Raw genomic sequence first — 53,544 nt, 5'->3', positions numbered from 1 at the left:
GATCAAGCCGAGACGTCAATACGGCCGCTCCTGTCGGAGCGCCTTTTCGGAACTGTTCTGTTCCGCACCGTCATCGGATCGATTCAGCGTCACCGTGCAGCGGATCAGGAAATTCCAGTCCGGCCCATGCTCAACGATGAGATGAAGGTCCGAAATCTCTTCGAAGTAGTGCTCGACGCTCTTCGGCCCATCATCGCAGCAGTACTCGATAACGGCCTTCCAGCGCTTTTCGCCATGAAGATTGATCACGTTGTTCATCTTCGCTCCGTAGCGGCCGCGATTTTCGATCAAGGCGAGAAGCCGGTTGCCGAAATCAATACAGTCGAACCGTGGGATCAATCCTGATCCCGGCGCCGGTCACGGCGGCGATAAAGGCTGTACTGACCTTTTCGGGAGTGGAGGCGCCCGCCTTGACGCGTGAGCAGCAATCAATCGCATCCAACCACGCCGCGCTGCCATATTCTTTGTGATTGGCAAACAGGAAGTCGGCCGCCTGCGACACCGAGGAGATCAGACTGAAGCCCGTCCGATCATCGTAGATCACCAAAGGCATCCTGAAGTTCTGGTTGTTCATCGCGGGCCCGTAGAAATTTCCGACATGCCTACTCTGCAGTTGCAGGACTACCAGCGGACGGCTCAGTGCATTTGGTGCCTGAGCTTCGTTTCAGCCGCCCTGCGACGCGAACCGTCGGTATAGCCCTGCCTTCGGCGTCGCGCCTCGTCGGGTCGCGCATCCAATTTTGCGGATCTGAAACGTGTCGCCACAACGGGCGATCTTCCCAGCAGCATGTCGTAGAATTTCGTTACGGCGAGCCGACAATCGAGATAGGTGGAGGGCATTTCAATATCCTTCTCTGTTGGAATTCGGCATCTGTCCTGCCCCGTTTTCGCGTTTGCGCCCGGTCGATCCGGCTAGGCGCGCCTGCGCCTGACCGGCCGCTTCAGGGCGGGCGGCGTGTTCGTGTTTGTTGCCTCGCTGGCAAGCCGTGCCAGCCTCAGCCGCTCGGTCTTCTGTTCCCGTACGGCCGCCTCGCCGTCGGTGATTTGCCGGGCTGCCCTGGTGGTGGCATCCTGCTTTGTTTCGATGGCGGTCGGCTTGGGCTTGAATATCCCTTGCGGCATTTCAGGGTGTCGCATGTGCGGATCTCCACTCATGAAAAGAAAAAAGGCCGGGACTTGCCCGACCTCTCTCATCTGCGCTCTGCGGCCAGTGCCAGTACATCCGTGGTCAAAGGCCGGCGCAATAGCTTATGCAGCCTGCAGGTTCTCGGCCGCGCTCTTGCCGTTGCGGTTGTCCTTCACGAGGTCGAAGCTGAGCTTCTGGCCCTCGACGAGCGAGCGCATGCCGGCCCGTTCTACCGCCGAAATGTGGACGAACACGTCCGGTTGGCCGTTGCCGAGCTCGATGAAGCCGAAGCCTTTGGTCGCATTGAAGAACTTCACGGTTCCAGTATTCATGACGATTTCCTTTCAATCATCCATGGAAAATTGCTTGCCGCGCAGGATGCACGACAAACGATTCAGATCGATTTTGAGAGGAGAAGATCGCCGAAAACGCGGTTCGCGTCAGAAACAAAGTTCGACAGCCAAGATCGATACCCAGAACATAGACCGATACAGTGTTCGAAACAAGGCATGGCCCGGATTATTCCTGGAGGGCCAGGACGGGTAATCTTGCGGAGACGCTGCCGGCACCGCCGATCACGGGAGTTTTACAGCCGACGGCGACCGGGGCGGCGCCAGCTTGGAGCACCCGCGCGGAACCAATTGTCATGCCCGCTCTTTCTGTGCTGCCAATTCCGGCGCGGAGGATCACCATGAAAACGCTCGCCGACATCTTCGAGCACACGCTTCAGGACGTCTATTACGCCGAAAACGCGATCACCAAGGCATTGCCAAAGTGGCCAAGGCCGCGAAGGATGCCAAATTGAAGAAGGCGGCGGAGGATCACCTCGAGGAAACGAAAGGGCAGATCAAGAAACTCGATCAGGTGTTCAAGTCGATCGGCAAGAAGGCTTCCGGCGAGAAGTGCGACGCCATCGAGGGCCTCATCAAGGAGGCCGACGGCTTGATGGAGGAAGCATCCGGCACTGCTCTCGACGCCGGCCTGCTGGCCGCCTGCCAGGCTGTCGAGCACTACGAGATTTCCCGATACGGTTCCCTGCGGGAATGGGCCAAGGACCTTGGACACGATGAGGCGCACAAGCTGCTCAGCGAGATTCTCGACCAGGAGAAGGCCACCAACAACAAACTCACCAACCTCGCGGTGACGTCGGTCAACAAGGCGGCTTGACCGCGGACGGGCGCCGGCTGCGAGTTCCGGGCGAATCGTCGAATTGCCTCGCTATCCCCGCGGCAATGCCCTATGGACGGCAATGCAAAATCCCAAATTCGCTCAGCCGGTCACCGTTCGGGCCGACGCGCAGGGCGCCGAGACGATCATTTCCGACGTATACGAATGTTCGTCGTTCCTGCTCCGGGGCTGGTCGGGCAAGCGGGGACCGGCACATCGCGCGGCCCTCCAGGCCTGCCACGACGCCAGTGCGGACAAGAAGCCTATATCAACCGTTCGGCGGGCGTTTGCCTTGGCTGCACGCGAAGCAGGTATTCTCGTCGGCCAGTGAAGGGTTCGCTCCCGAGGACGATCACCTCCTCCGCCGCGCCTTTGCTGCGGCTTCCGGTTTGATCCTGATGCGTAGCATTCCGCCTTCGGGATGGTCGATCTCGAAGGCGTTGGTCTTGCGCACCAGGTCGCTCAGCTTGCGGAAACCAAAGGTACGGGGATCGAAGTCGGAAGCCAAATTGGCAAGCTGGGTACCGACCGCCCCGAGCGGCACCCACCCGTCCTCACTCTCCATTTGCGCGATGATCTTGCGGATGATCGGCACGGCCGCAGTGGGCGGCTGCAACGGCTTCCAGGCCGGCGCAGCTTCCGGTTCGTTCGCGGCAGCGGACGGCAACAGGTTCTCGGTATAGACGAACCGGCGGCAAGCCTGGCGAAAGCTTTCGGGCGTCTTCTGCTCGCCGAACCCGAACACGTCGGTGCCCTGCTCACGGATTCGGGCGGCCAGTCGGGTGAAATCGCTGTCGGAGGAAACCAGGCAGAAGCCGTCGAACCGGCCGCTGTGGAGAAGATCCATTGCGTCAATGACAAGGGTGATATCCGAGGCGTTCTTGCCTGTAGTGTAGGCGAACTGCTGCTGGGGAATGATCGCGTGCCTCGACAGGACGTCGGCCCAGGCCTTCGAACGGGCGCTGGAAAAGTCGCCATAAATCCGGCGGACGCTGGCCTCGCCGATCTTGGCGATCTCCTCGAACAGGCCATCGGCGATCTTGGCCGAGGCGTTGTCGGCGTCGATCAGAACCGCGAGACGCGGTGAGCGGGATTCGGACGGCATCGCGTTTTCCTTCAAACTGTTTTCTGCTCGAAACCGACCATCTTTTGTCATCGGTGCCGCTTCGGTTCCGGCTACGCATACTCGACACCCCCCGATAGCAGCATTGAACATGGCAATGACAATGATGTGCGCGTCGGCCTCGATATCCTCGCGGGCCTCTGCAATGCCAAAATATGTCGTGGACGGTTTCGACGAAATAGTCAGCGCCGTGCTTTACGACCTGAAATTCCTGCTCTCGATGTCGATGATCTCGCCGCAGTTCTGGCATTCCATCTGGGTGTGGACACGAATCCAACCGACGCGTGTTCTGGCCTTGTGGTGGCACCGCGGACATTCCACGTCGATCTCGAAATCATCCGTCTCGCGCTTTGTCATCGCAGCCCAAGTCCATTCTGCACCGGGTCAGCTTTCGTCGACAGCCGCCTTTTGCGCCTCGTCCTGATCCGTGAGGGAGGGTTTTTCTTTTACTGCCTTCGCGGCCAGCTTCGCTTCTTTCCTGGCCGCCTTTGCTTTGTCTCGTTGACTGCGTTCGTATCGATAATTCGGCTTCATCGCCATTCGAGCGCTCCGTCTGGGTGAATGGTATACTTCAATAGGGAGATGCCCGAGACGGTGGATTTCATTGCCGCCAGCGCTGGCTCATGCCGTCAGACATCAGTGCTGGTGTCAGTAGATCTCAACCGTGCGATCGTAACTGATACCCGCATCCGTTAGCGCCGCAAGGAATGCGGTACTCGTATCATCGACGCCACAGTCTTCAGCGCAGCACTCCATCGCGTCGGTCCAAGCCAGGCTGTCGTTTCCGGGCCAATGGTCAAACAGGAAATCCGAAGCCTGCTGGACGGACTCGATGAGCGTGAAACCTACCGGGCCGGCTATATAGACAACGACCGGGGATCGAAATTTTCTTGTAGCCATCGCGCACACTACGCCCCATCGCGCGCAAAGGCGAGAGCGGTGATGGAAACCTGTCCGTCAGGACTTCGTTCGACGTCGGCTCACTTCGGACCCCGACAGCGCTGCCGTGTTGTCAATGCGCGTGACCCGGCATCGGCCCCGAGGTCGGCATAACGAACCGGAACATGGTTTTGGAAATATCCGAAATTGCCTCGATGGTGCCTCCATGCGCTTTAGCGATTTGGGACGCAATATAGAGGCCCAAGCCCAATCCCACCCTGCTCGCCCCGGCCTCTCCGCGGTAGAATGGCTGGAACAGCCTTTCCATCGTGGCGGGCGGGATCGGATCGCCTTCGTTCGCAACCGACAGCCTGAACTTTCCGTCTTCTATGTCGCCTTGGATCCTGACTGCGGCATCGGCCGAGCCATGTGTCAAGGCATTTCCCAGAAGGTTGGAAAGCAATTGCCCCAAGCGGCCAGGATCGCAGTCCAGCATAATCCCAGTTTCGATCGAAGTAACGATTTCCCGATCCGGATGCGCCATCCTTAGCTCGTCGACGACTTGAGCAAACACTGGACCGAGCGCCACAGATCGCTCGATCTGGAGCATGAGGCCGCCACCGAGCCGTGTGCGGGTGAGGTCGAGCACATTGTCGATGAGCACCTGCATGCGCCTGATGCTGCGCTGCATCAAATCGAGCAACTCCGGCGTAGCCGCCTCCTGGCCCTTGCGAAGCATGATACTTACGCCGGCGTTTATGCTGGCGAGCGGGTTGCGCAGATCATGGCCGAGCACTGCAATGAACTGTTCTCTCAATTCCGAAGCTTCGCGCTCGGCAAGTAGACCCTCTTCGGCCACTGTTCGAGCCTGGACCAGGTCTCGCTCGTAGCGCCGCCGCTGCGTTGCCTGGAAGATGGTGAGCCGCGTGAAGAGCAAATCACCTTTAGCGTCGTGGCGCTGGATCGCATTGGCCAGCACGGCGAGCTTCGCGCCATCCTTCCTGACCAGATCGAGGGCGACCTCGTTGAAGAATCCCTGCATGCGGATCAGCGGCGCGAAGTGCGTCTCATAGAAGATCGATCCGGCTACGTCCAACAGGTCACGCAGCCGCTTTCCGAGGAGCTCTTCCCGAGTGAAGCCTGTCCAGTCCGAAAACGTCAGGTTCGACCTGACGATACGGCCGTCGACCCCGAGCGAAATGTACCCGCAGGGCGCGTTTTCGTAGAGGTCTTCGAGATCCTCCGCCACGCCGCTTCCGGCCATCAGACGAACGCTCGGATGGCTGCGATCACCTCACGGGGAGCGCTGAGATTGGGACAATGCCCGGTAGCGTTCAGGATCACCAGTTCGCTGTCGGGTATGTGGCGATGGACATATTCGCCGACTTCTTCGGACGCGATGATGTCCTCCTTGCTTTGCAGGATTAAGGTGCGCGCCGGCACCTTCGCCAGATCATTGCGGTTGTCGGAGGTGAACGTCACACGAGCGAACTGCTTTGCAATTGCGGGATCCGTTCGACAAAAGCTGTTGGTCAACTCCTCCCCAAGCTCGGGCCGGTCAGGATTGCCTATGATCGCAGGCGCCATGGACGCAGACCATCCCATGTGGTTGTCGTCGAGTGAGTCAAGAAGTTCGTCGATCTGCGGTGCGGTGAAGCCGCCCTTATAGTCACCGTCGTCGATGTAGCGAGGCGACGGTCCGATCATGACGAGGCTGTCGAACAGGCCGGGCGCCTTGATCGAGGCGAGTGCACCGATCATGCCGCTAACGGAATGGCCGACGAAAACGGCGTTCTTCAAATCCAACGTCCTGCCGATCTCCACGACGTCATCGGCATAGCCTTGAAGAGACGCATACTTCGCCGGGTCGTAAGCGCTGAGGTCGGAACACCCGGCTCCGACATGATCGAAAAGGACCGTACGAAAATCCGGCTGGAAGGCAGGCGCCACGAAGCGCCACATGTTCTGATCGCAACCGAAACCATGAGCGAAGATCATGATGCGGGAGCCGTCACCCGCTTCACGAACATTGTTTCGTTCAAGGACCGACATGCGACTTTGTCTCCGGCCGATCGCGCATTCGCCAGCAAGGCAACGTCGGTCTTCGCGTGAATATTCAACTCATAACGGAACCCAAGACGGCTGTCATGGCTTGTTGTGTTGCCGAACTTCTTTCGGCGGCTTCTCCTTGCCAGCGTCGCAGCGGCCTTGGTCTGAGATTGGTCAGACACCCAGGCAGGAAAGGTCAGATGTCCGCCCAAATCGCAGTGCTGGTCGTGGAGGATGAAACGCTCATCCGAATGACATTGTCGACCAACTGGCAGACGAGGGCTATGAGGTCTTCGAGGCGGGTACCGCAGACGATGCGATCGCCATCCTTGAAACAGAGCCTTCCATCCGGCTACTCTTCACCGATATCGATATGCCCGGCACCATGGACGGATTGAAGCTCGCCGCAGCAGTGCGCGACCGCTGGCCGCCGATAAAGATTGTCGTCACCTCCGGTCATCGCAGGATCGAGATTGCCGATATTCCCGACGGCGGCATCTTCCTCTCCAAGCCATATCGGCACGAAGCCGTCAGTGCTTCATTCCGCGAACTGCTGGCAACGAGGTAATCTCTCGGCTCAAGCGAATTTAGATTATAAAAAGGTCGACGCGCGCCACCCCGCGTGCCCTTCGCGCCGACCTCCGCACTACCGATTTCGCGGCGCGCATAACACTAGGCGCGCCATGTTTCGGAATAGCAAGCGTGTTTGTTGACGCGTCTGTTAATGCCTCGGAATGTAGCCGGCGCGTTACGTTGCCTGACCTCGCGCCGGCCGTGCGGTTGCACCGGTGACGGACCGCCGAAAGATGGATTCTTTCGCGAGCCTTGAATTGATGTCAATCAATGTTTTCGGGCGCAAGCGTCCGGACGGCTCCTTGAATGTCCGATACCTAAGCGGCTTTGCGCGTGCCTCACGAAACGAGATGAGACGCTGGCGTTTTTCATCCCAAAGGACGAGCTTCACGCAGCTGAGGCTTTCCAAGATGGTGATATGGCCGATGCTGCGCAGTTCCGGGTAGTCCCTCAGCACCTCCGGAAGCCGGTAATACGGCACCCGGCTCGAAAGATGGTGGACGTGATGGATGCCGATGTTGGCTGTCAACCACCGCAGGACTAACGGCAATTCATAGTATGAGGAACCGTGCAGGGCGGCGTCCTGGAACTGCCATTGCGGCTTTTGCGACCAGTGCGTTTCCTCGAACTGGTGCTGGACATAGAACAGCCAGATACCCGCCGATCCTGCCAGCACCACGACCGATAGCTGCACAAGCATGAACGTCTCGAAGCCGACCAACCAGACGAGGCCAAGGGCCAGAACCAGGATCGCCAGATTGGTGGCCATGGTCGAGATCCACGGCTCCATGCCCGAGCGCATCATGCCGAAGGGCAGCCTTTGCTTGAACAGGAAAAGCCAGATCGGGCCGATGCCGAACATCACGAACGGGTTGCGGTAGAGCCTGTAAGCGAGGCGGTGCGATCGCGAGAGGGATCGGTATTCAGCCACGGTCAGGGTCGTGATGTCGCCGACGCCGCGCTCGTCGAGATTGCCGGCAGAGGCGTGATGCGCCGCATGCGCGCGGCGCCAGTAATCATATGGCGTGAACGTAAGGACGCCGATCAGGCGACCGGTCCAGTCATCCGCCTTGCGGTGGGCGAAGAAGGAGCCGTGGCCGCAATCGTGTTGGATCATGAACAGGCGGAGCAGGAATCCCGCCGCTGGAATTGTCAGCGCCATCCCCCACCAGAAGCCATGATGCACCGCCAAGGCGGCAAGCGTCCAAAGGGCGACGAACGGGATGAGCGTGACCATCAGTTCGAGCAGACTGCGTCCCCTGCGCGGCTTCCGGTAGGCGGCGAGAATTTTGGGCCAGGCCCGTTCGCTGCCCCGGAGCGGGGAGATGGGTGCGTCGGTCAACGACAATGGGCGGGCCTCCATAGGTTTGGAGATTGCCGAACGGCACGATGCTGCAAGCGGAACTCGTGGCGTAGAGAAGTCATCACGCTTGGGGTTTCATATGAGACGGTTGTCCTCAACCGTTTGGCGGGCACGCCGGCGTGTGCCGTCGGTGTCGGCTTTCCGGCGCCGTTCGGCAGCCGCCTTGCGGATGCTTTCGAAGCGGTTTTGTTCGTTGTCTTCAGTTGCGGGCTTCGGATCGATTTTCTTCATGTAGACGATCATCGAATGGACTCCTTGGTGCGGATGGTCAAGCAGATCGCCGGAGATCCATCCGGCGATCGGGGGGCTCGCCTCAAAGACTATGCGGCGAGAGCCGTGGCGCAGCCCTGGACGCCCAGCCTGTCGGGGCTGGTCTGCCCGGGCATGGTCGCCCAGCCGCCGGCCTCGATGAACTGTCGTTTCGTGTAGCTGTCGCTCAGGGCCTTCAACTCGGCGAGTTTCGCCGCCTTGTCCGGTGCCGCGTTGAATCGTTCGACGCATATGGCGGACGCCAGTTCTCCGCGCGCGTTGTCACCTGCTGTCGCGGCCATCGCCTGCGAGGTGCCGCCGGTCACCCAGCCACCCCAGCTGAAGCCGACGGCTATCGTGGCGACGATTGCCGCGATGCACGCCCAGGCCAGCATGGTCTTCGAAGGCTGATAGTCTTCCCAACGCCGCGAGAGGGATCGTTTCGTCGTGCTTTGCATGGCCATGGTATCAATCCTTTCCGATTGAAGTTCCGATTGTCCCCGCCGGCGGCGGAGGGGTGGGCACTGCCTTCGTATGTTGGCTCGGGCGCGACGGCCTGAAACGAAATACGAAATCGGGAGATGCCATCCCTGGCATCCGCGACCGTCGATGCGCCTAGTCGCCCATCCCGCCCATGCCGCCGTTTCCGGCTGCAGAGGCGGCGGAATCCTTCGCCGGGATATCGGCAATCATCGCCTCCGCGGTTATCAGCAAGGCGGCGATCGAGCCGGCGTCCTGCAAGGCGGTGCGCACCACTTTGGCGGGATCGAGGATGCCGGCCTTGATCATGTCGACATAGGTCTCGGTCTGTGCGTCGAAGCCCTGGTTGTGATCCTTGCTGTCCGCGAGCTTGCCGATGACGATGGAGCCCTCGACGCCGGCGTTTTCGGCGATCTGCCGGACCGGCGCTTCCAGCGCCCTGAACACGATCGAAATGCCGGCGGTGATATCCGCATTGGCGCTTGTCAACGAGGCCAGTGCGGTCCTGGCGCGCAACAGTGCGACGCCGCCGCCCGGCACGATGCCTTCCTCGACGGCGGCGCGCGTGGCGTTCAGCGCGTCGTCGATGCGGTCCTTCTTTTCCTTGACCTCGGTCTCGGTCGCTCCGCCGACGCGGATCACTGCGACGCCGCCGGCGAGCTTGGCCAGCCGCTCCTGCAGCTTTTCCTTGTCGTAATCCGAGGTCGTTTCCTCGATCTGCGCCTTGATCTGGGCGATACGCGCAGCAATGCCTGCCTTGTCGCCGGCGCCGTCGACGATCGTGGTGGTGTCCTTCTCGATCAGCACGCGCTTGGCGCGGCCGAGCATGTCGAGCGTGACGTTTTCGAGCTTGATGCCGAGATCCTCGGAGATCATCTGGCCGGCGCTCAGCACGGCGATGTCTTCGAGCATCGCCTTGCGGCGGTCGCCGAAGCCCGGCGCCTTGACCGCCGCGACCTTGAGGCCGCCGCGCAGCTTGTTGACGACCAATGTCGCGAGCGCCTCGCCTTCGACGTCTTCCGAGATGATCAGCAGCGGCTTGCCGCTCTGCACGATCGCCTCGAGGATCGGCAGCACGGCCAGCAGGTTGCCGAGCTTCTTTTCATGGATGAGGATGTAAGGATCCTCCAGCTCCACGCGCATTTTCTCGGCGTTGGTGATGAAGTAGGGCGAAAGATAGCCGCGGTCGAACTGCATGCCCTCGACTACGTCGAGCTCGGTCTCTGCCGTCCTGGCTTCCTCCACGGTGATGACGCCTTCGTTACCGACCTTGTCCATCGCCTTGGCGATCATGGCGCCGACGCCGGCGTCGCCATTGGCCGCGATGGTTCCGACCTGGGCGATCTCGCCGGACGATTTGACCTTCTTCGACCAGGCCTGGATTTCTTCCACGACCGCGGCGACGCCGAGATCGATGCCGCGTTTCAAATCCATCGGATTCATGCCGGCCGCAACCAGCCTGACGCCTTCGCGCAGGATCGAGGCGGCAAGTACGGTGGCGGTAGTGGTGCCGTCGCCCGCAAGGTCGTTGGTTTTCGAAGCCACCTCGCGCACCATCTGGGCGCCCATGTTCTCGAATTTGTCGGCGAGTTCGATCTCCTTGGCGACCGTTACGCCGTCCTTGGTAATGCGCGGCGCGCCATAAGCTTTGTCGATGACGACGTTGCGGCCCTTCGGCCCCAACGTCACCTTGACGGCATTGTTGAGCAGCTCGACGCCGCGCAGCATCCTGTCGCGGGCATCGGTGGAGAATTTGATTTCCTTGGCAGCCATGGTGTTCGTCCAGTTCGATATTGAGATGCGGGATCGAAGATCAGGCGGCCTTCTTGGCCGCAGTACCAGTCTTCTCGACAATGCCCAGGATGTCGCTCTCCTTCATGATAAGGAGATCCTCACCGTCGATCCTGACCTCGGTGCCGGACCATTTGCCGAACAGGATGTGATCGCCCGCCTTGACGTCGAGCGGGGTCAGTGTGCCGCTTTCATCACGCGAACCAGGGCCGACGGCGATCACCTCGCCTTCCTGCGGCCTTTCCTTTGCCGTGTCGGGAATGATGATCCCGCCTTTGGATTTCAAATCGCCTTCAGCGCGTCGAATGACGACGCGGTCGTGAAGTGGCCGGAATTTCATTGGAATCTTTCTGCGGCAGGCGCGTAGGGCTGCCACGACACCAACATAGGGCGTTTGGCACTCGATTGATAGGAGTGCCAAAATTAATTCTTGCATATTTCAAAATATCTCTTTGATTATCTCATGTAATTTACAGAATTCCCCCTTTTTGAAGCTCCTATTGTTGGCTTCAAGCGGTTGTTTATTTTACGTAAATTGAATTTTTTAATTTGTGATCGGAAATAAAAATCTGTCCGCGCCTTGTTCGCAACTCAATTGAAGTGCATATAAGAGGCTCGTTGATTTGGCCGATTTGGCTTTTGCGGTGTCAGAGACCCGCCATTCACCACCGAATTCTCGATAGCGGCTCCATCGCGCCAATCCGGCGCGGATACCGCTCCGTTCGAACCCTGGAATGAACGCCGGCGCTGACCACGGATGTACTGGCAGCATCGGCATCGTTCCGGTTCGGATGGGAACAATGTGGAAGGCGCCTGTGCGTGCTCCTGCGGAAATCGTGACCATGGCCAGCCGTACCACACAGACCGTCGTTCGCTTCTCCGCACCATTCAGGCTGCCTGACATCGATACGGTGCAACCGGCTGGCGACTATCGCGTCGATCATGATGAGGAAACGATCGAGGGCGCCTCCTGGCTTGCGTGGCGACGTGTCGGCGCTTTCATCCACTTGCCGGCCATCGGTATGCGGGGACCTACACAGCAGATGGTACCGATCAATCCAGCGGACCTCGACGCCGCACTCGAAAGGGATAAACAACCATGACTTATATAAGCGGCCGGCAACCCGGCGTACGCTTTGTCCGGCCCGCCCCCGCAACCCATCTTTTTGCGGTGGGCCAAGCCGTCCGCCTGCGTAGCAGCTTTGGCACATTCCCTAAGACTGCGGAAATCTACCACATCACGGGCACGCTCCCGCCAAGGGGAAATTCGCTTCAGTACCGCATCCGCAACGATGACGAGCGCCATGAGCGGGTGGCGACACAAGACAGCCTGGAACCGATCCGTCCTCCGCAATCCAACGAGGGTGCAACTCTCATCATAAGGACGTTTGGCCATGGCTAAGGGACAGAAACGCAGCAATCGCGAGATGAGGAAGCCGAAGCAGGACAAGGCGCCGCCCAAGCCTGAAAGCGGGTTCAGCAACCCGATCAAGCTCGTTACAAACAGCAACGCCCCGCGTGGCAATGGCAAGGGCCGATGACCGTGGTCGGCGAGACCGGTGGCAAGAACGATGAAGATCGTGATCGAATTCTACCGGATCCGCGACGCCGACGATGCCCATGCCGTCATCGGTCGTGAAACCGTGGAGGTCGACGGTCTCGACGGCGCCATCGCAGCCGCACAGCTGTTGGCGCGGACCCTCGACATGCCACAGCGCCCTGACTCGATGATGATCACCGACGCGAACGGCAAGGTGCATTACTGTGGCATTATCGGCTTGGAAGCGGTAAACGAAGAAAGGCAATAAAATGAATACGCACATCAACAGCGGAGTTGAACGGAAGCGAATTGCCGCCGCGATTAGCGTCTGGGAAAATGAGGGCGGTGCGCCCGGACAGGATTCCATGCACCATCAGTATGGCCGCCGGATCGAAGCCGACCGCTCCTGGACGATCTATCATGTCTTTACCGGCATTCCGGCGCGCTTCGGCGACGCCGCCATGACCGGCCTGAGCCGCATGGACGCAACCAGCGGCATGCTGCGTCTCAACCTGCGCAACGCCGAGCGCCAACGTGAACGCCTCGAACTCTCGTCTTTCAAGACAATCCCGAAACCAGCGGAGTTCGGGTTATGACGCTGGCTTTCCCCAACCCAAGCCGCAGCTTCGACGAAGCGCGCAACGCCGTGCGCTTCATGGGCCACGACGGCATGTTCCAAATCCGCTTCTTCATCGAGGCGGGTGCGCTGACGAAATCGGATGCTGCCAGACGCGAAGCGGGGGCGCTGGAAGCCAGGTGCCTGACAGCCTTCGACGCGTTGCGCACATCCATCTACGATGTCGCGCGCGAGGCGTATTCCCACGGCCGCCGCGATTCCTACACGCTGACCGCCGCGGATTTTCGGTAACGCCTTACGATGCTGATCCGTTACGGCTATGAGATCACGCTGACGTGCCAGCAGCCCACCGCGTTGGTTTGCCTGCTCTCGGTCCACGAGGATCGCGCGGCCGAGATCACGGTGCCGGAAACGACCTTCACCAATCCCGACGTACGGGTGTCGACCTATCGCGATCTGTTCGGCAACCGCTGCCGCCGCCTCGTCGCTCCGGCAGGCGACCTGACGATGTGGGGCGACGCCACGATCGAGGACGACGGCAGGCCGGATAGGGTGGCGCTAAATGCCCAAGAAGTGCCCGTGCCGAACCTTCCAGACGACAGCCTCGTCTACCTCATGGGTAGCCGCTACTGCGAGACGGATAAGTTGAGCCAGCTCGCCTGGGATATCTTCGGCGCCGTTGTTCCGGGATGGGGCCGCGTGCAGGCGGTCTGCGACTTCGTCCACAACCACATCCGCTTCGACTACATGCAGGCCCGCTCGACGCGCACGGCCTTCGAGGCCTATCACGAGCGCGTCGGCGTCTGTCGCGACTTCGCGCACCTTGCCGTCGCGTTCTGCCGCTGCCTCAATATTCCCACCCGCTATGTCAACGGCTATCTCGGCGACATTGGCGTTCCGGTCGTCGACCCGATGGATTTCAGTGCCTGGATCGAAGTCTTCTTGGAAGGCGAATGGCACACATTCGATCCGCGCAACAACACGCCACGGATCGGCAGGATCGTCGTTGCACGGGGCCGCGACGCGGCAGACATCCCGTTGATCAATTCGTTCGGCCCGCATGTCCTGAAGGCGTTTAGGGTCTGGACCTATGAGGCGCCGGAACCGATCGGGTGAAAGGTGTTTCCAGTCAGGCCGTTCAGGCCGTCACGCGTTCCACGACAGTGCGGAACCTTTCCTGCCCAGCGGGCTTGTAAAGCATGCGCCTCACGACACTGTGATTAAATCCAACAAGGCGTTCCAAGGAAACTCCCGTGGCAAAAGAAAAAACGCTGGAAGACCTCTTCCACGACACACTCAAGGATATCTACTACGCGGAACGGAAGATCCTGAAGGCTCTTCCCAAGATGGCGCGTGCCGCATCCTCACCCGATCTCAAGGCGGCCTTCGAGAAGCACAAGGATGAAACCGAGGGCCACGTCGAGCGCTTGCAGCAGGTGTTTGAGCTGATGGGCAAGCGCGCCCAGGGCAAGACCTGCGAGGCCATCGAAGGCATCATCGCCGAGGGCGAGGAAATCATCGAGAGCTTCAAGGGAACACCGGCGATCGATGCCGGTCTCATCTCGTCTGCCCAGGCGGTCGAGCACTACGAGATCACACGCTATGGTACGCTGAAGCGGTGGGCCGAGGTGCTCGGCATGAAGGACGCCGCCAAGCTGCTTGACCAGACGCTTGCCGAAGAATCCAAGACCGACAAGGCGCTTACCGGCCTCGCGGACACATCCGCCAACGAAATGGCCAAGGCCGCCTGATTGCATCACAGCCGCCCGGTTCGCCGCGGCGGCTGGTCTTGTTCAACATTCACTCTTTCGACAGGAGACAACCATGGGACGCGGTATTCTGCTCTGGCTACTCGGAATTCCTATTCCGATCATCATCCTTCTCATGCTGTTCATGCGATAGGGAAGATCATGGCATCAACCATCCTGGCGACAGATGTCGCCGCGCCTGTGGAATCGTCTTCCTCTGCGGTCAGCTGGGGGCCGATCATTGCAGGCGCCTTCGCCGCCTCAACGCTCACCTTCATCCTGATGCTTCTCGGCTCCGGCCTTGGGCTCACCATGGTGTCTCCGTGGTCCACCGCGGGCGCAAGCGTCACAACCTTTGCCGTGTCCACGGCGATCTGGCTGGTGATCGTCCAATGGCTATCGTCGGGCGTCGGCGGTTATCTGACAGGGCGTCTTCGCACCAAATGGGTCGGCGTCCATACGGACGAGACCTTCTTTCGCGATACCGCACATGGCTTCATGGCCTGGGCCTTGGCGACGCTGCTCGTCGTCTTCGTGCTGGGTTCGGCTCTGTCCGCCGCGATCGGCACCGGCGTGCAGGCGGCCTCGACGGTTGCGTCGGGCGCCGCGATGGGCGCTTCCGCCGGTGGCGCTGCCAACGCAGCTAACAGCGGATCCGATGCGGGCTCTTACTTCGTCGACTCGCTGTTCCGCCCGTCTGACCCTTCACGGCTGGCGGCGTCTGGCGCCGAAGGCGATGCGGCCGCAGCCGCCCAGGCGTCGCGTATCCTGATCGCGAGCGCGGCATCCGGCGAGGTCTCGGCCGAGGACAAGACATATCTCGGCCAGCTCGTGGCGGCACGCACCGGTCTGTCGCAAGCAGATGCCACCGCCCGGGTCGATGCCGTCCTTGCGCAGGTCGACGCGGCCAAGGTCAAGGCGCAAGAGGCGGCCGATACGGCTCGCAAGGCCGGTGCCACCTTTGCCCTGATCGGGGCGCTGTCCCTGATCATCGGCGCGTTCATCGCCAGCGCCGCGGCCGTCTTGGGCGGCAGGCAGCGTGATGATGATGAGGTCGCCTACCTGACCTCGCGTTAGTTGCGTCGCCCGGAGCCGGCTCCATGATCGGCTCCGGGCTTCGAACATCCATGCACCGACCGGCGAGCGGAACGCTTCCGCCGCCGATGCAGCCTGGTGGTCCCGGGCCGTTCCTCATTTATGCGGCAACCCGACATGCAACGTAAACTGGACCTGCGAACAGGCAGCCCCGTGTGGGAGGCCTATCGCGCTCCTCGGGTACCGACGCAGAAGCTCACGCAGGACGTCCGGTGCGACGTCCTCGTCGTCGGTCTTGGTATCAGCGGTGCGATGCTGGCGGAGGCGCTGACCGCTGAGGGCCTTTCCGTCGTCGGCGTGGATCGACGCGGGGCAATACTGGGCTCGACTGCCGCAACCACCGCCTTGGTGCAGTTCGAGATCGATCAACCGCTTTCCGAACTCGGCCGCAAGATCGGTGTTTCCGATGCCGAACAGGCATGGCGGCGCTCGCGATTGGCCGTGACCAACCTGCGGGGTCGCATCGACGAGCTTGGCATCAGCTGCGATATAGCTGCAAGACAATCCCTCTACCTCGCAGGCAACGCCCTTGATCCGGGTGAGTTGCGCAAGGAGGCCGAGGCCCGGCGTAGCGCGGGCATCCGCGCCGCCTATCTGACGCCTGCGGTCCTGGAGGAGAAATTCGACATAGCCCGCAAGGGCGCGATCCTCAGCCACGACAACATCGCTCTCGACCCGAGAAAGCTGACCGCAGGATTTCTAGGCAGGGCTCTTGAGAGGAAGGCCCGCTTCTATACGCCGGTGGAGGTTACCGCACTTGCTGGCGGAACGAACGGGGTAACGGCCGAAACGAAGGGTGGTCCCACGATCACCGCCAGGCAGGTCGTGCTGGCCACCGGTTATGAATTGCTCGATATCGTTCCCGCCGACACCCATTCCATCATTTCCACCTATGCGATTGCGACGAAGCCGCAAAAGAGCCGGCTATGGCCGGGCCCGGCTTTCATCTGGGAGGCTTCCGACCCCTATCTCTATATGCGCGCAACCGCCGATGGGCGCGTGATCTGCGGCGGGGAGGACGAGGATTTCGCCGACGAGGAGACCCGGGACGAGTTGCTTGCCGCAAAGACTCGAACGATTGCGACCAAGTTGAAGCGCCTGTTTCCCGATCTGGACACGACGGTCGAGTTCGCCTGGACCGGATGCTTCGGAACCACCACCACCGGATTGCCGTATATCGGCGAGTTGCCACGCCATCCCGGGATTTTTGCCGTTCTCGGCTATGGTGGCAACGGCATAACGTTTTCGCAGATCGCATCGGAAATCGTGGCGACGACAATTGCCGGCCGCGAAGATACTGACGCGAAACTCTTCGCTTTTGGCCGGACGAACATGGTGCGAAAGCTGGTGGATCTGACGGGTAAGCTACTCCCCTGAACTCGGTGCAGCCGCGCGTCCTGGACGCACTGCTGAGCGGCTCGCGACCCATATAGCTCAATCCGCGAGGGGCGCATTCCCTCCCCGCCGGCGTCGACTGCGCATCCTGATCTTTCTCCATGGCCTTGTTATTGTGCATTGCAGCAACGATATTGCTGCGAGTGCGTTATGACGGCTGCCGTCCAATTCCGGGCGTCACAACCAGGACGGCCCAATTGCGAAAAATCTCCGATACGATCGCGCGCCTGAGCGCGTTGCGCACGCAACACTCCGCGCATGCCGCGGACCATGGAGGGCGAGACCGTCTCCAGGCTCTGACCGACTTCGGTTCCAATCCGGGGGCGTTGAAAGGCAGAGTCCACCTTCCGCCCGACTTGCCCAAGAATGCGCCCCTCGTCGTCGTCCTCCACGGCTGCACTCAGAATGCCGCCGGATACGCCCATCACTCCGGATGGTCGCAACTTGCCGACGAAGCCGGCTTTGCCCTTCTTTTTCCCGAGCAGCAACGTGCCAACAATCCGAACCTTTGCTTCAACTGGTTTGAGCCTGCCGATACCCGACGCGATATGGGCGAGGCGCTTTCGATACGGCAGATGATCGAGGCGATGGTTCTCACGCACGGCCTCGATCGAAAGCGCATCTTCATCACGGGTCTCTCGGCCGGCGGCGCAAAGGCGGCGGCCATGCTGGCGAGCTATCCTGAGGTCTTTGCGGGCGGCGCCATCATTGCGGGTCTGCCCTACGGCAGCGCAACGACGATTCCGCAGGCGTTCGACCGCATGCGCGGCCACGGCGGCCCGTCGGAGAAGGAACTGCAACGGATCCTTCGCGGCGCCTCGAACCATCCAGGACCATGGCCGCGGATTTCGATCTGGCAGGGCACGGCCGACCAAACGGTCGCGCCGTCCAACGCGGACGCCGTCGCAGCACAGTGGCTGGGCGTTCATGGACTTGACAGGAAGATAGCGACGCGTTCGGAAGCGGACGGCAGACTTGCGAAGCGGGTCTGGCGGAATGTTACGGGCGAGGCGGTGGTCGAAGTCAACATAATAGCCGGGATGGGTCACGGCGCGCCGGTCGGCGACGGCCTCGGCGCTGCCGGCCCTTTCATGCTCGATGCCGGCATCTCGTCCACGCGCGAGATCGCGCGCTTCTGGGGCATCGATACGACGCGGGCAAAGGATGCGGCCAGATCGAAACCCAAGAGGTTGGCCCACGAAGGGACGCCTTCCGGCTCGCCGTCGCCGGCCATGGAAAAGGTGGCGGCGAAGCGCCCGGCCCATCCAGATGACGACCTGTCCAAGCCTCCGCCAGAGTCGGGCGGCATACAGACCGTCATTGAGGATGCCCTCCGAGCGGCGGGCCTGATGCGCTAGATTGGAAGGACGCGGCGACAAAATCTGGCACAGCGGCTGCGGCGGCTTCGATTTCCTGGAGCCGCCCCGCCCTTCACTGGCTTTTCTGCCGGGCCGCCTCGGCTTCATGCACCTCTATGGTGTAGAGTAGTTCGCCATTTTCGCCAAGCACGCGCACCAGCCAGCCGGAGAGATAGTCGTCCGCCCCCGGTTCCAGGTCGGCCAGAAGATCGATCGCGCTCCGGACCGCCTCCTCGCGCGCCGCCTCCAGGCTCGGCATTCGCGCCGGAGGAACCTGCCGGCTTCCCTTGCCGTCGCGGTACTCGAAAATGTAGAGGCCGCCATACTCGTCATTTGCCGCCGTGACGGCGACTTCGTCAAAATTGCCGTTGCTTTCGGCGTCGTAGTCATTGTCCGCCAGACCGAAGTTCGCGGTCTGGACCAGGATCGCTCTGGCCTGGTCGACAGCTGCGTCATCGGTTCCACGCTCGACCTGGGCCATGTCGACGGTGACACAGTCACCGCCTTCGCCACAAAACAGGACCCGCAGGATCGGCTCTCCGGAAAGCGCGGTTGCCTCGGCGACCTCGGTTCGAATGATCTGCATGAGAAACTCCCGTCTTCGCCTGGTTGGATCGGCTACAGTTTGACCGCCGTCTCCCGGCTCCAGAGACGGAGCTTGCGGCAGGATTCGATGAAGTCGGCGATTGCCTTGGGATCGTCCAGACCGATCAGGCCCTCGTCGGCGTCCGGATCGACGCCCGCCTTTTGCAGCAGCGGGACGGCGCCGGAGGTGAAGCCGATGAACTTGCAATGGGCGAATGCGTCGGCAACAAAATCGCGCGCGGCGGCCTCGCCCGTCAGGCGTTCCGCACCCTCCTCGGAAAGGACCAGCGCCACGGCGTCGAACAAAACCGACGGCCCGCCGTCGATCATGTGCCGGCCCTCGATCCAGCTTCCGTCGGCCGCCTCGACGCCGCCGACCTTCGGCGCGACGACCTCCATCACCGCGCCTTCCTTCTCGATCGCGGCTTGAAGCTTTCTGAGCAGCACGGCATCGGCACCCGGACCGACGAGCACGCCGACTTTGCGACCAGCAAAGCTTCCTGGCCCGTTTTCGAGAATGCTGAGTGCGGGTGACGGTTCGAGATCGTCCCTGGGCGCGACGGCGGCGTCGGCCGCCTTTGGGAGTTGCTTGAGGCCAAGCTTGTCGGCAACGGTCTCGGCCAGTCCCTCGTCGATGTTCAGAAGATGCGATACCATGCGCTCGCGGATCACCGGTGTCTCGACCTTGGAAAGCTCGAAGGTCAGCGCCATGGCGATGTGGCGCTGCTCCGGCGGGGTCTGGCTGTTGAAAAACAGGCGTGCCTGGCTGTAGTGGTCGGCGAAACTTTCCGCGCGCAGCCGGACTTTCTGGCCTTCTTCCGCTTCGGCGAAGGAGCGAAAGCCCTGCTGCGGCGATTCCCTTGGGCCGTCGCCGAAGGAATTCGGCTCGTAGTTCACGCGGCCGACCGGGTTGCGCATCGCCATATGGCCGTCCTGCTGGAAATGATGGAACGGGCATTTGGGAGCATTGATCGGGATATGCGTGAAGTTGGGGCCACCAAGCCGTTTCAACTGCGTATCGAGATAGGAGAAGTTGCGGCCCTGTAGCAGCGGATCGTTGGAGAAATCGACGCCGGGCGGGACGTTCTGCGTCATGAACGCGACCTGCTCGGTTTCGGCGAAGAAGTTGTCCGGCATGCGGTCGAGGACCAGGCGTCCGACCGGGACTGGTTCCAAGATTTCTTCAGGGATGATCTTGGTGGCGTCCAGTACGTCAAAATCGAAGCTGTCCGCAAAGTTCTGGTCAAACAGCTGGACCTGCAACTCCCACTCGGGGAAATTGCCCGACTGGATCGCCTGCCAGAGGTCGCGGCGATGAAAGTCGGGATCGGCGCCGTTGATCTTCACCGCCTCGTTCCAGACCACCGACTGAAGTCCGAATTTCGGTTTCCAGTGGAACTTGACGAAGGTCGACTCGTCCTTGGCGTTCACGAAGCGGAAGGTGTGGACACCAAACCCTTCCATGAAGCGAAACGAACGCGGGATCGCCCTGTCGGACATGATCCACATGATCATGTGCATCGACTCGGGTGTCAGCGATATGAAGTCCCAGAAGTTGTCGTGCGCCGACTGGGCCTGCGGAAAGGCCCGATCGGGCTCTTCCTTTACGGCATGAACCAGGTCGGGAAAGCGGATGGCGTCCTGGATGAAGAACACGGGCATGTTGTTGCCGACGATGTCCCAGTTGCCTTCCTTGGTATAGAGCTTGACGGCGAACCCGCGCACGTCGCGCGCCAGATCGAACGAGCCCTTCGATCCGGCGACCGTCGAGAAGCGCACGAAGGCCGGCGTCTTCTCGCCGGCCCGCTGGAAAATGTCCGCGCGGGTGTATTTGGCCAGAGAGTCGTACGTCTCGAAATAACCGTGCGCGCCATAGCCGCGCGCATGCACCACGCGCTCGGGAATGCGCTCGTGGTCGAAATGGAAGATCTTCTCGCGGAAGTGGAAATCTTCGATCAGCGCGGGACCGCGCTCGCCGATCTTCAGCGTGTTGTGATCGTCCGAAACGGGGCCGCCTTGCGCGGTCGTCAGGATCTGGCCGTCGCCCTCGGCGATCTGATGGAGTTCGCCGCCTTCCTCGCGTTCGAGCGTCTGGTCATGGATCGTCGCAGGCTTGCCCTGCGAACGGGTCGAGGTCTTGGCCATAGCGGTTCCTTCAGGAGAGATTTGCGCACATGCATGTGCATATCTTCCACAATGCGACGAAGAGGGTCCGGTTCCGCGAAGGCACATAAATGCAAGACAAGCGGCAAGCCAGCTCATGGGTGGCGTCAATAGGGAGTGGGAGTTGGCTAACGGTGCGAGCCTGTTTGAGCTCCACTGTCCGTGATGAAGCAGCATCCCCCAATTGGTGACAGATGCTCAGATTTCAATTTAACGAGTGCTTCCCGTTGGTATACTCGCTCTGGCGAAGCGGCGAGACGGGCGCATCGGTCGATGGGGTAGCCATGGCGAGTTCCTCTCGTTGAAGGGAACTCCATGGCCAGATCGCTGCCTTCACTCGCTCAAGGCAAATGCCAGTTGCCTAGCCTCAGAATGAGGCACCCCTCCCGCGAAGCGGGTTCGTGCACGGTGGCGCGTAGCGGTCGTTCAAAGCCCCATATCCCAGGTCTGCACAGGGCAAAATCGACCAATCGACCGGAAGCGATTCGAACTTTTTTCACCGCCGAACGCCGCCGTTTCTACGCTTTTTCGTCCGTTGGTTGTTCCCGCTCTTTGTGCAGGCGTAGACTTGGTGGCTATCGGCGGCTTTAGAGGGCAATCGGCGGTTTTGGCGCGCCCGAAGAGATTCGAACTCCTGACCCCCAGATTCGTAGTCTGGTGCTCTATCCAGCTGAGCTACGGGCGCGCAACCGTGCATGGATCACGGCGAATACGGGCCGATCGATGACCGGCCGCGAATTGACGTGCTACCTAGCGACTGGAAACGTGAAAAGCAAGACGATAGCGGCAAAAGATTTTAGGCGTCTTCGGGCGCCGTCTTTCGCACGTCACGGAACAACGCAGTCGGGGCGTGGGGGCGTTGGATCGCGTGCGGGCCGGCCAGTGGTCCCGGCCCGGCACTGGAGGCACCTTGCGACCGGCGATCGCAGGGGCCGGCGGCGGCATCGCCTGTGCCTGGAGTATCTGGTGCCGAGAAAGGCGGCTCGATGCTGCGCCATTCGGAACCGCTTACCGGCAGGTAAGGTGTGCCTAATACCCTGCCTCGCCTGGGTCAAGGCGCCGACAATGGTGGCCGGACATGTGCTTTTGCTCGCTTCACCTGTGCGGCGGATTTCAGCGCCGCACCGCTCAGGCCGGATGGCGCAGCGCGGTGCGTGCACGCGCGAGCCGGATCGGCTGGTCGGGGATTGTCACCGCGAAGACGGTGCTGCCGCCGGCGCTTTCGACCAGTTCCAGCGCGCCGCCATGCGCACGTGCCAGCTCCTGAGCGATGGCGAGGCCCAGCCCCGTGCCGCCGCTGCGCGCCGATCCGCGGAAAGCGGCGAACAGGTTCTCGCGAGCTTTCGGCGGCAGGCCCGGGCCGGTGTCGCTGACCAGGATGCGGCTGACGCTGCCGGTGCGCTCGGCCGAGACGGTGAGGCGGCGCACCAGCGCCTCCTCGCTGTCGCCGGCCATCGCCTGGACGGCGTTGCGGCACAGATTGGTGAGCAGCCGGAACAGCTGGTCGGCGTCGGCGTCTATCTCGAAGTCCGGATCGACCGCATTGACGAATTCGATTCCCTGTCCGACGTCGAGCAGGCCGTGCACCTCCTCGACCAGCAGCCTGAGCCGCAGCCTGCGGCGCGCCGGCGCCGCTTCCTGCGTGCGGCCGTAGGCGAGCACGCCCTCCGAATAGGCGACGGCCCTGTCGAGCGTGCGCAGCAGCTTGGGCGCGAAGGCCTGCACGGTCGGATCCTTCACCTGCCGCAGCCGGTCCGACATCAGTTGCGCCGAGGCTAGGATGTTGCGCATGTCGTGGTTGATCTTGGAGACGGCGAGGCCGAGATCGGCCAGATGCTTCTGCTCCGCGAGCATGCGCTGCAGCCGCTCCTGCATCTGCGACAGCTCTCGCTCGGCGACGCCGATCTCGTCGGCCCGGCTGGTCGCCCGGATGATCCGGCCCGGATCGTCCGGCGCTTCGGAGAAGGTCAGCATCGACCGCGTCATCTTCCGGATCGGCCCGATCATGATGCGGTCGATCGCCGCGTAGACGAGCGCCGCGCTGAAAACCGAGATCAGCAGCGCCACGATGGCGACGGTGCGCGAATAGGTCAGCATGGCGGCGCGAAGCCGCCGGTCCGGCATGATCAGTTCGAATTCCTTGTCGCTGTCCCCCACCGGCCCATAGACGCGAAGGATGCGCTCGCCGCCGAACAGCAGCGTGTCGAGCGCCCCGACCATCTCCTCGCCCAGGCCGATTGTCGCGACGTCGATCTGGTCGTCCACCTTCGGCGGCATGTCGGCGACGACGAGCAGCCGGGAGATGCCGCCGTCGCGCACCGCGATCGCCTTGGCGCCGAGCGCCGCCAGCACGTCGTCCTGCGCCTCCCGCGAAAGGGACTGCGGGTCTCCCTGCACCAGCACGATCGATACGGCGGCGGCGGTGCCCAGCCGTTCCTTCAGCCAGCTCAGCCGATAGCTGGCGATCGAGGGCACGAAGATCAGCACTTCGGCCAGCAGCACGAACACGATGGTGAGCAGGATGAGCTTGGTCGAGAGCCCCCGCGCCAGCGGCACGCCGCGGGCTGCTTTCCGGGGCCGGAAATGCTCGTCCGCTAGAGGGGTCTCGCTCATGCGCCTTCGATACAGGAGAATTCCGTCAAGGCAAGACTATGTGATCCGGCGCGCCTTGCCAATTTTGCAGTGCGGCAGGGTGCTATCCATATGGCGTCGGCCTGATTGACTCGGACAGGCCTTCTCCCTATAAGCGCGCACACGCTCGGGCCGCCCGCTCCGGCGCGATGTCTATTGCGCCAAGCCCGGACCGGCAAAGCTCCTGCCTATGCAGAACGAAGAAGGGCCGCACTCCGCGGTATTCAAATAAATGAAGCGCACCTATCAACCCTCAAAGCTTGTCCGCAAGCGCCGTCATGGTTTCCGTGCCCGCATGGCCACCAAGGGCGGCCGTGGCGTCGTCGCAGCCCGCCGCAATCGCGGCCGCAAGCGGCTCAGCGCCTAGGCGCGCCGGTCCGCCGCGCCTGATCGATGGCACCGGCTCCCGCACGGCTTCTCAAGCGTGCCGAGTTTATGGCCGTCCGGCGCGGTGAAAAGCGCCGCGGGCGGCTTTTCCTCGTGGAAGCGCTCGACCGCGGCGACGGCGGCGGGCCGCGCGTCGGCTACACGGTGACGAAGAAAGTCGGCAATGCCGTGGTGCGCAATCGCATCAGGCGGCGGCTCAGGGAAGCGGTGCGCGTTCATGCCGCCGCTGAAATGGCGCCCGGCCATGACTATGTCATCGTCGGACGCGAGGATGCGCTTGCCGCACCCTTCGCCCAGATCAAGGCGGAACTTTCCCGCCGCTTCCGCGCAAGATAGCGCCCAGACGGCCGGGACCGGACATTTCGGATGGAAAACAACCGCAACTTCTTCATCACCATCGCGCTGTCGGTGCTGATCCTGACCTTGTGGCAGGTGTTCTACATGAACCCGCGCATCGAGGCGCAGCGGGAAGCCGCCAAGATCGAGGCCGGCCGCGATCAGGACAAGAAGGCGGCGGAGACAACGACGCCGACGCCCGGCACGCAAGCTGCGGGCACACAGGCGTCGCCCGCCCAGCAGGGCGCCATCCCGTCAACGCCGGGCACCGACGGCGCCTCGCCCGTCGACCGCGACCAGGCGCTGGCCACGACCGGCCGCGTGAAGATCGACACGCCGAGCCTCGAGGGCTCAATCAACCTGACCGGCGGCCGACTGGATGATCTCAAGCTCAAGCACTATCGCTTGACGGTCGACAAGGACTCGCCCGAGATCGACCTGCTCAATCCGGCGGCGTTGCCTAACGGCTACTATGCCGAGCTCGGCTTCGTCGGCGATGCCGACGCGGGCAAGCTGCCCGGTCCCGACACGGTCTGGAGCGTGCAGGGCAGCCCGGTGCTGACAAACTCGTCGCCTGTCACCCTGACCTATACGAACGACAAGGGCTTGACCTTCAAGCGCACCATCTCGGTCGACGACCGCTACATGTTCACCGTTTCCGACACGGTCGACAACGGTGGCTCCGCTCCCGTCACGCTTTCCAATTACGGCCGCGTCACGCGCTTCGACAAGCCGGCTGTCGCGTCCAGCTACGTTCTGCACGAAGGCCTGATCGGCGTCACCGGCGAAGAAGGGCTTCAGGAGATCAAATACTCCAAGATCGAGGACGAAAAGCAGGTCACGCCGGGCAAGTCGAAAGACGGCTGGCTGGGCATCACCGACAAATACTGGGCGGTGACGCTGGTGCCGACAGAGAAGCAGTCGTTCCAGCCGCGGTTTGCCTATTTCGCAGACGGGCGCCCGCGCTATCAATCGGACTTCCTCACCGACCCGATCACCATCGCCGCCGGCCAGTCGACCACCGTGGAATCGGAAGTTTTCGCCGGCGCCAAGGAAGTCACGACCATCAATGCCTACGAGAAGGATCGCGACATCCGCCGTTTCGACCTGCTGATCGACTGGGGCTGGTTCTATTTCATCACCAAGCCGATGTTCTGGCTGATCGACACGCTCTACAAGTTCTTCGGCAATTTCGGCCTGGCCATCCTTGCCACCACCGTCATCGTCAAGGCCATCTTCTTCCCGCTCGCCAACAAGTCCTACAAGTCGATGGCGAACATGAAGAAGATGCAGCCCAAGATGGTTGAGATCCGCGAGAAATACGCGGACGACAAGATGGCACAGCAGAAGGCGATGATGGAGCTGTACAAGACCGAGAAGATCAACCCGATCGCGGGTTGCTGGCCGGTGGTGTTGCAGATCCCGGTGTTCTTCTCGCTCTACAAGGTGCTCTACATCACCATCGAGATGCGCCACGCGCCGTTTTTCGGCTGGATCCACGATCTCGCCGCGCCCGACCCGACTTCGGTGTTCAACCTGTTCGGCCTGCTGCCCTTCGCGCCGCCGGCCTTCCTGCCGCATCTGGGCGTCTGGGCGGTCATCATGGGTATCACCATGTTCCTGCAGATGCGCATGAACCCGGCGCCTCCGGATCCGACGCAGGCGGCCATCTTCAACTGGATGCCCGTCATCTTCACTTTCATGATGGGCTCGTTCCCGGCCGGCCTCGTTATCTACTGGGCCTGGAACAACACGCTTTCGATCACCCAGCAAGGCATCATCATGAAGCGCCAGGGCGCCAAGATCGAACTGTGGGGCAATCTGGCCAACATGTTCAGGAAGAAGCCGTCGCCGGCGGAATAGCCGGCCGGCACGGCCAAAGCCGCTCGAAAGCCCCGGTTCGCCGGGGCTTTTTCATGTTCAAGAGGCCGGGGGAGGCGAGGTTCCCGGCCAGGGATGTCGTCATCCGGCAAGCCGCGCCACCGCGTCAAGGACCCTGTCGACCTCCTCCTCGGCGGTATAGTGCGAAAGCCCGACGCGGATCAGGCCGCCGCGGTCGCGCAGGCTGAGCCGCGCGGATGCTTCATGCGCGTAGAAGTCGCCGGCCCAGACGAAGATGTTGTCGTCCGCCAGGCGCGACGCGACCTCCTGCGGCGTCCGGCCGGCAAGGCGGAAGCTGAAGGTGGGTACGCGCGCGTCCAGCCGGTTGCGGCTGGCGATGCCGTAGAGGCTCAGGCCTGGTATCGCCGTCGCGCCTGACAGGAAGCGATCCATCAGCCGGGCTTCGTAGACGCCGGCCGCGTTCATGCCGGCAACGGCGCGGGCGCGCAGCGGGTCCTGCGGCGCTGCGCCGCCGAACCGCTCGCCGAGCCAGGCGATATGCTCGATCGCGGCCTGGGTGCCGGCCTGTGCCTCGAAGGAGGGGGTGCCCGGCGTATGGCGCCACGGCATGTCGAACGAGGCCGGGCGCACCTTGAGCGGCGTCAGGCGATCGCGCAGCGGAGCGGCCACGAACATCACCCCGGCATGTGGGCCGAAGAACTTGTAGGCCGAACAGGCCAGCAGGTCGCAGCCGATGTCGGCCACGTCGATCGGCAGGTGCGGCGCCGACTGCACGGCGTCCACCATGGTGACGGCCCCCACCGCCCGGCCCGCCGCGACGATGCGCTTCACGTCGTTCACCGTGCCGAGGATATTGGAGGCGTGGTTGCAGGCGACCAGCCTGGTGCGCGGGCCGATCAAGTCGGCAAGCGTGTCGTAGCGGTACTCGAAACTGTCCGGATCGAAATCCAGCCAGCGCACCGTGACACCGCGTTCCTCAGCCGCGATCAGCCAGGGCGCGACATTGCCGTCGTGATCCATGCGGGTCAGCACGATCTCGTCGCCTTCTCGCCAGTCGCGCGCGACCATGCGCGAGAAATGGAAGATGAGCGTGGTGCTGTTGAGCCCGAAGACGATCTCGTCCGATTGCGCGCCGAGCAGGGCGGCGACGGCAGCGTGGGCGTCGGCCATGATCCGGTCGGTGTCGCGCGAGGTGCGGAACGCGCCGCCGTCGTTGGCGCAATGCCGGATCATCACCTCGCCCATGCGCTCGACTACGCGCGCCGGCACCTGCGTGCCGCCGGGCGCGTCGAGATAGGAACGCGGCTTTCCGTCGTCCTCCAGCGCAAGCGCCGGAAAGGCGGCACGCACGGCCGCGATGTCCCATTTGCCGTCGGTCAAGATAAGCTCCGTGGATATGTTCGCAGCCTCAGCAGGAAAGCCGGGCCGGCCTATTTCAGCAGCCATTCGTGTTCGGGCGCGTTATGGAATTTCCAAGTGCGCTTCGGCCCGGCCATGACGTTGAGATAGTAGAGGTCGTAGCCGTGGCACGCGGCGCAGGGGTGGTAGCCCTTGGGCACCAGCGTCACGTCGCCGTCCTCCACCGCCATGACCTCGTCCAGTTCGCGCATGCCGCTCGCGTCCGCGTCGGTGTAGACGCGCTGGAAGGCGAAGCCTTGCGAGGGGTTCAGCCGGTGATAGTAGGTCTCTTCGAGATAGGATTCAGCGGGAAGATCGTTCCGGTCGTGCTTGTGCGGCGGATAGCTGGAGGTGTGGCCGCCGGGCGTGATAACCTCCACCACCAGCAGCGAATCCGCCGGCTCGCCCTCGGGCAATATGTTGGTGACGTAGCGCGTGTTGGTGCCCTTGCCGCGCGTCTCCTGGCCGAGATCGTCGGGCGAAATCACCCGCGCCGGCAGGCCGCCGCCGAGGCCCGGCGCCGAGCAGACGGCAAGCTCCAGCCCGGTCTCGGCCGTCACCGACCAGCGCGAACCCTGCGGCACATAGAGCGACCAGGGCTTGCCCTCGAAGGGCGACATGCGCTCGCCGAGCAGGCCGAAATCCCTGTCTCCCGCCGTGGCTGTCCCCTTGCCGGTGACGAAGACCAGGCACACTTCGCGGTTTCCCGTTTCCTCCGAAACCATCTCGCCTGGCGTCAGGCGATGGAGATCGAAGCCGACATAGGTCCAGCCGGCGGTCTCCGGCGTGACATGCGCGACGCGGCCTTGGCCCTTGTTCGCCTTGACGAGCAGCTTCGACATTTCTTCCTCGCTTATTCCTCGGTGGTTTTCGGGGCGGGCGCCTCGTCCTTCGGTGGCGTATACATCCACAGGAATTGCCACGCGCCATAGACGGCGAAACCGAGCGCGATCAGGCTCCAGGTCTGCGAGCCGCCATAGAATTCCAGCCCGGCCCAGGCCAGGCAGACCGCGACCAGCGCGACGCGCCGCCACAGCGGCCGGAAGAACGGATGATCGACGTCTTTCATTGATCCTCGACGAGGGTGTTACTGTATCGCGTCGAACCTAGCGCCGGCACAGACCATATGCCAGCCGTCTCGGTCACGCGCTGGGGAACCCCTGCGTCTCGACAGTGTAGCCGGCGTCAGCCATCACCCGCATCAGTTCCTTGTGGCCGACTTGGGCCATTTTTAACGGTGGGTTTGCCTTCGGGTCCTGCTCGGCCTCGACCACGAACCAGCCTTCATAGCCGTAATCGGCGAACTTCCGGACGATTGCCGCGAAGTCGAGCGAGCCGTCTCCGGGCACCGTGAAGGCGCCGAGCGCCACTGCGTCCAGGAAGGATTGCCGTGTCCAGTCGAGCGCCTCGATGACGCCCATGCGCACGTCCTTCACATGCACGTGGTTGATGCGCTTGTGGTGCTTGTCGATGGCCGCGAGCACGTCGCCGCCGGCAAAGGCGAGGTGGCCGGCGTCGAGCAGCAGCGGGATGCCTTCGCCGGAATTCTTCATGAAGGCGTCGAGCTCGTGCTCGAACTGCACCACAGCCGCCATGTGATGATGATAGGAAAGCGGCATGCCCTGCTCGGCGCACCATTCGCCGAATTCGGTGACCTTGCGGGCGTAGGCCTTCATCTCGTCGTCGGCCAGCACTGCCTTGTTCGCCAACGGCTTCGACCGGTCGCCCTGGATCGAGCGGCCGACCTCGCCATAGACGATGCATGGCGCGCCGACCGCCTTGAACAGCTCGATCATCGGGGCGATGCGGTCCTTGTTCGCCGCAAGCTCCTCGACCGTCAGCGTGCCGGAGAACCAGCCGCCGCACAGCGTCACGTCGGCTGACTTGAGGATCGGCAGCATCTCTTCGGGTGTGCTCGGAAAACGCCGGCCCTGCTCCATGCCGGTGAAGCCGGCCGAGCGCGATTGGCGAAGGCATTCCTCCAGCGACACGTCGTCGGAGAGTTCGACCAGATCGTCGTTCCACCACGCGATGGGCGACATGCCGAGTTTTGCTTTCAAGTCAGTGCTCCGAACCTTTGACCGTTTGTGCTGCCTGCCGGCATCCTGTCGCGTGAAGAACGGGGAGGGCAGGGCGGTGGAAGTCTCAATTCACCAGATGCTGCGCCTTGCGCTTTTTCTCGTATTCGGCCCGCGCGGCGTTGACCGTCGGCCGCACCGAGACCTCCGGCACCGCGACGTCCCACCAGTGGCCGCCGGCTTCCGTCGAGATCAGCGGATCGGTGTCGATGACGACGACGCTGGTTCGCGTATCGGCCTCCGCCTCCTTCAGCGCCCGCTCCAGTTCGGCGATGGAAGAAACCCGGCGTGCCACCGCGCCCATCGAAGCGGCGTGGGCGGCGAAGTCGATCTCAGGCATTTCCTCGTGCAGCGCGTCCTTCAAGAGATTGTTGAAGTTGGCGCCGCCGGTCGCCATTTGCAGCCGGTTGATGCAGCCGAAGCCGCGATTGTCGAGCACCACGATGGTGAGCTTTTTGCCCAGCATCACCGAGGTCGCGATCTCGGAATTCAGCATCATGTAGCTGCCATCGCCGAGCATGACGATGACGTCGTCGTCCGGCCGCGCGATCTTGACGCCGAGCCCGCCCGCGATCTCGTAACCCATCGTCGAAAAGCCGTAATCGAGATGGTAGCTGCCCGGCTGCCCGGCCGGCCAGAGCTTGTGCAGTTCTCCCGGCAAGCCGCCGGAAGCGCAGACCAGAATGGCTCCGGAGCCGCGCGCGCGATGCACCGCGCCGATCACCTGCGCGTCGGAGGGAAGCGCGTTGGTCGGGTCGGTGACAGCCTTGGCGGCTTCCAACCAGTCGGCCTTGGCGCTCTTCGCGGTCGACACCCAGGCATCCGGCGCCCTCCAATCGCCCAGCCGGCTGTCCAGCGCTTCCAGTCCCGCCTTCGCGTCCGCCACCAGCGGCAGGCCGCTGTGCTTGCCGGCGTCGAAGACCTGCGCGTTCAGCCCGATGATCTTCATCCCCTCGGCCTGGAACAGCGCCCAGGAGCCGGTGGTGAAATCCTGCAGGCGCGAGCCGACGGCGAGCACCAGGTCCGCCTGTTCGGCGAGCAGGTTCGAGGCCGAGGAGCCGGTGACGCCGACCGAGCCCATGTTGAGCGGATGGTCGTGCGGCAGGCTGGACTTTCCGGCCTGCGTCTCCATCACCGGCACGCCGTGCTTTTCCGCGAAGGATTTCAGCGTTTCGGTGGCTTCGGCGTAGAGCACGCCGCCGCCGGCGATGATGACCGGCTTCTTCGCCGCCTTGAGCGCGGCGACCGCCGCGTCGAGTTCGCGCGCGTCCGGCTGCGGCCGGCGCGGCATCCACAGCCGCTCGGCAAAGAAGGCCTCAGGATAGTCGAAGGCCTCGGCCTGAACGTCCTGGCAGAGCGCCAGCGTGACGGGGCCACAATCGGCGGGGTCGGTCAGCACCTGCATGGCACGGTTGAGCGCGGGGATGATCTGCTCGGGCCGCGTGATGCGGTCGAAATAGCGCGAGACGGGCTTGAAGCAGTCGTTGGCCGAGGTCGTGCCGTCGCCGAAACCCTCCACCTGCTGCAGCACCGGGTCGGGCGCGCGGTTGGCGAACACGTCGCCGGGCAGAAGCAGCAGAGGCAGCCGGTTGACATGGGCGAGCGCGGCCGCCGTCACCATGTTGGTCGCGCCGGGGCCGATGGAGGAGGTAGCGGCCATGAAACGGCGCCTGAAGCTCGCCTTGGCGAAACCGATTGCCGCATGCGCCATCGCCTGTTCGTTGTGCGCCCGATAGGTGGGCAGCTCGTCGCGTACCTGGTAAAGCGCCTCGCCGAGACCCGCTACGTTGCCGTGGCCGAAGATCGCCCAGACGCCGCCGAAGATCGGCACTTTCCGGCCGTCGATCTCCGTCATCTGGTGGGTCATGAAGCGGCTCAGCGCCTGGGCCATGGTCAGGCGGATCGTCTTTGTCATCGTTCTTCCTCCCGCAGCCCTTATGCCGCCTCGCGGCCGCGGACGGCAAGCCACGCCCTGGTGAGTTTCTCGAAGCGTTCGGCCATATCGGCGACCGCCTCCTCGTCTGACGATTTGCCGGCGAACCATTGCTCGGCAGCACTTGCGAACAACGTGCGGCCGACCGCGAAGCCCTTGACGATGCCGACGCCGGCTGTCGCGGCGAAGGCGGCTTCGAGCTCGTCCTGCGGCGCCTCCAGCCCGAGCAGCACGACGCCCCGGCAATAGGGATCGTTCTTCCGGATAGCCGCCTCGATATTCGCCCAGGCAACGGACGAGGCCTGCGGCTCCAGCTTCCACCAGTCCGGCTTGATGCCCAATGCGTAGAGCTCTTCGAGCGCCCGCGAGACCGTCGTGTCGTCCAGGCGGCCGTCCTTGCCGGCGATGATCTCCACCAGCAGTTCGCGGCCGACCTTGCGCGCCGCGTCGAACAGGGCGCGCAGTTTCTGCTGCTGCTCCTGTTTCAGCGGCGCCGGATCGTCCGGATGGTAGAAGCAGAGGCATTTGATGCAATGGTCGATCGGCCAGTCGATCAGCTGCGAGCCGATGTCCTGCGAAAACTCGAAGCGCAGTGGCCGCGAGCCGGGCAGTTCCACCGGCCGCCCCAGCCACGTGAAAGGATGGCGGGCGAATTCGAACATCGCCTCGCGGCCGTATTTCTCGTCGAGCAGCATGCCGTAACCCGGCCGGCCGGCTGCAACATGCGCGGCGGCCTTCACCGCCAGCACCTTGAATTCTTTGATACGGGAAAAGTCGGCGCCGGCCTTCTCGGCCGCCGCTTCGAGTTGCATGCGGTGGTCGCAGGCAAAGGTCATCATGGATGGGATGTCGTGCCGCCGCGTCGTCGCCCAGTGGATATGGTTGAGCGCCTCGTCCTTGCGTAGCGCGCGGTGGGAACTGCCGTGTTCGAGGAAATATCGCAGTTCCTCGAAGGTGGGGTACTCCGGCGCGCACAACAGCCGCGAGACGGCGAAGGCGCCGCAGGCATTCGCCCAGGTCGCGGACGTCGTGAGGCTCTCGCCGCCCAGCCAGCCGCGCAGGAAGCCCGACATGAAGGCGTCGCCGGCGCCCAGCACGTTATAGACCTCGATCGCAAAACCCTGGCCGACGACCCCGTCCTCCAGATCGTCCGGGATCGGTCCGTCATAGACGATGCAGCCCATGGCGCCGCGCTTGAGCACAATGGTCGCCGTGGACAGCGTACGGATCGTCTTCAACGCCTGGAGCAGTTCGCTCTCGCCGGAGGCGATCAGCACTTCCTCCTCGGTGCCGACGATCAGATCGCAATCGGGCAGCACCGCCTTCATCTCGGCCGAGACCCGATCCGACTTGACGTAGCGGCCGAACCCTTCGGCATGGCCGGCGAGACCCCAGAGATTCGGCCTGTAGTCGATGTCGAACACGACCTTGCCGCCCTTCTCCTTCATGATGCGCATCGCCTTGCGTTGCGCGGCGGCCGTATTGGGCCGGGAGAAATGCGTGCCGGTGACGACGACCGCGCGCGCCGAAGCGACGAAAGCCTCGTTCACGTCTTCGGGCTCCAGCGCCATGTCGGCGCAGTCGGTGCGCACGAAGATCATCGGCGACACGCCCTCCTCCTCGACCGACAGCAGCACCAGCGCCGTCAATCGTTCCGGATCGGTCTTGAGCGCCGCGTCGCAAACGCCCTCGCGCACGAGCTGCTCACGGATGAAGCGGCCCATCTGCTCGCCGCCGACGCGGGTGAGCAGCGCCGAGCGCAGGCCGAGCCGCGCCGTGCCGACGGCGATATTGGCTGGACAGCCGCCCACGGATTTGGCGAAGGACGTGATGTCTTCCAGCCGCGAGCCGATCTGCTGCCCGTAGAGATCGACAGACGCGCGGCCGATCGTAATGACATCCAGCGACGCCTGCGCGTCGACCGTGTCGCTCATCCGCATCTCCCGTGTTTCGTGCCGGGCCAGATGCCCCGCGTCGCATTATGAAATATTAATTCCATAAATCCGTCAATATGGAACAGGCATTCCCTATCGGATCTTCGGCTCCGGCGATGACCTGCCGGCGGGGCCACGCCGCTTTTCCGCCACGCCGATGCAGATCGCCATGGCCAGCGCCATGCTGGCCGAGAGCGACCGGAAGCCGGCGAAATCAGCCTCGGCGACCTCGAACCAGATGTCGGCGAATTCGGCCAGCGGAGAGAACGCCGAATCGGTGATCGCAACGATCGGCACGCCCAGCCTCGCCAGCGTCTCGGCCTGTTCGATCGTCGCGGGCGCGTAGGGCGCGAAACTGATGATGACGGCGGCGTCCTTCGCCGTGGCGAAGCCGATCATCTCGGCCTCCATGCCGGCAGCCGATTCGATGAGTTGCGTGCGGATCTGCAGCTTGCCGAGCGCATAGGCGATGTAGGAGGCGACCGGGTAGGAACGCCGCCGCGCCAGCACGTGGATCGTCTCGGCTCCGGCCAGGAGCGTGATCGCCTGATCGAGATGCGCCTCGTCGACGGAACGCGAGACATCCTGTAGCGAGGTCGTCGCCGCCGCGACGAAGCCGTCGAAGATGGCGCGATGTCCCGCCCCGTTTTCGGCCTTGTCGCGCAGCGCGGTGAGCCGGTCGTCGTAGGACGAGGTGCGCTCGCGCAGCCTCTCGCGGAACACCGCCTGCATCGCGGTGAAGCCGTCGAAGCCGAGCAACTGGGCGAAGCGTATCAGCGTCGACGGCTGCACGCTGGCCGATGCGGCGATCGAGGCTGCGGTGCCGAAAGCGATATCGTCGGGATTGTCCAACGCATAGGCGGCCACCTGCGCGATGCGCTTCGGCAGGTTCTGCCGTCGCTCGAGGATCGCCGCCCGCAGCGACTCGAAATCGCGCGGGGGCGCCGCAGTGGCCTTGTCGATGGCGCTCATCGTTCTCCCTTCCTTCGGCACGGAGGATCAGGCTTCCCGCGTCCCGGCCCATATCAAGCAGAGGCGGATCGGGGAAGATGGCCCGCGCTTCGATATTTCAACCGGCCCGAACGGTCGAACCTGCTTGACGTATCGAAGCAATATGGAATATATATACCAAAATGCAGAAATTTGGTAGATAAATTCCAATTTTCACAGCAACTCCAGGGAGGAGATCATGGGAATGCGCTTGAAGAAACTTCTGGCAACCGCCGTTGCGGCCCTGCCACTGGTCGTCGGCTACGGTGCCGTGGCTCATGCGGACGGCGAGCATTTCGTGTTCGTCAGCCATGCGCCGGACACCGATTCATGGTGGAACGTCATCAAGAATGCGCTCAAGAACGCCGCCGCCGATACCAAGACAACGGTCGACTACCGCAATCCGGCGACCGGCGACATCGCCGACATGGCGCGCATCATCCAGCAGGCGACGGCCACCAACCCGGACGGCATCATCACCACGATCGCCGATTTCGACGTGCTGCAGAGCGCCATCCAGGGCGCCGTCGCCAAGGGCATCCCGGTCATCACCGTCAATTCGGGCACGGCCGAGCAGTCCAAGCAACTCGGCGCGCTGATGCATATCGGTCAGCCGGAGTACGACGCAGGCAAAGGCGCCGGCGAGCGCGCCAAGGCGGCCGGTGTCACCGATTTCGTCTGCGTCAACCACTACATCACCAACGCCGCGTCGGTGGAACGCTGTCAGGGCTATGCCGATGCGCTCGGCGTGAAACTCGGCGATCACATGATCGATTCCACGCAGGATCCGACCCAGGTCTACAACAAGGTGAAGGCCTATCTCACCGCTCATCCCGATACCAACGGCATCCTGACCCTCGGCCCGAACTCGGCAGAGCCGACCATCAAGCTGCTGCGCGATACCGGCGAGACCTCGAAGTATAATTTCATCACCTTCGACCTGTCCGCCGACATCTCGCAGGGCATCAAGGACGGCATCGTCGAATCGGCGATCGACCAGCAGCCTTACCTGCAGGGCTACCTGCCGGTAATCTTCCTGACCGAATACAAGCGTTACGGCGTCTTGCCGGCGAACAACGTCAACACCGGTCCGGGCTTCGTCACTAAGGACAATATCGAGATGGTCGAAAAGCTGGCCGGCGAATACCGCTAGGCTTCGGCAAAGGCGCGCGGCGGCAGCGTCGCGCGCCCCCGCTCAATCAGAAAGGGAGGCCGCCATGGCGGAGAGCGAAGCCGTCCCGGCTGCGGGACAGCACGTTGATGAACGCCTGCAAAGACAGTCGGGCCTGCGCAAGCTCCTGTCGCGGCCGGAACTCGGCGCCATCGCCGGCACCGTCCTGGTGTTCCTGTTCTTCGGCGCGACGGCGCACGGCACCGGCATGTTCGCCGCCGACGGCATCATGAACTGGATCACCGTCACCGCTCAGCTCACCATCATCGCCACCGGCGCGGCTTTGCTGATGGTAGGGGGCGAGTTCGACCTGTCGGTCGGCTCGATGATCGGCTTCGCCGGCATGATGATCGCCATCCCGACCGTCTATTTCGGCTGGCCGATCGAGGCCAGCGTCGTCTTCGCCTTCTGCGGCGCGCTGCTGATCGGCTTCCTGAACGGGTTGGTCGTGGTGCGCACCCGGCTGCCCTCCTTCATCGTCACGCTGGCCTCGCTTTACATCCTGCGCGGCATGACGATCGCGCTCTCCATCCTGTTCGCCAACCGCACCATTGTATCTGGCGTCAAGAATTTCGCCGACGGCTCGATCGTGGTGCCGCTGTTTTCCGGCAAGGCGTTTCCCGGTCTGTTCGTGTGGCTCGCCAACGCCGGCGTCATCGGCAAGCTGCCCAACGGGCAGCCTGTTGTGCAGGGCATTCCGGCGGTAGTCATCTGGGCCTTTTTCATCGCGCTGATCGGCCATGTCGTGCTGACGCGCACCCGCTTCGGCAACTGGATCTTCGGCGCCGGCGGCGACGCCAATGCCGCGCGCAATGTCGGCGTGCCGGTCGCCAGGGTGAAGATCGCGCTGTTCATGGTCACGGCCTTCTGCGCCACGGTCTATGCTACATGCCAGGTCATGGAATTCGGCTCGGCAGCAGCCGACCGCGGCCTGCTCAAGGAATTCGAGGCCATCATCGCAGCCGTCATCGGCGGCTGTCTGCTGACCGGCGGCTACGGCTCGGTCGTCGGCGCCTTCTTCGGGGCGCTGATCTTCGGCGTCGTCCAGATGGGCATCCTGTTCACCGGCGCTCCGAACGATTGGTTCCAGGTTTTCCTCGGCCTGATGTTGCTGACCGCCGTTCTGTTCAACAGCTATATCCGCCGCCGCGCCACAGGCGAGCGGTGAGGGAGGGCGACATGAGTGAAGCTGCCAATCCTTCCGCCCGTCCGGTTTCCCAGGACGTGCCGCTGATTGAGGTCCGCGACCTGGTCAAGCATTTCGGCCCGGTCGTGGCGCTGAACGGCGTGTCGATGAAGGTGCGCCGCGGCGAGGTGCTGTGCCTGCTCGGCGACAACGGCGCCGGCAAGTCGACGCTGATCAAGACGCTGGCCGGCGTCCACAAGCCGACGAGCGGCCAGTATCTGGTGGAGGGCAGGCCGGTCGCCTTCTCGACGCCCCGCGACGCGCTCGACGCCGGTATCGCCACCGTCTACCAGGACCTCGCGATGGTGCCGCTGACCTCCATTGCCCGCAATTTCTTCATGGGACGCGAGCCGCTGCGCCGCTTCGGCCCGCTGAAGTTCCTCGACCTCGACTTCGCCAACCGCGTGGCGCGCGAGGAAATGAAGAAGATCGGCATCGACGTGCGCGACCCCAGCCAGGCTGTCGGCACGCTGTCGGGCGGCGAACGCCAATGCGTGGCGATCGCGCGCGCCGTCTATTTCGGCGCCAAGGTGCTGATCCTCGACGAGCCGACCTCGGCGCTGGGCGTGGCGCAGACCTCCATGGTGCTGAAATATGTCAACCAGGTCCGCGCCAACGGGCTGGGCGTCATCTTCATCACCCACAATGTCCGCCATGCCTACGCGGTCGGCAATTCCTTCACCGTGCTCAACCGCGGCAAGACGCTCGGCACCTATGAGAAGGCGCAGATCGGCATCGAGGAACTGCAGAACCTGATGGCCGGCGACAAGGAACTCCAGCTTCTGTCCGACGATCTCGGCGGCATGGTGTAGGACCTTCTCCTACCTCGTCGCAAATGAAAGCATGAGCATGAAAAGCATCGGCGTCGGACTGATCGGAACCGGGTTCATGGGCAAATGCCACGCGCTGGCGTGGAATGCGGTGGCGACCGTCTTTCCCGATGTCGCACGCCCCCGGCTGGTGCATCTCGGCGAGGCGGACGGCGAGCTGGCGCATCGCCGTGCGACCGAACTCGGCTTCGCGCGGGCCTCCGGCGACTGGCGCAAGGTGATCGCCGATCCTGAAGTCGATGTGGTCTCGCTGACCACGCCGAACCAGTTCCATCCCGAAATGGCGATCGCGGCGCTTGAGGCCGGCAAGCATCTGTGGTGCGAGAAGCCGATGGCACCGCATTTCGCCGAAGCCGAGGCGATGCGCGACGCGGCGCGCAAGGCCGGCAAGGCCGCCGTGCTCGGCTATAACTATATCCAGAGCCCGGCCATCCGGCAGATCGGCCGGCTGCTCGCCGAAAAGAAGGTCGGCGACCTCAACCACATGCGCATCGAGATGGACGAGGATTTCATGGCCGATGCCGAAACCCCGTTCGGCTGGAAGCACGAGGCGGCGTCCGGCTACGGCGCGCTGGACGATTTCGCCGTGCATCCGCTTTCCCTGATTGCGGTGCTGTTCGGCCGCGTCTTGCGCGTCGTTTGCGACATGGCCAAGCCCTATCCGGATCGCGCTTTGGCCGACGGCGGCCGGCGGCCGGTCGAGACCTGGGACATCGCCAGCGCGCTGATGAAGCTGGAAAACGGCATGTCCGGCACGCTGCTGGTCAACCGCTCCGCATGGGGGCGCAAGGGCCGCATCGCGCTGCAGATCTTCGGCTCGAAGGGATCTATCCTGTTCGATCAGGAGCGCTTCAACGAGTTCCAGCTTTATGTCACCTCGGACGAGCCGACCGAACAGGGCTACCGCACCGTCCTCGCCGGTCCGCAGCACGAGCCTTACGGCGCTTTCGTTCCCGCGCCCGGCCACGGCCTCGGCTTCAACGACCTGAAGGTGGTGGAGTGCCGCGAACTCATCCGCCGTATCGAGGGCGATCGCCAGGCGCGGACGATCGGTTTCGACGAAGGGCTGGAGATCGAGCGCACCGTCCACGCGATGGCCCGTTCGCATGAACAGGGCGGCTGGGTAAACGTGCGTTAGGTCGTACGGACAGTCATCGTGACGCTCACGCGTAGATCGTCATTCCGGCGCCGCGCAGCTGAACCCGGAATGATGCAAGAGGGATGGCGACACGGGAGGCAAGATTGCCTCCCGCCGCTGCCCGAAACTCAAGCGGCTCCCGACCGGATCGCCGTTTGCCCGCGCCGTACCTTGCGCCGCTGGCCCACGGCATCGGCCAGCGTCTTCAGCACCGTTTCCGTCGTTGCCCAGTCGATGCAGCCGTCGGTGATGCTCTGGCCGTAGACCAGCGGCCTCCCCGGCACCACGTCCTGCCGTCCGGCGACCAGATTGCTCTCGATCATGACGCCGATGATGCGCTCGTCCCCGCTCGCCACCTGCCGCGCCACATCGGCGGCGACCGACGGCTGATTCTCCGGCTTCTTGGAACTGTTGGCGTGGCTGACATCGACCATCAGCCGCGCCGGCAGGCCCGCAGATGCCAGTTCCGTTCCTGCCGCCTCGACGCTTTGCGCGTCGTAGTTCGGCGACGTACCGCCGCGCAGGATGACATGGCAGTCCGGATTGCCGGTGGTGGTCGCGATGGCGCTGCGCCCCGCCTTCGTCACCGCCATGAAGTGATGCGGCTGGGCGGCCGACTTCACGGCGTCGACCGCGATGCGCAAATTGCCGTCCGTGCCATTCTTGAAACCGACGGGGCAGGAGAGGCCCGACGCCAGCTCGCGATGGATCTGGCTTTCCGTCGTGCGCGCGCCGATCGCGCCCCAGCTGACGAGGTCGGCGATGTATTGCGGCGTGGTCATGTCGAGGAATTCGGTCGCCGCCGGCAGGCCCAGATTGTTGACGGCGGCGAGCACGCTGCGCGCCAGCCGCAGGCCCTTGTCGATATTGAAACTGCCGTCGAGATCGGGATCGTTGATCAGGCCTTTCCAGCCGACGGTGGTGCGCGGCTTCTCGAAATAGACGCGCATGACGATCTCGAGCCGGTCCGACAGACTGTCGCGCAGCGCCGCCAGACGGCTGGCATAGTCAACGGCTGCGGCGGGATCGTGGATGGAACAGGGACCGACGACGACGACGAGCCTGTCGTCGCTCCCCGTCAGGGCGGCGTGGATGGCATTGCGAGACGCCGCGACGGTGCGCGTCGCCGTCAGCGTTCGCGGAATCTCCTGCATCACCTGGTCGGGCGTGCTCAGTTCCTTGAGTTCGGTGACCCGAAGGTCGTCTGTGGTGGTCAACACGGGCGTTGCTCCTGGTTTGGAGACCTGCCGGCTGAAATGAAAAAGCCGCCAGGTCTGGCGGCTGTTCGGATTTTTTATGCTGCAATCTTCAGATCGAGCGCAATCCTCCCGCCGCCAGCGAGCTGCCGTAGCTAAAGTACCAGAACGTGGCGGTCAGGTGGATCATGCGGTTCCCTTAACCCATGCGGGAACGCTTGTCACGCATCAATGTGCGGTAGGCGGCCGGCTTGGATCACTCGCCGATAATGCCTGGGACATTCTGATCGTAGTCGACCAGCGCGCCGGTCATCACCCCGGATTCGGGGCTGAGCATATAGGTGACGAGGCCGGCCAGTTCGCGCGGCTTGACGAGTTTGCCCATCGGCTGCTTCGCTTCGACCTTCTCCAGCCAGCCGTCGCTGGCGCCGTGCCATTTTTTCTGCACCATGTCCTCGCCTTCCGTATCCATCCAGCCGGGCAGCACCGCGTTGCAGCGGATGCGGTTGGTTCGATAGGCGTTGGCCGTATTCTTGGTCAGCGTCGCCAGCGCGCCCTTGCTCGCCGAATAGGCGGCCAGGAAAGGCTGGCCGCAATGGATGTTGACCGACAGCACGTTGACGATCGAGCCGGGCGCTTCGCGCTCCAGAAGATGGCGGACCACACCCTGCATGAGGAAGAAGGGGCCGCGCACATTGGTGGCGAAGACGTGGTCGAACAGCGCTTCGTCCGTCTCGGTCAGCGCGCCGCGCGCCGACGTGGCGGCGGCGTTGACCAACGCGTTGACGCCGCCCAGAGCCTCGACCGCCATGGCAACGACGCGCTGGCATTGCGCCACCTCGGAAATGTCGGCGCCGATGAAGACGACGTCCGCGCCTTTCGCCCTGAGGGCGGCGGCCGCCCGCGCACCTTTGGCCTCGTCGCGGCCGACCAGCGCCAGCGCGCGGCAGCCCTCGTCCACCAGCGCCTCGGCGACGGCAAAGCCGATGCCCTGCGCCCCGCCGGTCACGATGGCGCGGGTTTCGGCGTTGCGTGCGCTGATCATTCTGCCTCGATCCGGTTCGGCTTCAAAGCCGTACCGTCCTGCCTTCCCTGGCGGAGGTCAGCGCGGCGTCGGCGAGCTTCAGCGCCGCCAGCCCGTCGGCGCCGCTCGGCGCCGCTTTCTGGCCCTTGCTCAAGGCGGCGATGAAGGCGGCGATCTCGTTGGCATAGGCTTCCGTGTATCGCGTCATGAAGAAATCGTGCAGCGGCGGGCGCGTATAGCCCTTCTCGTTGGCGACCTCGATGGAGACCGGCCGCTGGTTCTCCGCCGCGACCATGCCCTTCGAGCCATGCACCTCGATGCGCTGGTCGTAGCCGTAGGTGGCGCGGCGGGAGTTGGAGATGAGTGCCTGCCTGCCGGATGCGGTTTCGAGGATGACGCTGACCGAATCGTAGTCGCCAGCCTCGCCGATCGTCTTGTCCACCAGCACCGACGCATGGGCGCTGACCGAGACCGGCTCCTCGCCGAGCAGGAAACGCGCCATGTCGAAATCGTGGATCGTCATATCGCGGAAGATGCCGCCCGAGCGCTTGATGTAGTCGACCGGCGGCGCGCCGGGGTCGCGCGAGGTGATCGTCACCATTTCGACCTTGCCGATCGCGCCGTCGTCGATCGCCTTCTTCACCGCCATGAAATGCGGATCGAAGCGGCGGTTGAAACCCACCATCAGCGCCGCCCCCGTCTTCTCGACCACCTCGAGGCATTCCTCGACGCGCCTGACATCGAGATCGATCGGCTTTTCGCAGAAGATCGCCTTGCCGGCCTTGGAGAACCGCTCGATCAGGTCGGCATGGGTGTCTGTCGGAGTGCAGATGACCACCGCATCGATGTCGTTGGCCGCTTCGATCTCGTCGATCGAGCGGACCTCGGCGCCATAGGCCGTCGCGATGTCCTTGGCGGCCTGCTCGAAGGCATCGGCGACCGCGACCAGTCTGGCCTCCGGATTGGAGTCCACGGCGCGCGCGTGGACCTTGCCGATGCGGCCGGCGCCAAGCAGGCCAAAACGAACCGTCATGAATTTCCTCCCGATGGTCCCGGTGGCCTGGAGCCATTGCGGAACGAAAAAACCAATAGAGACAAGAATGAAATATTTATTCCGTTCAGCATCTAGCCGTCAAGCGGCCTGCCGTACTCCGGAAGGAAAATCCCGTCCGCCGTTCTTCGAACGCTTCCTTGCTCAGAACAGGGCCTTCAGTTCCGGCAGTTTGTCGTTGACCAGCCAGCCGTAATAATTCTCCTCGGGCAGGCGTTCCGGCTGGCCGGCGGCGCGGCGCTGGGCGTTCTCCTTCCTCAGCGCATAGGCGCGCTCTTCGGGATTGCCGACATTGTAGAGCGTGGCGGTGATGCCGGGGTTGTCCGAGATGTCGAAGCCGGCGATGGACCGGTAGGCGTCGATCGATTTCCTCAGCGTCGCGGCCACGTAGTTCAGCGTCAGGTCGGGATCCATGATGGTCTTGTAGACCTGGTTGGGATCGTCGACGTCGAGCTTCGGCAGACCGGAGACCCGGTGCACCAGATCGCTCATCTCCAGCGCCGTCAGCGGATTGAGCTGGCCGAGCCCGAAGGTTTGCCCGGCGTAATAGGGCTGGAAGAACACCGCGCCGAAGCGGTTGTCGGGAAAGCTCTCGCCGCCGACCGTCCTGCCCCGGAAAGCGTGGTTCCAGACATTCTCGCGGCAGACCCACAGGTCGTAGCTGCCGGACTTGCCGGCGCAGGCGGAAAATTGCGGCCGCTGCACGAAGTCCGACACATCCTCGCCGTTATAGGCGAAGGAAAGCCGGGAGGAGAGGTAGGACATCGCCTTGACATAGTAGGTCTGCAACCGGTCGTAGGCATCGACATTGTAGGTGTGCTCGCCCACGATCGCGCCGACGATGTGCATCGGGTCGATGCCGTAAGCCGCCGCGTCCTGCCTGATCTTTGAACGCAGCTTGGCGTCGTTCTTCAGCAGCGCGTAGACTTTCCGGTACTTGGCCTGGAAGGTGGTGCTGGTAGCCTGGGTGCGATGCACGGACGCGCCGGGAATTGGCGGCTGCTCCGCGTTACGGTTGCCGGGCGGGACCATTTCGGCGGCAAAGGTGGTCGAGGCCGCACAGGCGAGCATCGTCCCAACGAGTAGACCGAGAAATCTGTTCATCCGCCGCGCCCGAAGACATCCATCCGACCGTCGCTTGGTCCTAAGGCAAAGCGACCGCGCGAGTCGAGCCGTTTTGGGGAACGCCTGGACGAAAGTAGCCGGGTGGAGCCGTTCGGCCACAGGCGACGGCGGCACGCCGGCGCCTGCGGTCGTTCCGCCCTTTAAAGGATGAAGCGCGACAGGTCCGTGTTCTTCGCCAAGTCGCCGACATGCTGCTTCACATAGTCGGCGTCGATCGTCACGGCGGTGCCGTCGCGGTCGGGCGCGTCATAGGAGATCTCGTCCAGCACCCGCTCCATCACCGTCTGAAGGCGGCGCGCGCCGATATTCTCCACCGTGGCGTTGAGGTCGACCGCGATGCCGGCCAGCGCGTCGATGGCGTCGTCGGTGAAGTCGAGCGTCACGCCCTCGGTCGCCATCAACGCCACGTACTGCTTGATGAGGCTGGCCTCCGTCTCCGTCAGGATGCGGCGGAAATCCTCCTTTTCAAGCGCTCTGAGCTCGACGCGGATCGGCAGGCGGCCCTGCAGCTCCGGCAGGAGGTCGGAGGGCTTGGCCACATGGAACGCGCCCGACGCGATGAACAGGATGTGATCGGTCTTGATCGGCCCGTATTTGGTGGCGACCGTCGTGCCCTCGACCAGCGGCAAGAGGTCCCGCTGCACGCCCTCGCGCGAGGGGCCGCCGGAGACGCCGTCCTGGCGCGCCGCCACCTTGTCGATCTCGTCGATGAAGACGATGCCGTCGTTCTCTGCCGATTCCAGTGCGCGCCGCGTCACTTCTTCCTGATCGAGCAGCTTGTCGGACTCGTCCTGGATCAGCAGGTCGTAGGATTCCTTGACCGTGGTCTTGCGCGTCTTGGTGCGCTTGCCGCCCATCGCCTTCGACAGCATGTCGTTGATGTTCATGACGCCGATATTGGCGCCCGGCATGCCGGGGATCTCGAAGCTCGGCATGCCGCCGTTGCCGGTGTCGGCGACCTCGATCTCGATCTCCTTGTCGTCCAGTTCGCCGTCGCGCAGCTTCTTGCGGAAGGAATCGCGCGTGGCGGGCGAGGCGGTCTTGCCGACCAGCGCCTCCAGCACGCGCTCCTCGGCATTGACATGTGCCCGCGCCTTGACGTCCTCGCGCATCTTCTCGCGCGTCAGGCCGATGGCGACCTCGACAAGGTCGCGCACGATCTGCTCGACGTCGCGGCCGACATAGCCGACCTCGGTGAACTTGGTCGCCTCGACCTTGACGAAGGGCGCACCGGCGAGCTTGGCGAGACGCCGCGAAATCTCGGTCTTGCCGACGCCGGTCGGGCCGATCATCAGGATGTTCTTCGGCATCACCTCTTCGCGCATCTGGCCTTCCAGCTGTTGGCGGCGCCAGCGGTTGCGCAACGCGATGGCCACGGCGCGCTTGGCGTCCTTCTGGCCGATGATGAAGCGGTCGAGCTCGGAAACGATCTCACGGGGGGAAAAATTGCTCATGGACTGAAAACCCGGTTCCCTATTTGGGAATTGCACTTTGCCACTGCTTGATGGCCTCGAACGGATGCAGCAGCATGATCACGTTGAGGGTGAGGTTGTCGCGGATCATGTAGCCGGTGCCGATCTCGAAGAAGATGGCGATGGCCACGACCAGCCATATAGGAAGCCACCGCGCCATCACAAAGCCCAGCATCATGGCCAGCGTGTCCGACACCGAATTGATGATGGAATCGCCATAATAGTCGAGCGAAATGGTGCCTTCGCGATAGCGGTTGATGATGAAGGGGCTGTTTTCCAGGATTTCCCAGCCGCCCTCGATCAGCAGGACGAAGGCGAGCCGGAACCAGATCGAGCGCTTCGGGAACAGCCAGCGCGACAGCGCGTAGAACAGGAAACCGTGGATGATGTGGGAGGGCGTGTACCAGTCCGAGATATGCTGGGAATTCTCTGAGCTGACCACGACGCCGTGCCAAAGCTTGACGTAACCGCAGGTGCAGATCGCCGGATGGCCCTCGATGTGGAGCGCCAATGCCTGCACGGCGATGATGACGGCCGCCACGACGAGGCCGGTCTTCCACGTCAGCGCAAAGGGTGCGCCTTTGCCGTCATCTGCCACGCTCATATGTCCTCCTCGGCCTCGATCGCCATCAATACCACGTCGCCATAGCGCGACGTTCTGCGGTCGATCTCACGAAATCCCGCCTTTTCATAGGCGCGGATGGCGCGGGCATTGTCCGGATGCGGATCGATGATGACGCGCGGCGCGCCCTCGGCGAACAGTTCCTCCACGAACTGCCGCACGATCGCCGAACCATGGCCGATGCCAACCATCTCCCCCGGACCGATCGAGAGATCTATGCCGAGCGTGCCGAAAGGTTGGTCCGAATAGGGATGGTCGTCTTCCAGATGCGGATCGTAACTTTGCAGGTAGGCGATCGGCTTGCCGGAAAGCTCGACGATCAGCGGCTCGACCGAAATGCTGTCGATGTGGTCCCGGATGGAGGCGATCCCGGCTTCGGGATCGTCCCACCATTCGGCGACATGAGGCTCGGCCAGCCAGCCGGCGACGAGCGGAAGGTCCGCCTCGGTCACCGGCCGGAAGTCGTAGCGCGCAGCCGACCCGCCGGGCGGCTTCACGCGGCCGCGTCCTCGATGGTCTCGACCACGAAATTGTTGTTGGTGTAGACGCAGATATCGGAAGCGATCTGCATCGCCTTGCGGGCGATTTCCTCCGCGTCCTTGTCGGTGTCGATCAGCGCGCGGGCTGCTGCGAGCGCATAGTTGCCGCCCGAGCCGATCGCCATCACCCCCTGCTCCGGCTCCAGCACGTCGCCGTTTCCGGTCAGCGCCAGCGATACGCTCTTGTCCGCCACCAGCATCATGGCTTCGAGACGGCGCAGATAGCGGTCGGTGCGCCAGTCCTTGGCGAGCTCCACCGAGGCGCGCATCAGCTGGTCGGGGTACTGTTCGAGCTTGGCTTCCAGCCGTTCCAGCAGGGTGAAGGCGTCGGCGGTGGCGCCGGCGAATCCGGCGATGACGCTGCCGCCCTTGCCGATGCGGCGCACTTTTCTGGCGTTGCCCTTCATGATGGTCTGGCCGAGGCTCACCTGGCCGTCGCCGGCGATCACCACCTTGCCGCCCTTGCGCACGGTCACGATGGTCGTGGCGTGCATGGTCAGTTCATTCGACATTTTTGCTCCGTTTGCGCCCGGCCCCCGTCAGGCAGCCGCGCGGTACGAGTGATGTTGGCGCTTATGTATGCAAAGGCCGGTCATTTGCAAACCTGTCCGTCAGGCCGGCTTTCGCCGGTTTGCCGATTGGCAATCGCCGGATCATGCTGCTAGAAGGCTTTCGTTTTCAAGCGCCCGTCCTCAGGGACGCGGCCCAGCCAGAGCGAAGCCAGGACAAGGCTATGACCGCCCGTTCCGCCGAAACCAGCCGCAAGACGAAGGAAACCGAGATTTCGGTCTCCGTCGATCTCGACGGCGCCGGAAAGTCCGACATCGTCACCGGCGTCGGCTTCTTCGATCACATGCTCGACCAGTTGTCGCGGCACTCGCTGGTCGACATGACGGTGCGCGCCAAGGGCGACCTGCATATCGACGACCATCACACGGTGGAAGACACCGGCATCGCGCTCGGCCAGGCGATCGCCGGGGCTCTCGGCGAGCGGCGCGGCATCATGCGCTACGCCTCGATCGACCTCGCCATGGACGAGACACTGACCTCGGCGGCGATAGATGTGTCGGGCCGGCCTTTCCTGGTCTGGAACGTCGCTTTCTCGTCGCCCAAGATCGGCACGTTCGACACCGAACTGGTGCGCGAGTTCTTCCAGGCGCTGGCGCAGCACGCCGGCATCACACTCCACGTCAACAACCGCTACGGCGCCAACAACCACCACATCGCCGAGACCTGCTTCAAGGCGGTCGCGCGGGCGCTGAGGGCGGCGCTCGAACAGGATCCGCGCCAGCCTGACGCCGTTCCCTCCACCAAGGGATCGCTGAAGGGGTAGCGGCCGATGACGGGCTATGTCGTGATGGAGAAGCCCGGCCGTGACGGCGTGGCCGACGTAGTCTTCGTGCGCGATGCCTTCTCCTGGATCGCGTTCATCGTGCCGCCGCTGTGGCTGCTGTTCCATCGCCTGTGGGGCGAGGCGCTCATCGCCTTCCTCGCGCTCGGCGTGCTCTCGCTTGCCGGCGAGCAGGCCGGCTGGGATCTGGCAGGCTCTCTGCTGACGCTTCTGGTTTCGCTCTATGTCGGCCTGGAAGGCCAGGGGATGCGGCTGGCGGCCCTTCACCGCCGCGGCTGGCGCGAATGGGGGGCTGTCGAGGCCCGCACGCTGTTCGATGCCGAAACGCGCTACGCCGCCGAGCGCGGCGAGGCGGCCGATGGCCCCGGAGTGGAGCCGGCGCCGCACATAGTGCCTGCTGCCACGCCCCGCGCGACGCATCCCGGCCTTGTCCTGGGTCTCGGGCCGACGCAGGGAAGGGCCTGACATGCGCATCGCCATCATCGACTACGGCTCCGGCAATCTGCGCTCGGCGACGAAGGCGTTCGAGCGGGCCGCGCGCGAGGCTGGTATTGCTGCCGAGATCGACCTGACGGCCGACGCTGGGCGGGTGCTCTCCGCCGACCGCGTCGTGTTGCCGGGCGTCGGCGCCTATGCCGACTGCGCCGCCGGCCTGCGTGCGGTTCCCGGCATGTGGGAAGCGGTCGAGGAAGCGACCGGGCCGAGGGCGCGGCCGTTTCTCGGCATCTGCGTCGGCATGCAGTTGATGTCCGAGCGCGGGCTGGAGAAGACCGTCACGCCGGGTTTCGGCTGGATCGTCGGCGACGTGAAGGAGATCACGCCGTCCGATCCCGCTCTGAAGATCCCGCAGATCGGCTGGAATACGATCGAACTGAAGCGCGACCACCCGCTGTTTGCCGGCATCCCCACCGGCCAGGCCGGGCTGCATGCCTATTTCGTCCATTCCTACCATCTCGACGCGCGCGATCCGGGCGAGGTGCTGGCCGTCGCCGACTATGGCGGGCCGGTCACGGCGGCCGTCGCGAAGGAGAACCGCGCCGGCACCCAGTTCCATCCCGAGAAGAGCCAGGCGCTCGGCTTGGCGCTGATCGCCAATTTCCTGAGGTGGAAGCCATGAAGAAGGGCTACTGGATCGCGATGGTGTCGATCACCGATCCCGAACACTACAAAGACTATATCGCCGCCAACGCCGCGGCGTTCGGGAAGTTCGGCGCCCGGTTCCTGGCGCGCGGCGGCGAGGCGGAGTTTCCGGAAGGTTTCCCGGCCACGCGCACCGTGATCATCGAATTCGAGTCCTACGAAACCGCGCTCGCCTGCTACCGTTCGCCCGAATATGCGGCCGCCCTTCGCATCCGCCGCCTGGCCGCGACCGCGCATGTCGCCATTGTCGAAGGCGTCTAGGACGTCCATATCTTCCCAGATTCGAGGCAGACCGACCAGTGATCCTCTTTCCCGCCATCGACCTGAAGGACGGCCAGTGCGTGCGCCTGCGCCACGGCGACATGGCGACCGCCACCGTCTACAACGAAGATCCCGCCGCGCAGGCGCGCGCCTTCGAGGCGCAGGGGTTCGAATGGCTGCATGTCGTGGACCTGAACGGCGCCTTCCGGGGCGCCAGCGTCAACAGCGCCGCCGTCGGCGCGATCCTGAAGGCGACGAAGAACCCGGTGCAGCTCGGTGGCGGCATCCGCACGCTGGCGCAGATCGAGGACTGGCTCGCCCGCGGGCTCGCCCGCGTCATCCTCGGCACCGTCGCCGTGCGTGATCCGGACCTCGTGAAGGATGCCTGCCGCAGGTTTCCCGGCCAAGTCGCGGTCGGTATCGACGCCAAGGGCGGCAAGGTCGCCGTCGAGGGTTGGGCCGAATCTTCCTCGCTCGGCGTCGTCGAACTGGCACAGAAATTCGAGGGCGCCGGCGTCGCCGCCATTATCTACACCGACATCGACCGCGACGGTGTGCTGAGCGGCATCAACTGGCGTTCCACCATCGATCTGGCGGATGCGGTCTCCATCCCAGTCATCGCGTCGGGCGGGCTCGCCTCGCTCGACGACATCCGCCGCATGACCGAGCCGGACGCGCGAAAGCTGGCCGGTGCCATTTCCGGCCGGGCGCTTTATGACGGCCGCATAGACCCGCTCGAGGCGCTCGCCATCCTGCGCGCCGCAAGCATTTAGGACAGTCATGAAAGTCACCATCATTCTCGCCTCCTACGACAGCGGCCACTATCACGGCGGCTGCGGTCAGGGTCCCGACGCCATCATCGCCGGCGGGCTGGTGGACGAGCTTGCCCTGCACGGCCACGAGGCGACCGTGGAGGACATCGAGAAGGTGACCGAGGACGACGAACAGGCGCGCGAGGTCAGCACCGGTTTCGCCGTCTGCGATGCGGCGGCCGGGCATGTCGCTGGCGCGATCGGCCTTGGGCGGTTCCCGATCGTGCTTGCCGGCAACTGTCTGACCACCGCCGGTGCCGTCGCCGGCGAAAAGGCGGATTCCGTCGTCTGGTTCGACCAGCACGCCGACCTGAACACGCCCGAGACCTCGACCAGCGGCTTCCTGGACGGCATGGCGGTGGCGACGCTGCTCGGCAGGTGCTGGCGGCCGCTCGCCGGCGCCATCCCCGGCTTTGCGCCGATCGAGCCGCAGCGCGCCATGCTGGTCGGCGTGCGCGCCGTCGATCCCGCCGAGGAGGGGCTTCTCAAGGAGCAGTCCATCCTGAGCGTGCAATGCTCCGAGGCCGCCGGCAAGGCGGCCAGTCTGATGGAAGCGGGCGCCCGCCGAACCCATCTTCATATCGATCTCGACGTTCACGATCCCGAGATGCTTCAGGTCAACCGTTACGCCACGCCGGGCGGCCCGTCGCCGGACCAGCTCCGCAAGGCTGTCATCGGTGCGGCCGACGCCCTGCCGATCGTCGGCGTCACGCTGTCCGCCTATGATCCGATCGTCGATCCGAGCGGCGAGGTGCCGCCGGTGGTCGGCAAGCTGCTGATCGAACTGCTCGACACGCTGGAGAAGCGCTGATGCGGAAATCGCGCGTCATCCCTTGTCTCGACGTGAAGGACGGCCCGCGTCGCCCGCAGCCGCGCAGCGGCGAGGACACGCAATCGAGAAAGGCGGTCGTCCTGTGAGCCTGAAATCGCGCGTCATCCCTTGTCTCGACGTGAAGGACGGCCGCGTCGTCAAGGGCGTCAACTTCATCGACCTGATCGATGCCGGCGATCCGGTCGAGGCGGCCAAGGCCTACGATGCGGCGGGCGCCGACGAACTGTGCTTCCTCGACATCACCGCGTCGTCCGACAATCGCGAAACGATCCTCGACGTCGTGGCGCGCACGGCCGAGCAATGCTTCATGCCGCTGACGGTGGGCGGCGGCGTGCGCGCGGTCGCCGACATCCGCAGGCTGCTCCTGGCCGGCGCCGACAAGGTTTCGATCAATACGGCGGCGGTGAAGAATCCCGATTTCGTCGCGGAAGCAGCCGACAAGTTCGGCAACCAGTGCATTGTCGTCGCCATCGACGCCAAAAAGGTCTCTGCCGCCGGCGAGGCGGACCGTTGGGAGATCTTCACGCATGGCGGCCGTGAGGGGACCGGCATCGACGCGGTGGAATTCGCCGCCAGGGTGGTCGGTCTCGGCGCCGGCGAAATCCTGCTGACCTCGATGGACCGCGACGGCACCAAGGCCGGCTACGACATCGCGCTGACGCGGGCGGTCGCCGACGCGGTGCGCGCGCCGGTGATCGCCTCGGGCGGCGTCGGCACCCTCGATCACATGGTCGACGGCATCCGGGAAGGCCATGCGACGGCGGTGCTCGCCGCCTCGATCTTCCACTTCGGCACCTATTCGGTTCGGGAGGCCAAGGCCTACATGGCGGCGGCCGGCCTGCCGATGCGGCTGGACTCGGCAACCGACGCGCCGTAAACGGCCTCATGACCGAATTTTCGCTGTCCGATCTGGAAACGATCATCGCCGGGCGCGCCCGTTCCGGCGACCCGCAATCGTGGACGGCGAAGCTGTTTGCGCAAGGCATGGACAAGGCGGCCCAGAAAATGGGCGAAGAGGCCGTCGAGGCCGTCATCGCCGCCGTCAGGGGAGATGCCGAGGCACTCGTTTCGGAGAGCGCCGATCTTCTCTATCATTGGCTGGTCGTTCTGGCCGTCGCCGGGGTGCCGCTGTCCAGCGTGATGGCCGAACTCGAGCGCCGCACGGGTCGGTCCGGCATCGCCGAGAAGGCTTCGCGCCAAGGCGGCGGCAAGGGCGGCGACTAACCGCCGGGAGGGAAGGGCACGCGATGGACCAGCTTGCGCCCACCGAGAAATATTCGCCTTATCTGTTCTTTTCCGCCGAGGAGTGGGCGGCGTTCCGCGCCGACACGCCGCTGACCCTGACCGAAGACGAGATCGACCGGCTTCGTTCTCTCAACGATCCGATCGACCTCGAGGAGGTCAAGCGCATCTACCTGTCGCTGTCGCGCCTGCTGTCGGCCCATGTCGAGGCGAGCCAACTTCTGTTTCGCCAGCGCCAGCTCTTCTTCAACAAGCAGATGGTGGTGAAGACGCCCTTCATCATCGGCATCGCCGGCTCGGTCGCCGTGGGGAAATCCACCACGGCGCGCGTGCTGAAGGAACTGCTCGCCCGCTGGCCCTCCAGCCCCAAGGTCGACCTCGTCACCACCGACGGCTTCCTGCTGCCCAACGAGGTGCTACGCCGCGAGAACCTGATGGAGCGCAAGGGTTTCCCCGAAAGCTACGACATCGGCGCGCTGCTGCGCTTCCTGTCAGGGATCAAGGCCGGCTTGCCGGACGTGCGCGCGCCGCTCTATTCGCACCTCACCTACGACGTGCTGCCGGGCGCCTTCGCCGCGATCGACCGGCCCGACATCCTGATCTTCGAGGGCATCAACGTGCTGCTTCCCGGCAGATTGCCGGCCGACGGCAAGATCGTGCCCTTCCTGTCAGATTTCTTCGACTTCTCGATCTACATCGACGCCGACGAGACCCTGATCCACGACTGGTATATCGCCCGCTTCATGCGGTTGCGCGAGACCGCCTTCGTCAATCCGGATTCCTTCTTCCACCGCTATTCGCAGCTTTCCGAAAGCGCCGCCCGAGCGATCGCCGAAGGGCTGTGGACGAACATCAACCTGAAGAACCTCCGCGAGAACATCCTGCCGACCCGCCCGCGCGCCGACCTCATCCTCAGAAAGGGACCCGACCACCTGATCGAAGAAGTGGCGCTCAGGAAGTTGTAAGGATTGCCCGAAGCTCGCTCTTCATGTGGCTTGAGCGCCCGAAACCTGACCGATAATTCCCGGCAGCCGATACTTAGCGTGAACTTGCCAGCGCAGCACCTGCGTAACAACCGCTATCGAGATCGTCGCGACCAGAAAACCGGCCACGATGTCCGTGACATAGTGGCCACCGTTGGAGACTGCAGAGACCGCCATCAGCACGTTCAGGGCGGCAAATGGATACCGAAACGATTTTACCGGCCATGCGGCCCAACCGCAGAGAAGAGCGGCCGCCGCATGCACGGATGGGAAGGTCACGATCCCTGACGCATTGGCCAATGAGAGCGTGAACGTCGGCGCGCTCCGTACCGCCAGGAAGTCGTGAAGGAAGGCAAAGCCATAGTGGACGTTGATGCTGTTCAACTGTGGCTGGGATATTCCATGGGCCGCATAAGTGCCCAGCGCCGGAAACCAGATCGATATGATGGAAGAAGTATAGCAGATGACGCCGTAGGCGAAGATCATGCGGTAACTGCGTTCCTGGTATCCCGCTATCCCGAGCAGGAGAGGCAGGGTCAGCAACTGGAAGGAAATGGACGAATAGGCATACTGCAAAGCGGTGGCTAGGCTCAGGACTCATTGTTTCAGAGCCAGAAGATGACGGTTGCGGCGATGCAGATTGCGGAGAAGAAGGTATGGGCGCATCGGTCGTAGCGGGTGGCGACGCGCCGCCAGTCTTTAAGCTTGGCGAAGAGGTTCTCGACCTTGTGGCGCTGGCGGTAGAGCGCCTTGTCGTAAGGATACGGGATTTTCCGGCT

At 63.5% G+C, this 53,544-nt stretch carries 62 protein-coding genes, 1 tRNA gene and 2 pseudogenes (1 of these 65 only partly in view); 31 read left to right on the top strand and 34 right to left on the bottom strand.

Annotated features, from left to right (window positions below; genetic code table 11):
- Positions 1 to 345 carry the 3' portion of a hypothetical protein gene (locus ABMA46_RS19365; protein WP_349001641.1) on the top strand. The gene continues 258 nt to the left of window position 1, outside the view, so only the last 345 of its 603 coding nucleotides appear in the window; its start codon lies beyond the left edge, outside the window; its stop codon occupies positions 343 to 345.
- Here ABMA46_RS19365 and ABMA46_RS19360 read toward each other — a convergent pair.
- From ABMA46_RS19360 to ABMA46_RS19350, 3 genes are all read right to left on the bottom strand, one after another.
- Positions 314 to 574, bottom strand: coding sequence for a DUF982 domain-containing protein (locus tag ABMA46_RS19360; protein WP_349001640.1), 261 nt, complete (start codon positions 572 to 574; stop codon positions 314 to 316). The two genes, ABMA46_RS19365 and ABMA46_RS19360, sit on opposite strands and share 32 nt — an antisense overlap.
- 338 nt (positions 575 to 912) lie before the next feature.
- A complete protein-coding gene (locus tag ABMA46_RS19355) occupies positions 913 to 1,137 on the bottom strand; it encodes a hypothetical protein (RefSeq protein ID WP_349001639.1) in 225 nt (74 codons plus the stop codon).
- Between the two features lie 111 nt (positions 1,138 to 1,248).
- Complete coding sequence (locus ABMA46_RS19350) at positions 1,249 to 1,458, bottom strand: cold-shock protein (RefSeq protein WP_349001638.1); 210 nt, start codon at positions 1,456 to 1,458, stop codon at positions 1,249 to 1,251.
- Positions 1,459 to 1,817: 359 nt separating this feature from the next.
- On the opposite strand from ABMA46_RS19350, the pseudogene ABMA46_RS19345 reads away from it, so the two are divergent.
- Positions 1,818 to 2,293 (top strand): annotated as a pseudogene (locus ABMA46_RS19345) (YciE/YciF ferroxidase family protein).
- 82 nt (positions 2,294 to 2,375) lie between these two features.
- Positions 2,376 to 2,624, top strand: a complete 249-nt coding sequence (locus ABMA46_RS19340) for a DUF982 domain-containing protein (RefSeq protein ID WP_349001637.1) — start codon at positions 2,376 to 2,378, stop codon at positions 2,622 to 2,624.
- 21 nt (positions 2,625 to 2,645) lie between these two features.
- Here ABMA46_RS19340 and ABMA46_RS19335 read toward each other — a convergent pair whose 3' ends face one another.
- From ABMA46_RS19335 to ABMA46_RS19315, 5 genes are all read right to left on the bottom strand, one after another.
- Complete coding sequence (locus tag ABMA46_RS19335; protein ID WP_349001685.1) at positions 2,646 to 3,398, bottom strand: NYN domain-containing protein; 753 nt, start codon at positions 3,396 to 3,398, stop codon at positions 2,646 to 2,648.
- A 402-nt stretch (positions 3,399 to 3,800) separates the two neighbouring features.
- A complete protein-coding gene (locus tag ABMA46_RS19330) occupies positions 3,801 to 3,956 on the bottom strand; it encodes a hypothetical protein (protein WP_349001636.1) in 156 nt (51 codons plus the stop codon).
- A gap of 108 nt (positions 3,957 to 4,064) precedes the next feature.
- Positions 4,065 to 4,316 carry a DUF982 domain-containing protein gene (locus tag ABMA46_RS19325; RefSeq protein ID WP_349001635.1) on the bottom strand — a complete coding sequence of 84 codons (252 nt, stop codon included), beginning with the start codon at positions 4,314 to 4,316 and terminating at the stop codon, positions 4,065 to 4,067.
- 112 nt (positions 4,317 to 4,428) lie between these two features.
- Positions 4,429 to 5,544, bottom strand: coding sequence for a PAS domain-containing sensor histidine kinase (locus ABMA46_RS19320; RefSeq protein WP_425475776.1), 1,116 nt, complete (start codon positions 5,542 to 5,544; stop codon positions 4,429 to 4,431).
- Between the two features lie 14 nt (positions 5,545 to 5,558).
- On the bottom strand, positions 5,559 to 6,347 hold the full coding sequence (locus ABMA46_RS19315) for an alpha/beta fold hydrolase (RefSeq protein WP_349001633.1): 789 nt from the start codon (positions 6,345 to 6,347) through the stop codon (positions 5,559 to 5,561).
- A gap of 253 nt (positions 6,348 to 6,600) precedes the next feature.
- On the opposite strand from ABMA46_RS19315, the gene ABMA46_RS19310 reads away from it, so the two are divergent.
- Complete coding sequence (locus tag ABMA46_RS19310) at positions 6,601 to 6,912, top strand: response regulator (RefSeq protein ID WP_349001684.1); 312 nt, start codon at positions 6,601 to 6,603, stop codon at positions 6,910 to 6,912.
- Between the two features lie 180 nt (positions 6,913 to 7,092).
- On the opposite strand, the gene ABMA46_RS19305 is transcribed toward ABMA46_RS19310, so the two are convergent.
- The 5 genes from ABMA46_RS19305 to ABMA46_RS19285 form a co-directional block, all read right to left on the bottom strand.
- The gene (locus ABMA46_RS19305; RefSeq protein WP_425475775.1) at positions 7,093 to 8,280 is read right to left on the bottom strand and encodes a fatty acid desaturase; all 1,188 of its coding nucleotides are present in this window, start codon (positions 8,278 to 8,280) and stop codon (positions 7,093 to 7,095) included.
- A 75-nt stretch (positions 8,281 to 8,355) separates the two neighbouring features.
- Positions 8,356 to 8,523 carry a hypothetical protein gene (locus tag ABMA46_RS19300; protein ID WP_349001631.1) on the bottom strand — a complete coding sequence of 56 codons (168 nt, stop codon included), beginning with the start codon at positions 8,521 to 8,523 and terminating at the stop codon, positions 8,356 to 8,358.
- A 77-nt stretch (positions 8,524 to 8,600) separates the two neighbouring features.
- A complete protein-coding gene (locus tag ABMA46_RS19295; RefSeq protein ID WP_349001630.1) occupies positions 8,601 to 8,993 on the bottom strand; it encodes a hypothetical protein in 393 nt (130 codons plus the stop codon).
- A 151-nt stretch (positions 8,994 to 9,144) separates the two neighbouring features.
- Entirely contained in the window at positions 9,145 to 10,782 is a 1,638-nt protein-coding gene (gene groL / locus ABMA46_RS19290; protein WP_349001629.1) for a chaperonin GroEL, read from the bottom strand.
- Positions 10,783 to 10,822: 40 nt separating this feature from the next.
- The gene (locus ABMA46_RS19285; RefSeq protein ID WP_349001683.1) at positions 10,823 to 11,140 is read right to left on the bottom strand and encodes a co-chaperone GroES; all 318 of its coding nucleotides are present in this window, start codon (positions 11,138 to 11,140) and stop codon (positions 10,823 to 10,825) included.
- A gap of 502 nt (positions 11,141 to 11,642) precedes the next feature.
- Between ABMA46_RS19285 and ABMA46_RS19280 the strand changes: the two genes are divergently transcribed.
- From ABMA46_RS19280 to ABMA46_RS19230, 11 genes and pseudogenes are all read left to right on the top strand, one after another.
- Positions 11,643 to 11,903: an FHA domain-containing protein gene (locus ABMA46_RS19280; RefSeq protein WP_349001628.1), complete on the top strand. Its 261-nt coding sequence runs from the start codon at positions 11,643 to 11,645 to the stop codon at positions 11,901 to 11,903.
- Positions 11,900 to 12,199, top strand: a pseudogene (locus ABMA46_RS19275) (hypothetical protein); the annotation flags it as partial. The gene ABMA46_RS19280 and the pseudogene ABMA46_RS19275, both read left to right, overlap by 4 nt.
- Positions 12,195 to 12,341 (top strand): hypothetical protein, encoded by a 147-nt coding sequence (locus ABMA46_RS19270; RefSeq protein ID WP_349001626.1) that lies wholly within the window; start codon positions 12,195 to 12,197, stop codon positions 12,339 to 12,341. The pseudogene ABMA46_RS19275 and the gene ABMA46_RS19270, both read left to right, overlap by 5 nt.
- A 30-nt stretch (positions 12,342 to 12,371) precedes the next feature.
- The gene (locus ABMA46_RS19265) at positions 12,372 to 12,608 is read left to right on the top strand and encodes a hypothetical protein (RefSeq protein ID WP_349001625.1); all 237 of its coding nucleotides are present in this window, start codon (positions 12,372 to 12,374) and stop codon (positions 12,606 to 12,608) included.
- 1 nt (position 12,609) lies between these two features.
- On the top strand, positions 12,610 to 12,936 hold the full coding sequence (locus tag ABMA46_RS19260) for a hypothetical protein (RefSeq protein ID WP_349001624.1): 327 nt from the start codon (positions 12,610 to 12,612) through the stop codon (positions 12,934 to 12,936).
- Positions 12,933 to 13,208 (top strand): DUF1488 family protein, encoded by a 276-nt coding sequence (locus tag ABMA46_RS19255; RefSeq protein WP_349001623.1) that lies wholly within the window; start codon positions 12,933 to 12,935, stop codon positions 13,206 to 13,208. The genes ABMA46_RS19260 and ABMA46_RS19255 overlap by 4 nt, the downstream gene beginning before the upstream one ends.
- A gap of 9 nt (positions 13,209 to 13,217) precedes the next feature.
- Entirely contained in the window at positions 13,218 to 14,033 is an 816-nt protein-coding gene (locus ABMA46_RS19250) for a transglutaminase-like domain-containing protein (RefSeq protein WP_349001622.1), read from the top strand.
- A gap of 137 nt (positions 14,034 to 14,170) precedes the next feature.
- A complete protein-coding gene (locus tag ABMA46_RS19245; protein ID WP_349001621.1) occupies positions 14,171 to 14,668 on the top strand; it encodes a YciE/YciF ferroxidase family protein in 498 nt (165 codons plus the stop codon).
- Between the two features lie 159 nt (positions 14,669 to 14,827).
- A complete protein-coding gene (locus ABMA46_RS19240; RefSeq protein ID WP_349001620.1) occupies positions 14,828 to 15,742 on the top strand; it encodes a hypothetical protein in 915 nt (304 codons plus the stop codon).
- 135 nt (positions 15,743 to 15,877) lie between these two features.
- Positions 15,878 to 17,137 carry an NAD(P)/FAD-dependent oxidoreductase gene (locus ABMA46_RS19235; RefSeq protein ID WP_349001619.1) on the top strand — a complete coding sequence of 420 codons (1,260 nt, stop codon included), beginning with the start codon at positions 15,878 to 15,880 and terminating at the stop codon, positions 17,135 to 17,137.
- A 215-nt stretch (positions 17,138 to 17,352) separates the two neighbouring features.
- A complete protein-coding gene (locus tag ABMA46_RS19230; protein WP_349001682.1) occupies positions 17,353 to 18,513 on the top strand; it encodes an extracellular catalytic domain type 1 short-chain-length polyhydroxyalkanoate depolymerase in 1,161 nt (386 codons plus the stop codon).
- Positions 18,514 to 18,586: 73 nt separating this feature from the next.
- On the opposite strand, the gene ABMA46_RS19225 is transcribed toward ABMA46_RS19230, so the two are convergent.
- The 4 genes from ABMA46_RS19225 to ABMA46_RS19210 all read right to left on the bottom strand — a co-directional run bounded on the left by ABMA46_RS19225 (position 18,587) and on the right by ABMA46_RS19210 (position 23,874).
- On the bottom strand, positions 18,587 to 19,099 hold the full coding sequence (locus ABMA46_RS19225) for a DUF6894 family protein (RefSeq protein ID WP_349001618.1): 513 nt from the start codon (positions 19,097 to 19,099) through the stop codon (positions 18,587 to 18,589).
- Between the two features lie 32 nt (positions 19,100 to 19,131).
- On the bottom strand, positions 19,132 to 21,243 hold the full coding sequence (gene katE, locus ABMA46_RS19220; RefSeq protein WP_349001617.1) for a catalase: 2,112 nt from the start codon (positions 21,241 to 21,243) through the stop codon (positions 19,132 to 19,134).
- 626 nt (positions 21,244 to 21,869) lie between these two features.
- Positions 21,870 to 21,946 (bottom strand) — tRNA-Arg (locus ABMA46_RS19215).
- A gap of 443 nt (positions 21,947 to 22,389) precedes the next feature.
- A complete protein-coding gene (locus ABMA46_RS19210) occupies positions 22,390 to 23,874 on the bottom strand; it encodes a sensor histidine kinase (RefSeq protein WP_349001616.1) in 1,485 nt (494 codons plus the stop codon).
- Between the two features lie 250 nt (positions 23,875 to 24,124).
- Between ABMA46_RS19210 and rpmH the strand changes: the two genes are divergently transcribed.
- The 3 genes from rpmH to yidC are packed head-to-tail and all read left to right on the top strand — an operon-like array spanning position 24,125 to position 26,478.
- Complete coding sequence (gene rpmH / locus ABMA46_RS19205) at positions 24,125 to 24,259, top strand: 50S ribosomal protein L34 (protein WP_008833937.1); 135 nt, start codon at positions 24,125 to 24,127, stop codon at positions 24,257 to 24,259.
- Positions 24,260 to 24,285: 26 nt separating this feature from the next.
- The gene (rnpA, locus tag ABMA46_RS19200; protein ID WP_349001615.1) at positions 24,286 to 24,615 is read left to right on the top strand and encodes a ribonuclease P protein component; all 330 of its coding nucleotides are present in this window, start codon (positions 24,286 to 24,288) and stop codon (positions 24,613 to 24,615) included.
- Positions 24,616 to 24,645: 30 nt separating this feature from the next.
- Positions 24,646 to 26,478 (top strand): membrane protein insertase YidC, encoded by a 1,833-nt coding sequence (gene yidC, locus ABMA46_RS19195; protein ID WP_349001614.1) that lies wholly within the window; start codon positions 24,646 to 24,648, stop codon positions 26,476 to 26,478.
- A gap of 99 nt (positions 26,479 to 26,577) precedes the next feature.
- Here the strand turns inward: yidC and ABMA46_RS19190 are convergent, their stop codons facing one another.
- From ABMA46_RS19190 to ABMA46_RS19160, 7 genes are all read right to left on the bottom strand, one after another.
- On the bottom strand, positions 26,578 to 27,837 hold the full coding sequence (locus ABMA46_RS19190; RefSeq protein ID WP_349001613.1) for a cysteine desulfurase-like protein: 1,260 nt from the start codon (positions 27,835 to 27,837) through the stop codon (positions 26,578 to 26,580).
- Between the two features lie 50 nt (positions 27,838 to 27,887).
- Entirely contained in the window at positions 27,888 to 28,697 is an 810-nt protein-coding gene (gene iolB / locus ABMA46_RS19185) for a 5-deoxy-glucuronate isomerase (RefSeq protein ID WP_349001612.1), read from the bottom strand.
- 11 nt (positions 28,698 to 28,708) lie between these two features.
- Positions 28,709 to 28,924: a DUF3329 domain-containing protein gene (locus ABMA46_RS19180; protein WP_349001611.1), complete on the bottom strand. Its 216-nt coding sequence runs from the start codon at positions 28,922 to 28,924 to the stop codon at positions 28,709 to 28,711.
- A gap of 73 nt (positions 28,925 to 28,997) precedes the next feature.
- Entirely contained in the window at positions 28,998 to 29,915 is a 918-nt protein-coding gene (gene iolE, locus ABMA46_RS19175; protein WP_349001610.1) for a myo-inosose-2 dehydratase, read from the bottom strand.
- Between the two features lie 85 nt (positions 29,916 to 30,000).
- Positions 30,001 to 31,848 (bottom strand): 3D-(3,5/4)-trihydroxycyclohexane-1,2-dione acylhydrolase (decyclizing), encoded by a 1,848-nt coding sequence (gene iolD / locus ABMA46_RS19170; protein ID WP_349001609.1) that lies wholly within the window; start codon positions 31,846 to 31,848, stop codon positions 30,001 to 30,003.
- Positions 31,849 to 31,868: 20 nt separating this feature from the next.
- Positions 31,869 to 33,800: a bifunctional 5-dehydro-2-deoxygluconokinase/5-dehydro-2-deoxyphosphogluconate aldolase gene (locus ABMA46_RS19165; protein WP_349001608.1), complete on the bottom strand. Its 1,932-nt coding sequence runs from the start codon at positions 33,798 to 33,800 to the stop codon at positions 31,869 to 31,871.
- Positions 33,801 to 33,893: 93 nt separating this feature from the next.
- Positions 33,894 to 34,772: a MurR/RpiR family transcriptional regulator gene (locus ABMA46_RS19160; RefSeq protein WP_349001607.1), complete on the bottom strand. Its 879-nt coding sequence runs from the start codon at positions 34,770 to 34,772 to the stop codon at positions 33,894 to 33,896.
- Positions 34,773 to 34,995: 223 nt separating this feature from the next.
- Between ABMA46_RS19160 and ABMA46_RS19155 the strand changes: the two genes are divergently transcribed.
- The 4 genes from ABMA46_RS19155 to ABMA46_RS19140 all read left to right on the top strand — a co-directional run bounded on the left by ABMA46_RS19155 (position 34,996) and on the right by ABMA46_RS19140 (position 39,115).
- Positions 34,996 to 35,943, top strand: a complete 948-nt coding sequence (locus ABMA46_RS19155) for a sugar ABC transporter substrate-binding protein (protein ID WP_349001606.1) — start codon at positions 34,996 to 34,998, stop codon at positions 35,941 to 35,943.
- A gap of 64 nt (positions 35,944 to 36,007) precedes the next feature.
- Positions 36,008 to 37,129, top strand: a complete 1,122-nt coding sequence (locus ABMA46_RS19150) for an ABC transporter permease (RefSeq protein ID WP_349001605.1) — start codon at positions 36,008 to 36,010, stop codon at positions 37,127 to 37,129.
- Positions 37,130 to 37,140: 11 nt separating this feature from the next.
- Positions 37,141 to 37,959, top strand: a complete 819-nt coding sequence (locus ABMA46_RS19145) for an ATP-binding cassette domain-containing protein (protein WP_349001604.1) — start codon at positions 37,141 to 37,143, stop codon at positions 37,957 to 37,959.
- Positions 37,960 to 37,996: 37 nt separating this feature from the next.
- A complete protein-coding gene (locus ABMA46_RS19140) occupies positions 37,997 to 39,115 on the top strand; it encodes a Gfo/Idh/MocA family protein (protein ID WP_349001681.1) in 1,119 nt (372 codons plus the stop codon).
- A gap of 128 nt (positions 39,116 to 39,243) precedes the next feature.
- Here ABMA46_RS19140 and ABMA46_RS19135 read toward each other — a convergent pair whose 3' ends face one another.
- From ABMA46_RS19135 to hslV, 8 genes are all read right to left on the bottom strand, one after another.
- A complete protein-coding gene (locus ABMA46_RS19135; protein ID WP_349001603.1) occupies positions 39,244 to 40,335 on the bottom strand; it encodes a 3-deoxy-7-phosphoheptulonate synthase in 1,092 nt (363 codons plus the stop codon).
- 232 nt (positions 40,336 to 40,567) lie between these two features.
- A complete protein-coding gene (locus tag ABMA46_RS19130) occupies positions 40,568 to 41,356 on the bottom strand; it encodes an SDR family oxidoreductase (RefSeq protein ID WP_425475774.1) in 789 nt (262 codons plus the stop codon).
- Between the two features lie 22 nt (positions 41,357 to 41,378).
- Positions 41,379 to 42,368: an inositol 2-dehydrogenase gene (gene iolG, locus ABMA46_RS19125; protein WP_349001602.1), complete on the bottom strand. Its 990-nt coding sequence runs from the start codon at positions 42,366 to 42,368 to the stop codon at positions 41,379 to 41,381.
- A gap of 162 nt (positions 42,369 to 42,530) precedes the next feature.
- A complete protein-coding gene (locus tag ABMA46_RS19120; protein WP_349001679.1) occupies positions 42,531 to 43,457 on the bottom strand; it encodes a DUF1402 family protein in 927 nt (308 codons plus the stop codon).
- Positions 43,458 to 43,651: 194 nt separating this feature from the next.
- Positions 43,652 to 44,965, bottom strand: coding sequence for an ATP-dependent protease ATPase subunit HslU (hslU, locus tag ABMA46_RS19115; RefSeq protein ID WP_349001601.1), 1,314 nt, complete (start codon positions 44,963 to 44,965; stop codon positions 43,652 to 43,654).
- 19 nt (positions 44,966 to 44,984) lie between these two features.
- Positions 44,985 to 45,587, bottom strand: coding sequence for a DUF2585 domain-containing protein (locus ABMA46_RS19110; protein WP_349001600.1), 603 nt, complete (start codon positions 45,585 to 45,587; stop codon positions 44,985 to 44,987).
- Positions 45,584 to 46,102, bottom strand: a complete 519-nt coding sequence (locus ABMA46_RS19105) for a GNAT family N-acetyltransferase (protein WP_349001599.1) — start codon at positions 46,100 to 46,102, stop codon at positions 45,584 to 45,586. The genes ABMA46_RS19110 and ABMA46_RS19105 overlap by 4 nt, the downstream gene beginning before the upstream one ends.
- Positions 46,099 to 46,656 carry an ATP-dependent protease subunit HslV gene (hslV, locus tag ABMA46_RS19100; protein WP_349001598.1) on the bottom strand — a complete coding sequence of 186 codons (558 nt, stop codon included), beginning with the start codon at positions 46,654 to 46,656 and terminating at the stop codon, positions 46,099 to 46,101. The genes ABMA46_RS19105 and hslV overlap by 4 nt, the downstream gene beginning before the upstream one ends.
- A gap of 221 nt (positions 46,657 to 46,877) precedes the next feature.
- On the opposite strand from hslV, the gene hisB reads away from it, so the two are divergent.
- The 9 genes from hisB to coaA all read left to right on the top strand — a co-directional run bounded on the left by hisB (position 46,878) and on the right by coaA (position 52,747).
- Positions 46,878 to 47,477, top strand: coding sequence for an imidazoleglycerol-phosphate dehydratase HisB (gene hisB, locus ABMA46_RS19095; protein WP_349001597.1), 600 nt, complete (start codon positions 46,878 to 46,880; stop codon positions 47,475 to 47,477).
- 6 nt (positions 47,478 to 47,483) lie between these two features.
- On the top strand, positions 47,484 to 47,960 hold the full coding sequence (locus tag ABMA46_RS19090; protein ID WP_349001596.1) for a DUF2628 domain-containing protein: 477 nt from the start codon (positions 47,484 to 47,486) through the stop codon (positions 47,958 to 47,960).
- Position 47,961: 1 nt separating this feature from the next.
- Positions 47,962 to 48,612, top strand: coding sequence for an imidazole glycerol phosphate synthase subunit HisH (gene hisH, locus ABMA46_RS19085; protein ID WP_349001595.1), 651 nt, complete (start codon positions 47,962 to 47,964; stop codon positions 48,610 to 48,612).
- A complete protein-coding gene (locus tag ABMA46_RS19080; protein ID WP_349001594.1) occupies positions 48,609 to 48,896 on the top strand; it encodes a DUF1330 domain-containing protein in 288 nt (95 codons plus the stop codon). Before hisH ends, ABMA46_RS19080 begins: the two co-directional genes overlap by 4 nt.
- Before the next feature lie 38 nt (positions 48,897 to 48,934).
- Positions 48,935 to 49,669: a 1-(5-phosphoribosyl)-5-[(5-phosphoribosylamino)methylideneamino]imidazole-4-carboxamide isomerase gene (gene hisA, locus ABMA46_RS19075; RefSeq protein WP_349001593.1), complete on the top strand. Its 735-nt coding sequence runs from the start codon at positions 48,935 to 48,937 to the stop codon at positions 49,667 to 49,669.
- Between the two features lie 7 nt (positions 49,670 to 49,676).
- The gene (locus ABMA46_RS19070; protein WP_349001592.1) at positions 49,677 to 50,519 is read left to right on the top strand and encodes an arginase family protein; all 843 of its coding nucleotides are present in this window, start codon (positions 49,677 to 49,679) and stop codon (positions 50,517 to 50,519) included.
- A gap of 103 nt (positions 50,520 to 50,622) precedes the next feature.
- Positions 50,623 to 51,417: an imidazole glycerol phosphate synthase subunit HisF gene (hisF, locus tag ABMA46_RS19065; RefSeq protein ID WP_349001591.1), complete on the top strand. Its 795-nt coding sequence runs from the start codon at positions 50,623 to 50,625 to the stop codon at positions 51,415 to 51,417.
- An 8-nt stretch (positions 51,418 to 51,425) separates the two neighbouring features.
- Positions 51,426 to 51,764 carry a phosphoribosyl-ATP diphosphatase gene (locus ABMA46_RS19060; protein WP_349001590.1) on the top strand — a complete coding sequence of 113 codons (339 nt, stop codon included), beginning with the start codon at positions 51,426 to 51,428 and terminating at the stop codon, positions 51,762 to 51,764.
- A gap of 23 nt (positions 51,765 to 51,787) precedes the next feature.
- Complete coding sequence (gene coaA, locus ABMA46_RS19055; protein ID WP_349001589.1) at positions 51,788 to 52,747, top strand: type I pantothenate kinase; 960 nt, start codon at positions 51,788 to 51,790, stop codon at positions 52,745 to 52,747.
- Between the two features lie 21 nt (positions 52,748 to 52,768).
- Here coaA and ABMA46_RS19050 read toward each other — a convergent pair whose 3' ends face one another.
- Together ABMA46_RS19050 and ABMA46_RS19045 are read right to left on the bottom strand one after the other, a co-directional pair.
- Positions 52,769 to 53,308: a phosphatase PAP2 family protein gene (locus ABMA46_RS19050; protein ID WP_425475778.1), complete on the bottom strand. Its 540-nt coding sequence runs from the start codon at positions 53,306 to 53,308 to the stop codon at positions 52,769 to 52,771.
- Positions 53,309 to 53,370: 62 nt separating this feature from the next.
- The coding region (locus ABMA46_RS19045; protein WP_349001678.1) for a transposase at positions 53,371 to 53,544 on the bottom strand (174 nt) is incomplete at its 5' end.

The sequence above is a fragment of the Mesorhizobium hunchu genome, from assembly GCF_040081975.1.
In the GTDB taxonomy this organism is placed as follows: domain Bacteria; phylum Pseudomonadota; class Alphaproteobacteria; order Rhizobiales; family Rhizobiaceae; genus Mesorhizobium; species Mesorhizobium hunchu.
Note: the sequence above shows the minus strand (reverse complement) of the source record. Positions and strands in the feature narration are given on the sequence as shown.

Excerpts from the sequence above, each read along its gene's own strand:
- ABMA46_RS19130 (WP_425475774.1), bottom strand. The coding sequence starts at position 41,356 with ATGATCAGCGCACGCAACGCCGAAACCCGCGCCATCGTGACCGGCGGG.
- ABMA46_RS19160 (WP_349001607.1), bottom strand. The coding sequence starts at position 34,772 with ATGAGCGCCATCGACAAGGCCACTGCGGCGCCCCCGCGCGATTTCGAG.
- ABMA46_RS19325 (WP_349001635.1), bottom strand. The coding sequence starts at position 4,316 with ATGGCTACAAGAAAATTTCGATCCCCGGTCGTTGTCTATATAGCCGGC.
- hisB (WP_349001597.1), top strand. The coding sequence starts at position 46,878 with ATGACCGCCCGTTCCGCCGAAACCAGCCGCAAGACGAAGGAAACCGAG.
- ABMA46_RS19145 (WP_349001604.1), top strand. The coding sequence starts at position 37,141 with ATGAGTGAAGCTGCCAATCCTTCCGCCCGTCCGGTTTCCCAGGACGTG.
- ABMA46_RS19155 (WP_349001606.1), top strand. The coding sequence starts at position 34,996 with ATGCGCTTGAAGAAACTTCTGGCAACCGCCGTTGCGGCCCTGCCACTG.
- groL (WP_349001629.1), bottom strand. The coding sequence starts at position 10,782 with ATGGCTGCCAAGGAAATCAAATTCTCCACCGATGCCCGCGACAGGATG.
- ABMA46_RS19360 (WP_349001640.1), bottom strand. The coding sequence starts at position 574 with ATGAACAACCAGAACTTCAGGATGCCTTTGGTGATCTACGATGATCGG.
- ABMA46_RS19150 (WP_349001605.1), top strand. The coding sequence starts at position 36,008 with ATGGCGGAGAGCGAAGCCGTCCCGGCTGCGGGACAGCACGTTGATGAA.
- rpmH (WP_008833937.1), top strand. The coding sequence starts at position 24,125 with ATGAAGCGCACCTATCAACCCTCAAAGCTTGTCCGCAAGCGCCGTCAT.
- ABMA46_RS19350 (WP_349001638.1), bottom strand. The coding sequence starts at position 1,458 with ATGAATACTGGAACCGTGAAGTTCTTCAATGCGACCAAAGGCTTCGGC.
- ABMA46_RS19090 (WP_349001596.1), top strand. The coding sequence starts at position 47,484 with ATGACGGGCTATGTCGTGATGGAGAAGCCCGGCCGTGACGGCGTGGCC.
- ABMA46_RS19260 (WP_349001624.1), top strand. The coding sequence starts at position 12,610 with ATGAATACGCACATCAACAGCGGAGTTGAACGGAAGCGAATTGCCGCC.
- ABMA46_RS19210 (WP_349001616.1), bottom strand. The coding sequence starts at position 23,874 with ATGAGCGAGACCCCTCTAGCGGACGAGCATTTCCGGCCCCGGAAAGCA.
- yidC (WP_349001614.1), top strand. The coding sequence starts at position 24,646 with ATGGAAAACAACCGCAACTTCTTCATCACCATCGCGCTGTCGGTGCTG.
- ABMA46_RS19180 (WP_349001611.1), bottom strand. The coding sequence starts at position 28,924 with ATGAAAGACGTCGATCATCCGTTCTTCCGGCCGCTGTGGCGGCGCGTC.
- ABMA46_RS19070 (WP_349001592.1), top strand. The coding sequence starts at position 49,677 with ATGAAAGTCACCATCATTCTCGCCTCCTACGACAGCGGCCACTATCAC.
- ABMA46_RS19165 (WP_349001608.1), bottom strand. The coding sequence starts at position 33,800 with ATGAGCGACACGGTCGACGCGCAGGCGTCGCTGGATGTCATTACGATC.
- hisH (WP_349001595.1), top strand. The coding sequence starts at position 47,962 with ATGCGCATCGCCATCATCGACTACGGCTCCGGCAATCTGCGCTCGGCG.
- ABMA46_RS19335 (WP_349001685.1), bottom strand. The coding sequence starts at position 3,398 with ATGCCGTCCGAATCCCGCTCACCGCGTCTCGCGGTTCTGATCGACGCC.
- ABMA46_RS19295 (WP_349001630.1), bottom strand. The coding sequence starts at position 8,993 with ATGGCCATGCAAAGCACGACGAAACGATCCCTCTCGCGGCGTTGGGAA.
- ABMA46_RS19235 (WP_349001619.1), top strand. The coding sequence starts at position 15,878 with ATGCAACGTAAACTGGACCTGCGAACAGGCAGCCCCGTGTGGGAGGCC.
- coaA (WP_349001589.1), top strand. The coding sequence starts at position 51,788 with ATGGACCAGCTTGCGCCCACCGAGAAATATTCGCCTTATCTGTTCTTT.
- ABMA46_RS19285 (WP_349001683.1), bottom strand. The coding sequence starts at position 11,140 with ATGAAATTCCGGCCACTTCACGACCGCGTCGTCATTCGACGCGCTGAA.
- katE (WP_349001617.1), bottom strand. The coding sequence starts at position 21,243 with ATGGCCAAGACCTCGACCCGTTCGCAGGGCAAGCCTGCGACGATCCAT.
- ABMA46_RS19080 (WP_349001594.1), top strand. The coding sequence starts at position 48,609 with ATGAAGAAGGGCTACTGGATCGCGATGGTGTCGATCACCGATCCCGAA.
- ABMA46_RS19270 (WP_349001626.1), top strand. The coding sequence starts at position 12,195 with ATGGCTAAGGGACAGAAACGCAGCAATCGCGAGATGAGGAAGCCGAAG.
- ABMA46_RS19110 (WP_349001600.1), bottom strand. The coding sequence starts at position 45,587 with ATGAGCGTGGCAGATGACGGCAAAGGCGCACCCTTTGCGCTGACGTGG.
- ABMA46_RS19315 (WP_349001633.1), bottom strand. The coding sequence starts at position 6,347 with ATGTCGGTCCTTGAACGAAACAATGTTCGTGAAGCGGGTGACGGCTCC.
- ABMA46_RS19255 (WP_349001623.1), top strand. The coding sequence starts at position 12,933 with ATGACGCTGGCTTTCCCCAACCCAAGCCGCAGCTTCGACGAAGCGCGC.
- ABMA46_RS19355 (WP_349001639.1), bottom strand. The coding sequence starts at position 1,137 with ATGCGACACCCTGAAATGCCGCAAGGGATATTCAAGCCCAAGCCGACC.
- iolB (WP_349001612.1), bottom strand. The coding sequence starts at position 28,697 with ATGTCGAAGCTGCTCGTCAAGGCGAACAAGGGCCAAGGCCGCGTCGCG.
- ABMA46_RS19305 (WP_425475775.1), bottom strand. The coding sequence starts at position 8,280 with ATGGAGGCCCGCCCATTGTCGTTGACCGACGCACCCATCTCCCCGCTC.
- ABMA46_RS19330 (WP_349001636.1), bottom strand. The coding sequence starts at position 3,956 with ATGGCGATGAAGCCGAATTATCGATACGAACGCAGTCAACGAGACAAA.
- ABMA46_RS19265 (WP_349001625.1), top strand. The coding sequence starts at position 12,372 with ATGAAGATCGTGATCGAATTCTACCGGATCCGCGACGCCGACGATGCC.
- ABMA46_RS19120 (WP_349001679.1), bottom strand. The coding sequence starts at position 43,457 with ATGCTCGCCTGTGCGGCCTCGACCACCTTTGCCGCCGAAATGGTCCCG.
- iolG (WP_349001602.1), bottom strand. The coding sequence starts at position 42,368 with ATGACGGTTCGTTTTGGCCTGCTTGGCGCCGGCCGCATCGGCAAGGTC.
- ABMA46_RS19240 (WP_349001620.1), top strand. The coding sequence starts at position 14,828 with ATGGCATCAACCATCCTGGCGACAGATGTCGCCGCGCCTGTGGAATCG.
- hslV (WP_349001598.1), bottom strand. The coding sequence starts at position 46,656 with ATGTCGAATGAACTGACCATGCACGCCACGACCATCGTGACCGTGCGC.
- ABMA46_RS19060 (WP_349001590.1), top strand. The coding sequence starts at position 51,426 with ATGACCGAATTTTCGCTGTCCGATCTGGAAACGATCATCGCCGGGCGC.
- ABMA46_RS19300 (WP_349001631.1), bottom strand. The coding sequence starts at position 8,523 with ATGATCGTCTACATGAAGAAAATCGATCCGAAGCCCGCAACTGAAGAC.
- ABMA46_RS19340 (WP_349001637.1), top strand. The coding sequence starts at position 2,376 with ATGCAAAATCCCAAATTCGCTCAGCCGGTCACCGTTCGGGCCGACGCG.
- iolD (WP_349001609.1), bottom strand. The coding sequence starts at position 31,848 with ATGACAAAGACGATCCGCCTGACCATGGCCCAGGCGCTGAGCCGCTTC.
- rnpA (WP_349001615.1), top strand. The coding sequence starts at position 24,286 with ATGGCACCGGCTCCCGCACGGCTTCTCAAGCGTGCCGAGTTTATGGCC.
- ABMA46_RS19140 (WP_349001681.1), top strand. The coding sequence starts at position 37,997 with ATGAAAAGCATCGGCGTCGGACTGATCGGAACCGGGTTCATGGGCAAA.
- ABMA46_RS19280 (WP_349001628.1), top strand. The coding sequence starts at position 11,643 with ATGGCCAGCCGTACCACACAGACCGTCGTTCGCTTCTCCGCACCATTC.
- ABMA46_RS19250 (WP_349001622.1), top strand. The coding sequence starts at position 13,218 with ATGCTGATCCGTTACGGCTATGAGATCACGCTGACGTGCCAGCAGCCC.
- ABMA46_RS19225 (WP_349001618.1), bottom strand. The coding sequence starts at position 19,099 with ATGCAGATCATTCGAACCGAGGTCGCCGAGGCAACCGCGCTTTCCGGA.
- hslU (WP_349001601.1), bottom strand. The coding sequence starts at position 44,965 with ATGAGCAATTTTTCCCCCCGTGAGATCGTTTCCGAGCTCGACCGCTTC.